This is a genomic window from Acinetobacter sp. AR2-3 (assembly GCF_001878775.1).
Lineage (GTDB): Bacteria > Pseudomonadota > Gammaproteobacteria > Pseudomonadales > Moraxellaceae > Acinetobacter > Acinetobacter lwoffii_D.
The window spans coordinates 1-53,264 of record NZ_MJIQ01000078.1 but is presented as its reverse complement, the minus strand read 5'-3'; the positions used below and the strand labels follow the sequence as shown (position 1 = coordinate 53,264).

Sequence of the window (53,264 nt, the reverse complement as noted above, 5' to 3'; positions counted from 1 at the left end):
AAAAAAGGCAGTAATTTAAATGCCTATACGGATGAATATATCTCAGAAATCACTCAACGTTTGAATCATCGCCCAAGAAAAAGACTCGGCTTTAAAAGTCCGAGTCAGGTATTATGGCAACAACATGGTGTTGCACTTCAAATGCTAATCTAAGAAACAATAAAACCCTCTTTTTAGAGGGCTTTATTCATACATAAAAACTAGCTTAACGAAGTCGGGATAACCAGTCACCGAGGCTTTGTACAATCTGCACTAGAATCAGTAATACAATCACCGTCATGATGACTACAGAGGTATCAAAACGCTGATAACCATAAGAAATCGCTAAGTCACCAATACCACCCGCACCGACAGCACCGGCCATTGCCGTTGCACCAATCAAACTGATGGTAGCAGTAGTCAAGTTTAGAATCAGTGAGCTACGCGCTTCCGGCAGAATAAACTTAAAGATAATTTGCATTGGCGTCGCGCCCATCGCTTGGGCAGATTCGATAATACCTTCATTCACTTCAAGCAAAGATGTTTCAATCAGGCGACCAATGTATGGGCCGACATAAATGGTCAATGGAACAATCGCTGCCCATGTACCAATTGATGTGCCGACAATTAACTTGGTCAGTGGAATCACCGCAATCAGCAAGATAATAAATGGCAATGAACGTAGCGCATTCACAATCGGATTGAGACCGTGATAAATCACACGATTCGGCAGAATCCCATTCGGGCGGGTCACCAGTAGAGTAATCGCCTGAATGAAGCCCCAGATACAGCCAAACAGCATCGCGAAGAACACCATATGAAAGGTTTCTTGCAATGCTGTCACAAACTGATCTATCGACAGGGAGCTTTTCCAGAACGGCGCAGTGATCGTTGTCAGCCACTGTACAATTAAATCTCTCATGCCTGTACTCCCGCCTGATCGACTTGTACGCCGTGTTGTTCAAGGAATTTTATTGCTGCTTGAATTTCTTGTACATCACCCAGTAGCTGAATAAACATCTGGCCAATCACCGTGCCATTAATTTCGGTCATATTGGCAAACAGAATATTTAAACTGATATCAAACTGTTTAATCACCGCTTGAATCACGGTTTCCTGTGCCGAGCTACCAAGGAATTTCAGGCAATAAATACTGTTGTGATTCTGGTTTTCCAGATTATTCAGAATATTGACTGGTAAATGCTGCTGTAATACGGTCTGAATAAAATTCTTGGTCGTCGGGTGCTGGGGCTGACTGAATATTTGTAAGGTACTGCCGGTTTCAATCACATCACCTTTTTCCATCACGGCGACATAATCACACACGGTTTCAATTACATCCATTTCATGGGTAACCATAACAATGGTGATGCCTTGTTCTTCATTAATTTTTTTAAGTAGCTGTAGAACAGATTTGGTGGTTTGTGGATCAAGTGCAGAAGTCGCTTCATCACAGAGTAAAATTTTTGGATGATTGGCAAGGGCACGGGCAATACCAACACGCTGCTTTTGACCGCCAGACAATTCATCTGGAAAAGCATGACGTTTATGTTTCAGGTCAATAAAGTCTAATAATTCTTCGAGGCGTTTTTCCCGTTCTGCCTTGCTCCAGCCCAGGAGTTTCATGGGCATTTCGATATTGGCTGCTACGGTTTTGGTTTGCATTAAATTGAAATGCTGGAAAATCATGCCGATGCTGGCACGTTCTTGACGCAATGCTTTGGCATCGAGTGCGGTAAAATCTGTTCCGTTAATGATAATCCGGCCTGAGCTTGGGCGCTCAAGCAGGTTGATCAGACGGATGAGGGTGCTTTTACCGGCACCACTATAACCGATGATGCCAAAAATACTGCCGGTTGGAATCTGAAGATTAATCTGATTCAAGGCATGCAAGGTTTGACCCTTAAGCTCATACTGTTTTGAAATATCTTTAAATTCAATCATAGTGTCAAAAACTGCATCACGGATAAAAAAACAGGCAAGAAATCGTCCTTGCCTGTTCTAAAAGTCTATTATAGTACTATTTTGATTCAGTTAAATACGTCACAGGTTTGTTTACCGCAACTTTAGTACCACCAAAATGTTCATCAACATATGCTTTTACTGCTGGCGTATGATACAACGCACCTACTTTTTGCAGAACTGGATCATTTTGACGATCTGCTGCAACCGCTAATACGTTGACGTTTATTTTTGTGCTTTGATCAATCGGCTCATAGTAAATCGCATCTTTTAATACGTTTAAACCACCTTCCATTGCCAAGGTATTGCCCAGCACAATCGCATCAACTTCATCTTTTACGCGTACTGCAGTCGCCATTTGAATTGGCTTAATCACGATTTGTTTTGCATTTTCGGTCACATCAGAAGTTGTGCCTTTGACATTGTCAAAACCAGCTTTTAATTTAACCAGACCTGCTGATTGTAAAAGTAATAATGCACGCGATTCGTTTGCGCCGTCATTCGGAATGGCAATGGTCGCACCAGTTTTAAACTCGTTTAAAGATTTGACTTTGCTTGAGTAAATACCCATCGGCTCTAAATAAGTGGTAGATAGAGGTGCAATTTTGGCTGTGTTGGCATCGTTGTAAGCAACCATATAGGCATAAGACTGGAATGCATTCACATCAATTTCTTTGTTGGCTACTGCCGTGTTCATTGACACGTAGTCAGTGAAATTTTTCACATCAAGTTTGATACCGGCTGCTTTGGTTTCAGGCAGGGTCGCGATATAACGCCATACGTCTGCATCTGAACCGGTCGAAGCCATAGTTACAGTTTGAAGACCATTAGCATCTTTGCTTTGCGCTGCATCAGTGGCAGGCGCTTCCTGTTTACCACACCCAGTTAAAGTCAATACAGAGGCACTCAAGATAACGCCAAGTAACTTTTTCATGAAATTGTCCTAATTCTATTCTTGCCTAGAGTATAAGCATTTTTAAATCGTGTTAAATAAGAGTTTTATTACGATCTAAGTAGGTGGCTTGATCATTGCTAAGGAGGGCTTGAGATCAGAAGATGCAAGCGTGCAGCAACAGTTCTGATGAACTTGATCAAGTCAGAGGCAGCCCAAATCTGATGTACTTGATCTATTTTGGAGAGAGAAAATAGATATTTTATAAGTACATGGAAAGGTTTAGGGGCTCTGAAGTTGTGGATATCATAGCAATAAATCTATATTCGATATACTGGATAGAAAAGCTTTGCTTATCTCTTTAGTCGAATATAAAAAAGATCTTTTAAAGAAAATATTAATTAAAACAATATATTATTTATATTGAAAATATGGCTTTAATAGATATGTCTAAATACTGATCTTTATAAGATTTTATAAGATAGAAATATAAAAAATGCATATAGATAAATTAAAGAAAATATCTGATTTTTGGCAAATTAAGAAAATTCTATCATTAACGAGATAAATCTTTCCTTTATATTAACTAAGCTTAGTATCTGATCTTGGTCTTCTCAGGTCATGATACTACAAGCTTGTTTTAACAGAAGGGAATATACAGATAATCTGAACGCTGTTTTTCATAGAGTACGTGTCTACACAAGATATGATCGGCAGGTACAAGTGGATGATCAAACTCTCCCACTTTTTCTAAGCCAATATTTTGCATGACACGTTCTGATGGCGTGTTGACGCATGCAGTAAAAGAAATGACTTTCTCGAGGCGTAGGGTTCTAAAGGCATATTTCAGTACCGCTTTGGCTCCTTCAGTTGCATAGCCTTGGTTCCAGTATTGCGGTAACAAGCGCCAGCCAATTTCAGGGGCATCGGCAATTTTAAGCTCAGGTGGATGCACGTGTAAGCCAATAAAACCGATGAATTCGCCTGTAGCTTTGAGTTCTACGGCAAGGAGTCCCCAACCACGTGTATCAATAGCATTACGAATACGTTCAAGAAAAGCAGTTGCCTCAGCCGCATCGAGTTTTTTAGGGAAGTAGCGCATGACCTCGTCATCTGCACACATTTGGATAAATGGGGCAGTGTCGGAATCTTGCCATTGGCGTAGGATGAGGCGAGGGGTTTGAATGAATATATGCATATTAAATATTAATTTGTATGGGTGTTTTCTAACTGAGATTAAAGTAAATATTTTATAGTGTACATGAGGATGGAATTGACATAAGTGAATAGTATTTTTGGAAGATGTAATTTAATAAGCTAATCTTAATAGGCTTTTACTTATATTTAGTTGATAAGGAGTAAATATGGAGTTGCGATACAAATTTTCAGAGGATGAATTTCTCGCATTATGCCAAGAGAATCTTGGACGGGAAAAAACAACAGTTTTTGAAGATTTATATGAAGCTCTTATTCACTTTTTTAGTACTCCGGATTCAGTCTTAATAACCAACATAAAGCATAATTACCCATTTGAATACTATGATGATCACTTATCGCTGAAAGAGTATATAGACAAAGGGAAAATGATAATCCCTTATCTTCAATTTGAGCTACACAGTGATAAGGTCGCTGATCTAGAGGTTACGGACGTTAAACTACCTTCATTTATTTTATTATGTGATTTCCTGTATGGAGGAGGCGTTACAAGAAAGTACAATATCAAAAATACAAAAATGAAAACCAAAAACAAAACATCAATACAGCTTCTTTCCGTTGAATTCCCACAAGCATTGTTAACAAAGCTTAATTCACGAATGACACCACCAAAAAGTTTATTACCATCAAAATTAGGCTTTTATGAATGGCGGCAGACTTTCTATAACAAAGTGACCGGTGAAAGCTTCTTTTGCTTATGTTTTAAAGATGCAATATTTAGAGAGCAGAATGGTTTAATGGTAAGACATGCTCATCTTAAAAATGCATTAGAAAAGCAGTCATTTAAAGAATCGATTTGTCACATTTGCACTAACACAAATTCAGACTTAGTATTTGGAGGTTCTGTATTTAAAGGAAGATATGGTGCATATATTACAAAGCACTCAATACAAGAAGGTATTAGTGAAAGGGAGTCGGAAAACCATATTAGAGAGTTAAAAGGTGTAGCGCGTATAGGTGAAAGGTGGGTTAATGAAACCTTATTGTTTAACTACATCAATCTGCTATTTCCTCAATACACGGTTCAAAGAGAAGCATCACCAAGTTGGTTGAGTCGACAAAGGTTTGATGTCTATATCCCAGAGCTAAATTTAGCGATTGAGTACCAAGGGCAACAACACTATCTTGCTGTCGATCTATTCGGTGGAGAAGAAGGTTTAAAACGGACAAAGCAAAGGGATAAGGAAAAGCTTCAACTCAGTAAAGCAAATGGAGTGGAGATTATCTATTTTAGCTACAAAGATAATTTAACTGAAAAATTAGTACAAAATCGACTTAAAAATTATCTTAAAGAACCTCTATAAAAGTGTATTTTTAATCATGGATATAGATGATAAAAGCCATTATTTGAGCTATATATTAAGAAAAAACCCCGCACTTAGCGGGGTTTTTTCTTAATCCAAATTCAGATTAAGCATTTTCACGAGCAATCGCACGGTAACCAATATCTTTACGGTATTGAACGCCGTCGAATGTCACTTTTTCGCAAAGCTCTAATGCTTTTGCTTGTGCTTCACCAATCGTGTTACCAAGCGCAGTTACGCAAAGTACACGACCACCAGCAGTCACGATCTCACCATTTTCATTGGCTTTAGTACCTGCATGGAACACTTTCGCATCAGTCATTTCAGTGTCTAAGCCTGAAATTACATCGCCATTGCTTGAAGTTTCAGGGTAACCTTTAGATGCTAGTACGATACCTACAGTCTTACGCTGATCCCATTCAGCTTCCGCAGGTAAGTTACCCGCAATACCAGCTTCAACCAAATCAACTAAAGATGATTTTAAACGCATCATGATTGGTTGAGTTTCAGGGTCGCCAAAACGACAGTTAAACTCGATCACTTTTGGTTGACTTTTGTCGTCAATCATCAAGCCTGCGTATAAGAAACCTGTATAAACGTGACCATCTTTTTTCATACCTTCAACGGTAGGACGCATCACTTCATTCATGGTTTTTTCAAAAACTTCAGCTGTTACAACAGGCGCAGGAGAGTAAGCACCCATACCGCCTGTGTTTGGACCTTGGTCGCCTTCAAAAATACGCTTATGGTCTTGTGAAGTTGCCATTGGCAAGATGTTGTCGCCATCAATCATACAAATGAAAGATGCTTCTTCACCTGCAAGGAATTCTTCGATCACAACACGAGAACCTGCATCACCAAATTTGTTGCCTGCAAGCATGTCGTCAATCGCATCGAATGCTTCTTGATTGGTCATTGCAACGATTACGCCTTTACCTGCAGCAAGACCGTCAGCCTTAATCACGATTGGCGCACCATTTTTCTCAACAAATGCTTTCGCAGCATCTACTTCAGTGAACACATCATAGAATGCTGTTGGAATGTTGTGGCGTTTTAAGAAGTGCTTGGCAAAAGCCTTAGAGCCTTCAAGCTGTGCAGCAAACTGCGTTGGACCCCAAATTTTTACACCAGCTGCACGGCAAGCATCAACCACACCATTTACAAGCGGTGCTTCAGGGCCGACAATGACAAGTTCAACTGCATTGTTTTTTGCGAAATCGATAATTGCAGCATTGTCTAAAATACTTAAATTTACGTTTTCACATTTATTTTCAGTGGCTGTACCTGCGTTGCCCGGAGCAACAAAGACTTTAGCGACTTTATCGTCTTGTGCGATTTTCCATGCCAATGCATGTTCACGACCGCCATTACCCAAAACTAAAATATTCATTTAAAAAAATCCTTCTGAAATAGAATCCCCCTAAATCCCCCTTTGATAAAAGGGGGACTCCCTTCGCTCTACTATGATATAGAAAACCCTCCTTTATTAAGGAGGGCTAGGGAGGATTTAAAATTAATTAGTGACGGAAGTGACGCATACCAGTGAACACCATTGCAATACCAGCTTCGTCAGCCGCAGCAATCGTTTCTTCATCACGCATAGAACCACCCGGTTGGATAATGCATTTGATACCCGCTTTCGCAGCGTTATCAATACCATCACGGAATGGGAAGAATGCGTCAGATGCCATTACCGCACCTTCAACTACTAAGCCAGCATGTTCAGCTTTGATTGCAGCAATACGAGCTGAGTTTACACGGCTCATTTGGCCAGCGCCGACACCAATGGTTTGACGGTTTTTAGCATACACAATCGCGTTAGATTTTACGTATTTCGCTACTTTCCAAGCGAAGATCATGTCATCGATTTCTTGTTCAGTCGGCGCACGTTTGGTGACTACTTTAAGATCATCTTTAGTGATCATGCCCAAGTCTTGATCTTGAACTAACAAACCACCGTTTACACGTTTGTAGTCAAGTTGCGATTGACGCGCATCGATTGCTGGAAGTTCGCCACATACAAGTACGCGTACGTTTTTCTTCGCGCCTGTTACTTCAAGAACGCCTTCAGCAACGCTCGGTGCAATGATCACTTCAACGAATTGACGATCTACAATCGCTTGTGCAGTTGCAACGTCTAATTCACGGTTGAATGCAATGATGCCACCGAAAGCAGATTCAGGATCTGTTGCATACGCAAGATCATAAGCTGCTTGAATACCGTCTAAAGATACTGCAACGCCACATGGGTTAGCGTGTTTAACGATCACACAAGCAGGCTTCGCAAATGATTTCACACATTCAAGTGCTGCATCAGTGTCTGCAATGTTGTTGTAAGAGAGTTCTTTACCTTGAAGCTGTTTCGCTGTTGAAACAGAAGCTTCAGTCGCTGTGTCTTCTACATAGAATGCAGCAGCTTGATGCGGGTTTTCACCGTAACGAAGGTCTTGAACTTTGTTCAATTGAGTATTGAAAGTACGTGCAAACTTGTCTGCCTGACCTTCTTCTTTACCTACGCGAGCGCCTAAGTAAGAAGCGATCATGCCGTCATATTGAGCAGTATGTTCAAATGCTTTCACCGCTAGGTCGAAACGAGTTGCATGAGATAAAGCACCCTCAGCTTTAAGCTCGGCAACTACAGTTGCATAGTCAGATGCATTTACGATGATACCTACAGATGCATGGTTTTTTGCTGCAGCACGAACCATGGTAGGACCACCGATGTCGATGTTTTCGATAGCATCAGCAAGTGAACAGTTTGGTTTGGCTACCGTTGCAGCAAATGGATAAAGGTTTACAACGACTAAATCAATAGCATCAATGTTGTGTTCAGCCATCACAGCTTCGTCTAGACCACGACGAGCCAGGATACCCCCATGAATTTTTGGATGTAGTGTTTTTACACGGCCGTCCATCATCTCTGGAAAACCTGTATGCTCCGAAACTTCAACTACAGCCACATTATTGTCTTTCAACAATTTGTAGGTACCACCTGTAGATAAAATTTCTACCCCTAGAGCAGCAAGTTCTTGTGCAAATTCAACAATACCAGTCTTGTCAGACACAGAGATTAAAGCGCGTTTAATAGTCATGATCTTCGTCACAGTTTTCAAGGAACAGAATAAAACAAAATCAGCAATTTACAGGTTAAAAAAAATGCCTGCGGAAGCCGCAAGCATTTTATCATTTATTCACTCATTAAACCGTGAGCTTTTAACTTTTTACGTAAAGTACCACGGTTGAGTCCGAGAATCTCGGCAGCACGTGTTTGGTTACCACGTGTATATTCTAGAACTACAGATAGAAGAGGTTTCTCCATTTCTGCTAGCACCATGTCGTATACCTGAGATGGTTGCTCGCCCTGCAGTTGTGCAAAATAGTGGCGAACTGCGCGATCTACGTGGATACGTAAAGCAACATCAGATTGTGCAGTAAAAATAGGAGATTTGCTATTCATGCGAATTAATCCGAAAAACAAATATCACTTGGGTAAAGTGATATATAAAAGTGGTCTAGAAATTGAAATGAACTCCATTTTAGATCCTAAAACGGAAGTTCTAAAACTTAGTCATTACATTGAGCCTGTAGCTTGACACATCTCTGCGATTTGGTCGAAAAATAAGCGTAACAATAGTTAAAGTTTTGTTACTGACCAAAATCAAAACAAAAAAATCTGCACGATACGCAATAAATTTTATAGCGCATTAGGCAAGACTGTATTTGTTGTGAAAAAGTCGCGAGGAGTTGCAGCACATAGCTTTCGTGGCGCGTATCATACCATTGTCTAAGCAAAAGTGAGCAAGAAAACTGCATTTTTTTTAACTTTTTTTAATTTTTTAATGCTTTCTCAGCAGATTAGGGGCGAATTATTTCCAAAGTATAGCGATCAAAGCTTTTACGATCGACTGGAAGCTTAAATTTGAATTTAAACGGGCTGTTTTTTGGGATGCGCTGAATATTGACCAGACTTTCAATCAGGTACTCTTCGGAGGACAGGTTATAAGTTGCAATCACTTCACCGCGATGTTCCAGATTGATTCTTAAAATCGGTAAAGCCAAGCTACGGTCATGAAAGTTGATCAGCTCACCGCTAAACTCAGTTTCATTATTACCGGTTGCCTTGATTTTGACTTTATTGGCCTGAATCAGTGTGTAGTATTTTTCCAGATTGGAACAATTAAACACTTCACAGGCAGTGTTAAAGGCCAGGCTCATAACGTGACTGTTTTTGATGTATTGCGGATTGAACCAGAAAAATTGAAACAGCAGCAGGCTGAACAGTGACAGATTGAGTAAACTCCAGCCTATATAGTACATTGGCCCGCGTTTGGTTTGCTTTTCTGCCTGATCTTCCCAATTCATGCTCGGCAGAACTGAAATCGGCTCGGTACTGAAATAATTTAGGTTATTTAAATAGGTTTCCAGATCAATATTGGAATGTTCAACTTTTTGATCAAAAATCTGTAGCAAGCTATGACGATTGTGCTGCTGATCCGTGTGATAAACACCTGAGTTATTTTGAGCATTAGTTTTGCTGAATTCGCTGGAGTTTGATTGAGCGTGAGACATTGAGGCAGTGACCGAATTCCGGGTTTCGGTCACCAAATGCGATAAGGCATTAAATGAGGTGGTACATTTGGGACAGCAAACCATACCCTGCGCAATGGTGAGTTGAGCAACTGTGACCTTATAGGTGGTGGAACAGGTAGGGCAATGGGTTCTTTTGTCACTCATGGATTATTTATAGGCTCATTCGTTCTTATGGCGTTTACCCGAGATACGGCACCAGTGCTCATCTCGTTTTTCTACCTCTAATATATCAAAATAATTTGAGTAAATGCTAGTAACATCAGCAACTTGCTCTTCAATAACACCCGCAAGTGCGAACTGTCCCTCAGATTTGATTAAAGTTGCGAACTCGGGAGCCAGCATCATCAGTGGTGCTGCCAGAATATTGGCAACAAATACGTCAGCTTTGGTATTGCCGAGCTCATCTCTAAATTCTTCTGGCAGTCCGACATAAAGTTTGTCCAGTACGCCATTCAGTTCAGCGTTTTGCTGAGTCGCCAGTACAGCTTGTGGGTCGATATCAGTAGCATATGCTTTTTTCGCACCTAATAGCAGTGCAGCTACCGCGAGAATACCTGAGCCACAGCCATAATCGATGACAATTTTATCTTTCACATCAATCTTGCCGAGCCATTGTAAGCACAGGAAAGTTGAAGCGTGGTTGCCTGTTCCGAAAGCCAGACCTGGATCAAGCTTGATGTTTACCGCATCGGCATCAGGTGCTTCCATCCATTCGGGTACGATCCAGTATTTATCAGCAATCTGAATTGGCTCATAGGCATCCATCCAGGTGCGTTCCCAAGCCTGATCTTCAATCAGTTCATGACGGATCGGAGCATCTGGCATTTGTGCACGAATAAAGGTTTCTAGTGCGGTAACATCAATTTCTTCGCCTTCTTCCTGCGCATAAATACCGGTCACAATCACTTTATTCCAGAGTGGTGTTTCACCTGGAAGTGGTTCCAGCAAATCCTGGTTTTCAGCATCATCCAAAGTCACACTCACTGCGCCTAGCGAGCTGAGTAATGTCTCAGTAAAATCAACCTGAGCCTGTTCAACCGTAATATGAATTTGTAACCACTTCACAGAAATAACCTTTATACATTTTTCAAAAAGCTATTGTAACGGAAGTTCAGACTCAACGCTGCTATCTTCTTGATCCATTCCCAAAATAAAAAGGATGCCTGAGGCATCCTTTGAACAGTTCCAGAGCTTATCTAATCCAGATTCGTTAAAGGTGTTTGCGCCGGGAGTGGTGCAAGCCGGTTCAACAGACTGCCAAAAATTGCAGCAAAGATATACATAAAGATAGAATAAACCGCGGCTGGCATCGCCACAGCAGCACTGCCAATCACGGTCAGGGCAATGGTCATGGCGAGGGTGCTGTTATGAATGCCAATTTCAAATGCACTGGCACGGGCTTGAGCGCTATTAATATTCAGTAGTCGCGGAATCAGATAACCAATACTCAGGCTCAGGATGCAGAACAAGGCAGTCGCCAGACCCACCTGGGTCAAGTATTCACCGATATTGCTGCGCTCTTTGATGAGTGTGGCAATAATAATCAGCACCAAAAAGCCAATCGAAAAAATCCGCAGCGGCCGATTCAGTTTTGCGGTCACGCCTGGTGCATAGCGCCGAATCAACATGCCAATTCCCACCGGAATCAGGATGATCGCAAAGACTTGCAGAATCTTGCCGAATTGCAGGCCAACTTGCTGGCTATCCTGCATAAAATGCATGATCGAAAAATTAATAATTAAAGGTAAGGTAATTGCTGCGATGACTGAGTTGATAGCAGTCAAAGTGATATTGAGGGCTAAGTCACCTTTAAACAGATAGCTAAACAGGTTGGCCGTTGCACCCCCGGGCGAAGCCGCCAGGAGCATCAACCCGACCGAGAGCAATGGGGTTAAAGCGAATAGTTTGCAAAGCAAAAAGGCAATGCCAACCAGAACAACCAGTTGGCAGAACAATGCTATAAATACGGCTTTGGGGTGGCGAGTGACACGGCTAAAGTCCCGAGGCGTCAGTTCAAGGCCCAGTCCCATCATGATGATTGCAAGTGCCAGCGGCAGTAATATCGTTATAAGGCCAGAATCCATCTGTATGCTCCTTGTCGAAAATTGTTTTAATACTTCTGATTTTCTTTAGAAAAGCATACGGCCTTATAGCAGAATCAGCCAAATAAATTACAAATCTGATAAACGACTTTTATTACTATATACCACTTGCTGGCGGCTAATCAGCACACCGAAAATGGTCGCGAAACTGTACATGAAAATTGTATAAATGCCTGCTGGAATGGCCATCGTGACATTATTCAGAACCGAAATCGCAATGGTTAGGGCAATGGCTGTGTTATGAATGCCGATTTCAAAGGTACAGGCGCGTGCCATTTTCTCAGGAATGCCCATGAGTAGAGGGATGCAATAGCCAATAAACAGGCTGGAAAAACATAAAATCGCAGTTGCTGTACCAATATTGGCAAAGTATTCGACCAAATTCGAACGTTCTCTGAAAATGGCGAATATGAATAGGATGGTTAGAAAACCGATAGAGAGTAAGCGCATGGGCCTGCTGACAGTAATCGACAGGTTTGGAAATTTGGCCCGAAGCAGCATACCCATGATCACGGGAATCAAGGTAATTAAAAACACCTGCACAATCTTTTCAACTGGAAAAGTCACGTTTGAGTCATGACTCATAAAGTAGTGTAAGGATAGATTGATAATAAAGGGCAGGGTAAAAATAGAGATGATGGTATTAATGGCGGTTAGAGTAATATTCAGTGCCACATCACCTTTATATATGTAGCTAAACAGGTTCGCGGTTGGGCCGCCAGGTGAGGCGGCTAGCAACATCAGACCTACAGCAAGCAAAGCGGGCAAGTCCAAAATCAGACAAATAAAAAAAGCAACGCTGGGTAATAGGACTAACTGCGCAAATAAAGTAATAAAAATGACTTTAGGATAGCGACTTAAGCGCAGGAAATCTTTGATGGTGAGTTCTAGCCCCAGCCCCATCATCATGATTGCCAATGTAATTGGCAAAAAAACGCTAAAAAACCCCGAATCCATGAATTTGCCTTTTTATTATACATTTATAGATATATTTTGAGTTTAGCCTAGATGAATAAATAAGCAATAAAAAACGGGCAAAATGCAGTCACTTTGCCCGTCAAAGCTTTTACTTGAAATCTAAACTATTTAGATATATATCGGCTACATACCTGGCTGGCCTTGCATTGGTGAGTCAGGCTGTGCTGGCTGGTTCATCTGATGCTCTGCATTGGTTGGCTTTGCATCGGTGGCTGCATTGGCTGACTTTGCATCTGAGATTGTCCCTGAGGGCGTGGTGGCATAAAGCCTAATGCACATTTACCTTTGACTTCGGCACCATTAATGGTGGCAGTGGTTGCACCACTGTTGCCGCTACAAGTACTCATGAGTTCGGCTTCATCGCCTTTGATTGAAGCGTTTTTGGATGAAGCGAAAAACTGCGGTTCACAGGTACCATTCCAGATAATGCCGCGATGGGCAAAACTGACTTGTGCACCTTGGGATTTGCCTTTACAAACCTGTTGGTACTTTTGTGCATTATAAATGGTTTCGACCTTATCATTCGCTGATGCAGCAAATGGCGCAAAACATAAACCACATAGAACGGTTGAGAGGAAAATATTCTTATTCATCTTTTATACCTTTGTTTGTAATGTAACCAACATATAGATTAAAAAATGCGCGAGATTAAACAATGCAAATCGAGTAAATTTCTCAGCTTATATGTTTAATTTATATAGTTCCTCTGCAAAGTTAAATTACAGTGCTTTATTGTTATGCGAGTTAAGTGCGATTTATCTCAGGATAAATTCAACTGAATTTGTCTACTTTAGAGTGAAATTTGCTATAATGCTCAGCTATTCTTTTTTATCTCTCAATTACCACTATGCATTATCCTAAAGTATACGATGTCATTGTTATCGGTGGCGGTCACGCCGGTACGGAAGCGGCTCTGGCTGCAGCGCGTATGGGTCGACAGACTTTACTCTTAACTCATAACATTGAGACTTTAGGGCAGATGAGCTGTAACCCGGCCATCGGTGGTATTGGTAAATCGCATTTGGTGCGTGAAATTGATGCCTTGGGCGGTGCGATGGCACTGGCTGCCGATAAAGGCGGTATTCAATTCCGTATTTTGAACTCGCGTAAAGGTGCTGCAGTACGTGCAACACGTGCGCAGGCGGACCGTGTACGTTATAAGGCGGCTATTCGCGAAACATTAGAAAACCAAGCAAACCTTGATATTTTTCAGCAAGCCGCAGATGACCTGATTGTTGAAGGCGATACCGTTAAAGGTGTGGTTACCCAAATGGGTATCCGTTTTGATGCGAAAACTGTGGTGCTGACAGCAGGTACATTCTTAGGTGGTGTCATCCACGTTGGTCTGGAGAAATCTAGCGGTGGTCGTGCTGGTGATCCGCCATCTATTTCACTTGCACATCGTTTGCGTGAATTAAACTTGCCAGTAGGTCGTTTAAAAACAGGTACACCACCACGTATTGACGCGCGTTCAGTGGATTTCTCTGTGATGACACCACAGCCGGGTGATTTCCCATCTCCGACCATGTCATTCATGGGGGATGTGTCTATGCATCCTGAGCAGGTAAATTGCTATATCACGCATACCAATGAACGCACGCATGAAATCATTCGTGGCGGTTTAGACCGTTCACCGATGTACACGGGTGTGATCGAAGGTGTTGGACCACGTTATTGCCCATCGATTGAAGATAAGATTCACCGTTTTGCCGATAAAGATTCTCACCAAGTCTTCTTGGAGCCTGAAGGCTTGGATACACATGAGCTTTATCCAAATGGTATTTCGACTTCTTTACCGTTCGACGTTCAGTTTGAACTGGTTCGCTCGATCCGTGGTATGGAAAATGCGCACATTCTTCGTCCGGGCTATGCCATTGAATACGATTACTTCAACCCACAAGCGTTAAAGTTCACGCTTGAGACTAAAGCCATCAATAACCTGTACTTCGCGGGTCAAATTAATGGTACTACCGGTTATGAAGAAGCGGGTGCACAGGGTTTGCTTGCAGGCTTGAACGCAGCACGTCGTGCTTGGGATCAGGAACAGTGGACACCAAAACGTGATGAAGCGTACATGGGCGTTCTGGTTGATGACCTGATCACATTGGGTACCAAAGAACCGTACCGCATGTTTACCTCACGTGCCGAATACCGTTTGATGCTGCGTGAAGATAACGCAGATCAGCGTTTAACCGCAATTGGTCGTGAAATGGGTCTGGTGGATGATGCACGTTGGGCAGTGTACTGTGAGAAAATGGAAGCAGTAGAAAAAGAAACGGGTCGTTTACAACACCTGTGGGCTGCACCAAACAATCCAATGGGCAAGAAATTCGTTGAGATGACCGGTGCAGACCTGTCTAAAGAATGTTCGGCGATCGATTTGTTGAAACGTCCAAATATTTCATTTGCTCAAATTGCAGAGTTAACCAATTCTGAAGTATCACCATTTGTCGGTGAGCAAATTGAAATTGCAGTGAAATATGCGGGTTATATTAACCGTCAGCATGAAGACGTGGCACAAATGAAACGTCTGGAAGAAACCCGTATTCCTGCGGATTTTGATTATGACATCGTGTCGGGTCTGTCCCGTGAAATTACTCTGAAACTGAAAGATGTTCGTCCTGAAACATTGGCGCAAGCCAGTCGTATTCCGGGTGTAACGCCTGCAGCAGTTCAACTGGTGATGATTACAATTCGTAAGAATGCACAAGCAAAGAAATCTGCTTAAGATTTTGAGCTAGAAAAGCCCGCGTTAAGCGGGCTTTTTTATAGGAAAATTTTCTGGATAAGCTTTGACTATGGTTTGATTGTAAAAAACTACTATTAAAATAAGTTATTGATAAATTTAAACAATAAAAATAATTAATATTTAAAAACTCTGTCTGTGCAAGCTTTTAAGTCTAATTTGGCTATTGCTGGGTTTGAATGGATAGCTTAAACCCGACTATTGTCGTGCTATTTCTCTATCAAGATTAGGTTAAGAATAATGCAACGGATCGTCAGACTATCAAACGGTTTGTGAATTATTGATGGAGATCAGTCATGGCACAGTCATACAGCGAAAAAGCCCAAAAAATATTAACGATATTCTTATGTTTCTGGGTCGCATTTTTTGAAGGTTTTGACCTTCAAGCTCCCGGGATTGCGGCGAAAGGAATTGCAGCAAGCTTTGGTTTAGATCAAATCCAAATGGGCTATGTATTTAGTCTGGGTGTCTTTGGAATGCTGTTTGGCGCATTCTTTGGCGGACGTATTGCAGATTATCTAGGACAAAAGAAAGTCCTAATGCTTTCTGTGACTATTTTTGGTCTGTTCATGTCGTTGACTGCAATTGCGCCAAGCATCGAAGTTTTATATGCAGCGCGTTTCTTTGCTGGTTTGGGTTTAGGTGCGGCAATGCCAACCATGATTTCAGTCGTCGGTGATGAAGCAACGGAAGCCAACCGTGGCAAGCTAAATAGTCTGATGTATTGTGGTTTGCCGGTAGGGGCGATCTTTGTTGCCGGTCTGGCCATGCTGCTTCCGGATATTCAATGGCAAACCTTATTCCTGATTGGGGGATTAACGCCTTTGGTATTGCTTCCATTGATGGCGTTTATTCTTAAAGATAAGCCTAAAATGAATGCGGAAGCGCCGGTTTCTGGCGAAGCTGTACCGGGAATGGCTGAAGTTTTGTTCAAGCAGCGACAGTATAGAAATACATTACCTCTTTGGGTTGGTTTCTTTTTTACCCTCATGATCAATTATATTTTGATCAGCTGGTTGCCTAACTTGCTTATGGAACAAGGTTTGCAGAAACAACAGGCATTTCTGGTGATGTTGGTGTTCCAGGTGGGCGCGGTTATTGGAACCCTGAGCCTAGGTTATTTACTGGATCGTTTAAAGCTTTGGCAAATGGCGACCATCATTTATAGTGGCTTGTTTGTTGCCTTGGTATTGTTATTCACCACAACTTCTATTCCGTTATTAATTTTGGCGGGAGTCATGGGTGGCATTTTCTCTACGGGTGGTCAATCTATTCTATATGGGATCTCACCGATTTTTTACTCAGGCGCAGGCAAAGTGACAGGCGTGGGCAGTGCGATCTCTTTAGGGCGTTTAGGGGCGATGACTGGACCATTATTAACTGGAAAAATTCTGGCATTAGGTTTGGGCACCACAGGTATTCTTGTGGCAAGTTTACCAGCAGTGGTCGTATCGGCAGTAGCCGTCACTGCACTATCACGTTATAAGGCTGCTCATAAGTAATTAATCATTGAGATCTATCAATACAAAAAGGGAATCTGAAAATTCCCTTTTTTATCGTCGAGACTTTTAATTGAATAAAGTCAGTCCATAAAATTTGCTAAAATATACGAATAGCAAACAGATTGATTTTTATATGGCTTATCAACTTATTCCACTCTCGATTCAGGCCACTGATAATATTGCCTGTCCACATTGTCAGCACAACGTGATTGATTGGGCAGAAGAGCAATATGTGCAACCTTGTGAGCATACCCTGTTTATTGCCATGGATATCGGCTTTGAATATATGACCGATGAATTCGAGCACAGCATGCCGCGTTCTGTAGATGATCTGCATGCCAATGATGATCAGGTGAATATGCTGGATGAAATCACCCAGGCGACTTATCCAGATTATCTGATATATAAGTCTGATCTGGGCATAGATGGGTATTTCCGCTATGTGGGTTTTACTGCATAAATCATCATCAATAAAAAAGCGCCAATCGGCGCTTTTTTATATGGAAAGATTAACTTTCTATTTCTTCTTCGATTTCATCATCCGTAGTATCCATGCCCAGTTCTTTAAGCTTGCGCGTTAAAGTATTACGACCCCAACCTAAAAGTTCTGCGGCATGACGTTTACGGCCACGGGTTTGTTGCAAGGCTGCATTAATCAAGGTGCGTTCAAACATCGGCGTCGCAACATCCAGAAGTTTCATTTCACCGTTTTTGAGTTTCTGCATCGCCCATTGACCCAGTAATTCATCCCAGTGATGCGGTGCGATCTGGTTCAGCGTTGGAATTGGCGCGCCCGGATCCTGCTGATGAATTGGAATCTGTTTTAGTTCAGGTGGCAAGTCTTCAGGATAGACTTCACGGCCTGTGATCATTACTGTCAGCCAGCGACAGGTATTTTCAAGTTGACGCACATTACCTTGCCATGGCAATTTCTGCATATATTCTTGGGTTTCAGGACGTAATATCTTTGGATTGACCCCAAGTTCTTTACCGGCACGTGCCAGAAAATGCTGCGCCAGCATCGGAATATCTTCACTACGATGTGCCAGTTTTGGAATATGAATACGAATTACATTCAGGCGGTGATATAAGTCTTCACGGAAACGACCATCATGGACCAGTTTTTCCAAATCCTGATGTGTTGCAGCCACGATACGCACATCGACCTTAACCGGAATATGACCGCCAACTCGGTAGAACTCTCCATCGGCTAGGACACGCAATAAACGGGTCTGGGTCTCAAATGGCATATCGCCAATTTCATCTAAAAACAGCGTACCGCCATTTGCCTGTTCAAAACGACCTTGGCGCTGGGTATTAGCACCGGTAAATGCACCTTTCTCATGGCCGAAAAGTTCAGTTTCGATCAGGTCTTTTGGAATCGCCGCCATATTGAGGGCAATAAAAGGTTTTGAGCTGCGTGGTGAATGACGATGCAGGGCATGCGCTACCAGTTCTTTACCTGTACCAGACTCACCATTAATCAACACGGTAATATGCGATTGTGATAAACGGCCAATGGCACGAAACACTTCCTGCATGGCAGGCGATTCACCAATAATCTCTGTAGATTGAATCGGCGGGGCAGTCTTTGCGGACTCCTGCTGCTGCAGCTTGGTGATATGTAAAATTGCACGATTTACCAGCGCCAGTGCTTCATCAATATCAAAAGGCTTAGGCAGATATTCAAAAGCACCAGTTTGATAACTGGATACAGCCGACTCCAAGTCTGAATGCGCCGTCATAATAATCACAGGCAAGTCAGGATAATTGTGTTTGACCTTGCCCAGGAAGGTAAGACCATCAATCCCAGGCATACGGATGTCGGTCAGAATCACATCGGGTGCTTCCAGACTCAGTTGATCCAGTGCAGATTGTGCTTCTTCAAAACTGGTAACATCCAGACCTTCTTCTTTAAAGGTCTTTTCCAGTACCCAGCGCATGGCACGATCGTCATCAATCACCCATATTTTATTTCGCGACATGATTCGACTCCCAAGGTAAATATAAGCTAAAGACGGTTTTTCCAGCTACCGACTGACACTCGATCATGCCGTTGTGCTGATGAATAATATTTTGAGCAATACTGAGGCCCAGTCCGGTCCCTTTGGCACGGCTGGTGACCAGCGGATAAAACACCGATTCGATAATCTCTTCCGGAACACCTGGGCCATTATCTTCAATATCAATCCTTACTACAGAGCGGTGAATCACCCCGTTAATGGTAAAGAGACGCTGAATCCGGGTTCTTAAAATCAGTTCCGGTTGATGTTCGACAAAGAACTCCTTGTTCTCGGTCATGGCCTGTACGGCATTGGCGCAAATATTCAAAATGACCTGAATCAATTGATCACGGTCTGCCAGCACTTCAGGCAAGGACAGGTCGTAATCCCGGGTAATCTTGATTTTCTTTTTGGTCTGATTGGCAATCAGTGAACGCACCCGTTCCAGAGGTTCATGCACATTGACCAGTTCATAGCTCGGAAGCTGGCGTGAACCGAGCATGGTATCGGCCAGATTTCTGAGTCGATCCACTTCGCTAATAATAATGTCGGTAAATTCTTTGTATTGTGGATCATTCAAACTGCGTGCCAGGAGTTGAGTCGCCCCGCGAATGCCACCCAAGGGATTCTTGATTTCATGCGCAACACCGCGAATCAGCTGACGCGCTACCTGATGCTGTTGCAGCAGATTTTCTTCACGAGAGATTTTTAACATGCGATCGCGAGGATTGAGTTCGATGAGCAGTAGCGGATGATAAGGTTTGCCCAGATTTAGCTGAGAAACAGTGTAGTCAACATGAATGTCTTTAAAGTTGACCAGAATAGTGGCTTCGCGGCGTGTATAAGGCTGTCCCGTAGTTAAAGTATTATTCAGGGCTTCTTCGGTATTAAACTCATCTGTCGGGTTTTGCAAAATATTGAGCACGGATGTGCCGCTCGCGCGGAATAAGCTCACATCAAATAAGGCTTCACAGGCAGAATTCAGATAATAAATATTAAGATCGCGGTCTATCAATAAGATACACGTGGTCATATTGTCCACTAAAGCACGATAGTCGATCGGAATAATTTGATCCATTCGCGGGTTTGTTCCTGTATTAAAATGGCGCAATGGCATCTTCATAAAGCAATTTAATCAATTTTAAGTTCTGATTTGATGCAAGATGCACGCCAACTTTTATGACTAGAGATTATTTATTGCGATGAAATGCAGAAATGTGACAGAGCAACACAATTCATCTTAGATATAGCGGATTAAATTGAGGCTGTAAATCTAAAATGATTCATTTTGGTGCATTGGTAAGTATGTTGAATATTTTATGGCAATATTTTAGTGCATGATGCAAAGAGTCAGGTTTTCAACTATTTTTATGATGCGAAAAGACATACAATACGCGCATTCTAGTAGAGCGAAAATTCATGAAGTCCCCCAAAGTCGGTTTTGTATCTTTAGGTTGTCCTAAGGCATTGGTAGATTCTGAACGTATTTTAACCCAGTTAAAGACTGAAGGTTATGACGTCGCTTCGGATTATGACGGTGCTGATTTAGTTGTAGTAAATACCTGTGGTTTCATTGAATCCGCAGTGCAAGAATCGCTAGATGCGATTGGTGAGGCGATGAGCGCGAATGGTCGCGTGATCGTAACAGGTTGTCTAGGTAAAGACGAAGACAAGATTCGCCAAATGCATCCCAATGTCCTGAAAGTGACAGGTGCAGCGGCATATAAAGAAGTTATGGATGCGGTTCATCAATACGTGCCTGAGCCGCCAAAACACAATCCATTTATTGATCTGGTTCCAGAACAAGGCATCCGCCTGACGCCAAAACACTATGCTTATCTGAAAATATCCGAAGGCTGCAACCATCGTTGTACTTTCTGTATTATTCCAAGCATGCGTGGCGATCTGGTTTCACGTCCAGTCGGTTCTGTGCTTGATGAAGCTGCAGCGCTGAAACGTGCCGGTGTAAAAGAAGTACTCGTTATCTCCCAGGATACTTCTGCTTATGGCCTGGACACGAAATACAAGCTGGATTTCTGGAATGGCCAGCCGGTTAAAACCAAATTCTATGACATGTGTGAAGCATTAGGTCAGTTGGGAATCTGGGTGCGTTTGCACTATGTTTACCCGTATCCGCATGTAGATGCAGTAATTGACCTGATGGCACAAGGCAAAATCCTGCCTTACCTGGATATTCCATTCCAGCATGCAAGTCCAAAAATTCTCAAACTGATGAAACGACCTGCGCACAGTGAAAACACACTGGAGCGTTTGAAAATCTGGCGCGAGAAATGTCCTGATCTGGTGTTGCGTTCAACATTCGTGGTGGGCTTCCCGGGTGAAACTGAAGAAGACTTCCAGATGTTGCTGGACTGGTTGAAAGAAGCCCAGCTGGATCGTGTGGGATGTTTCACCTATTCGCCAGTTGAAGGCGCGACCGCAAATGATTTGCCAGATCACGTTCCTGAAGAAATTAAACAAGAGCGTTATGAGCGTTTCATGCAGGTTCAGCAAGAAATCTCGGCAGCCAAACTCCAAAAACGTATCGGTCAGACCATGACTGTGCTGGTAGATGACCTGGAAGACGAATTCCCGGTAGCGGTTGCGCGTTCTTATGCAGATGCACCTGAAATTGATGGCAATGTTTTTGTTGAAGATATCGATAAAAGCGTCATTAAGGCAGGGGATTTACTTGAAGTCGAGATTACCGATGCAGATGAATACGATCTGTACGCAAAACTCATTTCAATCAAGTCTGCTTAAGATTTTGAATTAAAAAAAATTAAATTGAATAGTTTGGAGTTTGATGATGTTGGATTCTAAAAAGCCACGCTTTGGTCGCATCCTGTTAAAGCTTTCTGGTGAAGCGCTGGCAGGCAATAAAGACATGGGGATCGATGCACAAGTGCTCGATCAGATGTCACTTTCTATTGCGCACCTCGTGGGTTTAGGCGTACAAGTAGGTATTGTTGTGGGTGGTGGTAACCTGTATCGCGGTAGCCAGCTACAAAAAGATGGTCTGGTTGGCCGTGTAACTGGCGATCAGATGGGTATGCTGGCTACAGTCATGAATGGTTTGGCACTTCGCGACGCTTTGGTGCGCCGTAATATTAAAACCCGTTTAATGTCTGCATTGCCAATTGGTGCTGTGGTTGAGTCTTACTCAAGCCGTGATGCAATCCGTCACCTGACTCAGGGTGAAGTGTGTGTATTCGTGGCAGGTACAGGTAATCCGTTCTTTACGACAGATACTGCTGCCTGTTTACGTGGTATTGAAATCGAATCAGACTTGATCTTGAAAGCGACCAAAGTTGATGGCGTATATAATAAAGATCCAAGCAAATATGATGATGCGGTTAAATATGACACATTGACTTTTGACCAAGTTCTGGACGAAAAGCTGGGTGTGATGGACTTAACTGCAATCTGTTTATGTCGTGATCACAATGTGCCGCTACAAGTATTCGATATGAATAAATCTGGCGCATTGCTTTCCGTTGTGATGGGTGAAAAAGAAGGGACTCACGTTACCAATTAATGACGTGAGCACCAAAGCACTTTATACTACACGCTAATTTAGTAATAACCTCTTTTCAAGAATTAAGTAAGGAAGATCATATGATTAACGATCTTAAAAAAGACAGCGAAGACCGTATGAACAAAACTCTAGAATCTCTAGAGCATGGTTTTGCAAAAGTTCGTACCGGTCGTGCGCATCCATCAATTTTAAATAACGTGATGGTTTCTTACTATGGTTCAGACGTTCCATTGAACCAGGTGGCAAACGTAGGTGTTGAAGATTCACGTACTTTGTTAATCCAGCCTTTCGAACGTTCAATGGTTTCTGCAATTGATAAAGCGATTCGTGAATCTGACTTGGGTCTGAACCCGATTACAGCAGATGCGATTCGTGTACCGATGGCTGCGTTGACTGAAGAAACGCGTCGTGACATGCAGAAAGTTGCGCGTAATGAAGCAGAGAATGCCAAAGTGGCGATCCGTAACATTCGCCGTGATGTATTGGGTGATATCAAAGCTTTGCTGAAAGAAAAAGAAATTTCTGAAGACGAAGAGCGTCGTGCTGCTGACGAAATCCAGAAAATTACGGACAAATTTGTTGCTGAAGTTGACAAGCGCTTGGCTGCGAAAGAAGCTGAATTGATGAAGGTCTAATTCATCGATGACCGTTGCTGAAGAAAATCCCCGTCTTCCGAAACATGTTGCCATCATTATGGATGGCAACAATCGTTTTGCCAAAAAAAATCAGATGCAGAAAGGTGATGGACACCGTGAAGGAAAAACGGTTCTGGATCCGATTGTTGAACACTGTAAAAAAAGAAATATCCAGGCTTTAACTGTATTTGCTTTTTCCAGTGAAAACTGGAATCGTCCACAGTTTGAAGTCGAATTGCTCATGAAGTTGCTGGTTGATACCATTCATGAACAATTACCCCGCATGGAAAAATTCAATATTGCCTTACGCTTTATCGGTGATCGCAGCCGTTTGTCCCCAGAATTACAGGGGCTTATGTTGCATGCCGAACAAAGGACTGCTAATTTCAATAGTATGACACTCACTATTGCAATCAGTTATGGTGGTATGTGGGATATGGCACAAGCTGCACAGCGAATTGCCAGCGATGTTTTAACAAATAAATTAGATCTTGATGCAATTAATACTGATGTATTTGGTCAATATGTCAGCCTCGGTGATTTACCTGCAGTTGATCTGCTGATTCGTACGGGTGGAGATTTCCGTCTGTCGAATTTCCTGTTGTGGCAGGCAGCCTATGCAGAGCTGTATTTCACTGAGACGCTATGGCCAGAATTTACCGTCGAAGAACTTGATGATGCACTTGCCGTATTTGGTGGGCGTGAACGTCGTTTTGGTAAAACATCAGAACAGATTCATCAGGAAAAACTTGAGAATTAATACATGTTTGAGCGGATTATAACCGCATTGGTGTTGGTAGCAGTGGTACTGAGCTGTATGTTTGCTACCGAATCACATTATCCAATGTTTGTATTGATGGTTCTTGCTGCAGGGGTGGCCGGCTATGAGTGGTTCAAACTCATGCCGCGAAAATTTAAACATGTCATCAAACCTGTTGCTTGGGGATATGGAGTGCTCACTGCGGCACTTTCAGCTTTGGCATTGTATTTTGCCGAAGTTGCCTTATTGTTATGGGTAGCTTCTATAATTACCTGGTTGCTCAGTATTTACTGGGTTAAAACCTATCCTGAATATGATGGCTGGTACAACGCCAGCCTGCACGGAATCGGCGTAGTTCTGATCTCTGCTGCGGTTACTGCAATTTTCTCTGTCTGGCAAAGTTCACCGTGGTGGCTGATGTACCTGTTTTTACTGGTATGGGGTGCAGATAGTGGTGCATATTTTGTGGGTCGTAAATTTGGCAAGAAAAAGCTGGCGCCGAATGTTAGTCCTAATAAATCCGTAGAAGGGCTGTATGGCGGTATCGTTACTTCAATGCTGATCGTGACGGCAGTTGCCTTGCTTTATCTGGATATGACTTGGCCAGAACTGATTTTATTTCTGATTCTATCTGTCGTTACAGTATTTAGTTCGGTACTGGGTGACCTGTTTGAATCCATGATCAAACGTCGTGCCGGTATTAAGGATTCAGGTCGAATTTTGCCAGGACATGGCGGAGTACTGGATCGTATTGATTCTTTGCTTGCTGCAGCTCCAATCTTTGCAGCAGGTATGGCTGTTTTAAAACTTATTGGTGTAGATTTATAAATGTCACAAGCAGTTTGTATACTGGGTGCTACAGGTTCAATTGGTCAAAGTACTTTAAAAATCTTGCAGCGACATCCTGAAGCATACTCGGTTTTTGCTGTGACCGCGCAAAGTCGTATCGAGGAGCTGGTTGAAATTTGCCGGCAATACTGTCCTAAAGTGGTGGTGGTGCCGGCTGAAAAAGTAGATGAACTTTCAAAACTACTTCAGCAACACCATTTATCTGATATTGAAATTCTGCAAGATGAAGCCGGTTTAATCGCTGTGGCTGAACACGCGGATGTTGATATCGTTATGGCGGCAATTGTCGGTGCTGCAGGCTTGTTGCCGACATTGGCTGCAGTGAAAGCGGGTAAACGCGTACTGCTGGCCAATAAAGAAGCCTTGGTGATGTCAGGTGACATCATGATGCAGGCAGCGCGCGATCATGGTGCCTTATTGCTTCCCGTTGACTCCGAACATAACGCGATTTTCCAATGTCTGCCACCGCATTATTTTGAGGCAGAGCGTCATGGCAAGCCCAAACTGGGTGTATCCCAGATTCTGCTGACCGCGTCGGGTGGGCCGTTTCTGAACCACAGCATACAGCAACTTGAAGAGGTCACACCTGCCCAAGCTTGCAAGCATCCTAACTGGTCCATGGGTCAAAAAATTTCAGTCGATTCTGCTACCTTGATGAATAAAGGCTTAGAATTGATCGAAGCCTGTCATTTGTTTGCAGTTCAAGAACAATTTGTTACAGTTGTTGTGCATCCACAGAGTATTATTCACTCCATGGTTCAATACGTTGATGGTTCGACTTTGGCACAAATGGGTAATCCGGATATGGGCACGCCTATTGCACATGCTTTGGCATGGCCTGAGCGTATTAGTACGCATGTGGCGCCACTGGATCTGTTTATGCATTCACAACTTAATTTTCAAGAACCGGATATGCTCCGTTTCCCTGCATTAAAATTGGCCCGTCAGGCCATGCAGAGTGGCGGAATTGCACCGACAATTTTAAATGCGGCCAATGAAATTGCAGTTGCTGCATTTTTAAATCAACAGATCAGATTTACCCAAATTCCTCAGGTAGTTGAGCACGTCCTAAATCAGATGGACAATCAACCCGCACATGATCTGGAGGCTATCTTGCAAGCAGATCAAATGGCGCGAGGTTTATCACAGCAATATGTTGTGAATAAAGGAAGTTAAGATATGAATGCCTTGTTTATGATTGCCGCTGCAATTCTCTTACTCGGTCCCTTAATTGCGATTCATGAGTTCGGTCACTATATTGTGGCGCGTAAACTGGGCGTTAAAGTATTGGTCTATTCCATTGGATTTGGGCCAACATTATTAAAATGGACCTCGAAAAAATCCGGAATTCAGTATCAATTGTCTGCCTTGCCTTTGGGTGGCTATGTCAAGATGCTGGATGAACGCGAAGGTAATGTCTCTGAAGAGGACTTACCCAAAGCCTTCAATCGTCAGCATCCGTGGAAACGAATCGCCATCGTGGCAGCGGGACCATTAATCAACCTGATTTTTGCAGTTCTTCTATTCTGGGTGTTATTTTTACCGGCACAAGAACAGCTCAATACCCGTGTAGGCAAAATTTTACCAAATACGCCTGCTGCAACCGTACAAATGCAGCCGGGCGACAAAATTGTAGCTGTGGATGGTACTCAGGTGGAAACCTGGGAAAAACTCAGTTATGCCTTGGTGGATCGTGTTGGTGAAACTGGTGTGGTTTCTATTCAGGCAGATCGCGCTGGTGAAAACAAATTGTTCCAGTTGCCGATTCAAAACTATTTAAAAGATCAAAGTCAATCGCCACTAGAAAGCCTGGGTTTCTTGCCTTATCGGCCAGAAATTCCGGCAGTGATCAGCAAACTGAGTGAAGATGGTGCAGCCATCCGTCAAGGTTTGAAAGAAGGCGACAAGATTCTGGCCATTGACGGCGTTCAGATGAAAGACTGGTTTGATGTGGTGCAGGTGGTACAGGCATCTCCAGAAAAATTACTCAAAATGGATGTACTACGCGAAAATCAGGTGGTTCAGCTGGAAGTCATGCCACAAGGTAAACGTGACAATATGGGCAATGTGACTGGTATGCTGGGCGTACAAAGCGATCCGGGTAAACTGAACATTCCTGCAGAATATAAACAGACCATTCATTACTCGCCAGGCGAAGCACTGGTAATGGCATTTGATAAAACAGCACATTTATCTTCGATGATTCTGAACTCGATTGTCAAAATGGTACGCGGTCTGATTGGTCTGGATAATTTATCAGGTCCAATTACCATTGCCAAAGTGGCAGGACAAAGCGCAGAAATGGGCTGGGAAACTTTTATTTCCTTTATGGCGCTAATGAGTGTAAGTTTAGGAATATTAAATCTACTACCCATTCCAATGCTTGATGGCGGACATCTGGTTTACTATTTTGTTGAATTAATTCGTGGTAAACCTGTTTCCGAACAAATACAATTGGTTGGACTAAAAATTGGTATGGTACTGCTCGGCAGTATGATGCTTCTGGCATTATTTAATGATTTTATGCGTTTATAACAACGTAAATGGAATAAATTAACAGCGGAAAAGACTGGCATGCAGCACACACATTTATTTATGCCTCTGGCACTCGTTAGTGCAATGGCAGTAGCACAACAAGTATATGCAGCAGATGAATTCATTGTACAAGATATAAAATTTGATGGATTAGTACGTTTAACTCCTGACAATGTGTATGGCCTAGTGCCAATTAACAGTGGTGATCGGGTCAATGATCCAATCATTGCCAATGCAATTCGTAGCATGTATGCATCAGGCCTGTTTGATGACATTAAAGCCGTTCAGCAGGGCAATACCTTGGTTTTCCAAGTGGTTGAACGCCCGGTTATTTCGAAAATCGAATTGAAAGGCAATAAGCTGATTCCTAAGGAAGCGCTTGAAGAAGGCCTGAAAAAAATGGGTCTGGCTGAAGGCGAAGTGCTGAAAAAATCAGCGCTGCAAACTATTGAAACTGAACTTGAACAGCAATACATGCAGCAAGGTCGTTATGATGCCGATATTACGGTCACCACGACGCCTCGACCAAATAACCGTGTTGAATTGCTGATTGATTTTATTGAAGGTAAAGCGGCCAAAGTTTTCGATATCAATATTATCGGGAATACCGTATTTAAAGAGTCTGATATCAAGCAGGCCTTTGCCGTAAAAGAAAGTGGCTGGAGTTCGGTCATTTCGCGTAATGACCGTTATGCACGTGAAAAGATGGCGGCGAGCCTAGAAGCTTTGCGTGCCATGTATCTGAATCGCGGTTATATCAATTTTAATATTACCAATTCCAGCCTGAACTTGAGTGAAGATAAAAAGAATGTTTTCATCGAAGTTTCTGTGGATGAAGGCGAACAATTTAAATTTGGTCAAACCAAATATTTAGGTGATGCACTTTATAAGACTGAAGAATTACAGGCTTTACAAATTTTCAAAGAAGGCGAAATTTATTCGCAGGAAAAAGTCAACGCGGTTAAGCAGTTATTGCAGCGTAAGTATGGTAATGCAGGTTATTACTATGCAGAAGTCAATATTGTTCCTCAAATTAACAACGAAACCAAACTGGTTGATCTAAATTATTATATTAATCCGGGTCAGCAAGTTACGGTAAGACGTATTAATTTCACTGGGAATACGAAAACTGCAGATGAAGTATTACGTCGTGAAATGCGCCAAATGGAAGGTGCACTTGCAAGCAATGAAAAGATTGACCTGTCTAAGGTTCGTCTGGAGCGTACCGGTTTCTTTAAAACTGTCGATATCAAACCTGCACGTATTCCGGGTGCACCAGATCAGGTGGACTTGAATGTTGCCGTTGAAGAGCAGCATTCAGGGACCAGTACTCTTGCAGTTGGTTTCTCGCAAAGCGGTGGTGTAACTTTCCAGGCAGGTTTAAGCCAGACTAACTTCCTGGGTACAGGTAATAGTGTTTCAATCGATTTGTCGCGTTCTGAAACGCAAGATTACTATAACTTGAGCGTGATGGACCCGTACTTCACTATTGATGGTGTGCGTCGCGGCTATAACATGTATTACCGTAAAACCAAGCTGGATGATGACTATAACGTCAACAACTATGTAACGGACAGTTTTGGTGGTGGGATTAACTTTGGTTATCCAATTGATGAAAACCAGAGTGTCAGCTTGGGTCTGAATGTTGATCAGACGGATGTAACCACTGGGCCTTATGTTTCTACTTATGTGCGTGATTATCTGCTTGCAAATGATGGAAAGACGAATAGAACATCAACATATTGTACTCAAGACTTAATTCCGGACCCAGCAAATCCTAATTTAAGAATATGCCCGCCTGGAGCAACATCTGATCCATATGGTTCTGAGTTTACAGGAGATTTCTTAACTTATAATTTGAACTTAGGGTGGTCTTATAATACTTTAAACCGTCCTATGTTCCCGACAAATGGTATGTCACATCGGGTCAATGGTGAAATTGCATTGCCAGGCAGTGACGTGGAATACCAGAAGCTGACCTACGATGCTCAGGCATTTTTCCCATTAGGTAAGGATTTTGTCCTGCGTGGTTATGGTAAGTTGGGTTATGGTAATGATTTACCATTCTATAAAAACTTCTATGCCGGTGGTTTTGGTTCAGTTCGTGGTTATGAAAATAGTACACTTGGGCCAAGATATCCAGGCGTTACTTATAATGAATCACGAGAAAAAGATTTTGATCCAGAAGAAGTAGGTGGTAATGCTTTAGTGCAGTTTGGCGCTGAACTAGTGCTTCCGGTTCCATTTAAAGGGGATTGGGCACGTCAGGTTCGTCCAGTGATCTTTGCAGAAGGTGCGCAAGTATTCGATACTAGCTGTGATGTACCATCAGGAAAACTATATTTAACGGGTGAAGTAAATGACCCGGGTATAGATGCAAAACAATACTGTAAAGACAACTTCGGTTTTGATGCAGATAATATGCGTTATAGCGTGGGTGCTGGTTTCACCTGGATCACCATGATTGGCCCATTATCACTCAGCTATGCTTATCCGTTGAATAAAAAAGACGGTGATGATACTAAAAACATCCAGTTCGAAATTGGACGTACTTTCTAAAACCGTTTTGACCTAGAAACTAAATTTTGCTCATAAAGCCTGCGGGTTTTGTGAGCAAATTTTTTTGAATGAGTAAGAATATGAAAAAAATGATGATGGCAATGAGCCTGGCTTTGGCAAGTGTTGCTCCTTTGACTCAAGCGGCTAGTATGGGGGTAATTGATTTAGAACGTGTGGTTGAAGGTAGTACCTATCTGAAACAACAAAACACGGCATTTCAGCAAAAAATTCAGCCACAAACCACCAAGATTGAGCAACTCAGCAAAGAGCTGGAAGCTTTGCAGCAACGTGCTCAATCCAATACCAAGCTCAGTGAGACTGAAAAACAGAAAATGTCTGCGCAATATCAGGCTAAGTTGCAAGAATTGAATCAGTTACAACAATCTGTACAGACTAATGTCCAAAGCTCGATTCAGCAGATTCGGACTGTATTTGATGCACGAGTAAAGCAAATTGCTGAACAATTGCGTAGAGAAAACAACCTCGATGTGGTTTTAAATAAAAATTCAGCACTTGCTTATGATGCTAAATATGATTTAACTGATAAAATGATTCAAAAGGTTAATGCAATTAAATAATCAATGAATCATCAACAGCTTCAGTTAGCTGATCTCGCTCGCCTGGTTCAGGGCGAGTGCATAGGTCAGACAGATTTGCGTTTGAGCGCTTTGGCCAGTCTTGAACAGGCAACCTCACAAGATCTTGCATTTGTGAATGCCGATAAATATGTAGAGCAAGCCAATCGAAGTCAGGCAGGTGCTTTAATTGTCACGGCTGAACTAAAACAACAGATAACTTCACATCAAAACTTTATTGTTGTGGCAAATCCCTATCTGGCTTTTGCGATTCTGACGCATGTATTTGAGAAAAAACATCGCCAGCGCGGCATTGAAAGTACTGCCCAAATTCACCCGTCGGCAGTGATTGCGGACGATGCTTATATTGGTCATTATGTGGTGATTGGTGAGCATTGTGTCGTGGGTGCGAATACGATTGTTCAGGCGCATGTGCAGATCGATGATGATGTCGAGATCGGTCAGGACTGTTTTATTGACTCACATGTGACCCTCACTGGCGCAGCAAAAATTGGTAATCGGGTACGTATTCATGCCAATAGCGTGATTGGCAGTGAAGGGTTTGGTTTTGCACCTTATCAAGGGAAATGGCACCGTATTGCGCAATTAGGTTCTGTACGCATTGAGGATGATGTGCGTATTGGGTCAAATTGTAGCGTAGACCGTGGTGCGCTGGATGATACGATTTTGCAACAGGGTGTGATCATTGATAATCTTGTGCAAATCGCGCATAACGTTAAAATTGGTGTACATACCGCGATTGCTGCAAAAACTGCCGTTGCAGGAAGTGTTTCAATTGGCAAAAACTGTATCATTGGTGGTGCCTCTGCGATTTCTGGACACTTAAATATTGCCGATAATGTGACGTTGACCGGAATGTCAATGGTGACAAATAATATTTCTGAAGCTGGAAAATATTCATCCGGGATTGGTCTGTTTGAAAACCAGAAATGGAAACGTACCGTGGTTCGCCTCAGACAATTAGCAGATGTGCCATTGACCCAGGTGATCAAACGACTAGATCATATGCAATCTCAGATTGAGTCCATTGAATCAACATTTAAGTTGCGTAAATAATTATGATGACAGAGTCGAATTTGCCTACATTCACGAAGCCTGAATTGCCAATGAATATTCAAAAGATTCGTGAATATTTGCCCCATCGCTATCCATTTTTATTGGTTGATCGCGTTGTCGAAATTACCGATAATGGCATTGTTGGTTATAAAAACGTCTCAATTAATGAAGAGTTTTTACAAGGCCATTTTCCGAATTATCCGATTATGCCGGGTGTACTGATTGTTGAAGCGCTGGCGCAAATCTCTGGAATTCTGGGTTTTTTGATGAATAACGAAGTGCCAAGTGAGGGTTCTTTGTTCCTGTTTGCCGGTGCGGAAAAAGTTAGATTTAAAAAACAGGTGGTTGCAGGTGACCAATTGGTTTTAAAATCTGAATTAGTGATGCAAAAGCGGGGCATTTACAAATATAATTGTATTGCCACTGTAGATGGCGTCGTCGCAACAACCGCGGAAATTATGGTTTCGCATCAAAAAGTCGAGCAGGCATGAGCAATAATCCCCTTATTCATCCAACTGCCATTATTGACCCGTCAGCAGTCATTGCTGCTGATGTAGAAATTGGCCCATATTGTATTATCGGGCCAAATGTCACTATTGGTGCGGGTAGCAAACTTCATTCACACGTAGTGGTGGGTGGCTATACGCGTATAGGTGAATATAATGAAATTTTCCAGTTCGCCAGTGTAGGTGAGGTGTGTCAGGATCTTAAGTATGCCGGTGAAGAAACCTGGCTTGAGATTGGCGATCACAATAAAATTCGTGAACACTGCAGTCTGCATCGTGGTACCGTTCAGGATCAGGGTTTAACCAAGATTGGCAGTCATAATCTTCTAATGGTCAACACGCATATTGCCCATGACTGCATGGTCGGTGATCACAATATCTTTGCCAATAATGTCGGTGTGGCTGGACATGTTCATGTCGGGGATTATGTGGTCATTGGTGGAAACTCAGGGATTCATCAATTCTGCAAGATTGACTCTTATAGCATGATTGGCGGAGCATCACTGATTTTGAAAGATGTGCCGGCCTATGTGATGGTGTCAGGTAATCCTGCGCACGCCTTTGCTATGAATATTGAGGGAATGCGACGTAAGGGCTGGTCTAAGGCCATAATTGACGGTTTGCGTACTGCCTTTAAACTGATTTATAAATCAGGTTTAACCACGCAGGAAGCAATCGAGCAGATTCGTAAAGATATCTTGCCGGAAGTTGCCGAAGCACAACGTTTGATTGATTCTCTTGAACAATCCAAGCGTGGCATTGTGCGCTAAAATATTTCAAGTAAAAAAGACACCTTTAAGGTGTCTTTTTTATTTTGGGAATTTCTATTTTACTTAAGAAATTTAATTTCCTCAGCTTTCGGATAATTCTTCAATAGCTTTGTTTTGTATTGCGATGCAAGCGTAGTATTCTTTTCGACATCTTTGCTGATGTTATAAAGCTGATACAGGGCAGTGGAGGCTTTCGCAGAATTTGGATAGCGGTCAACGACAATCAGATAATTGCGTTTCGCTTCATCAAATTTTGGTGGGTCAATCGCCAGATTGAATTCCGCTAACCAGAAATAAGCATTGCTGATATAAACGCTATTCGGATTGTTTTTAATAAAGTTTTGCATCGGTGCAATGGCTTTGGCTGCACCGCCATTTTTATAAGCATCTAAAGCCACGGTATAAGCTGCTTTTTCAAGATCAGCAGGTTGCTGTCCGCTGCTTGCTGTATTGACCTTATTTGCGCTTAGGCTGGGTGCAGTATCCTGTGGGTTTTCCTCCGTTGGATTGTCTTCAGCAGGTTCAATTTTTTGCTGCAACAGTTCAAGACGCTGATCGAGATCGGCATAACGATTAGTCAGTTCATTTTTGAGCCGTTCAATCTCATTTTCCTGTTCTTCCATTTTACCGCGCAAAATCCGCAGGTCATTCTCGAGCTGCTGGTTCTTTTGCATGATTTGCCAGCTGGTATTGGTTTGAACTGCTGGAGTTGCACCAGCCGCAATTGCCGCTGGGGTATTTACTGTGGTTTGATTTGTAGCTTGGCTCAAGCCGCGCGATTCAATCGGAATATTGGCAAATAGAGGTGTGGTAAAGAGTGCTGTCACTACACACAATACGGTCTTTTTAAACATCATAAAATTTCCATAATTCTTTGTGAGATGCGGATCCGCTGCTCATCTTTTCAAAGTAGATCATTCATATACATTGCACACATTAAAAACGGCATTTTTAGAAAATGCAACAAGGTTTTACAAAGATCATGTGAATCTGAGTGTTGATGGATTGATTGTGAAGATCCCTTAAAAATCAGCAGAAATATCAATATTGTTTTTAAAATAATCAAACGGATAGCTTGAGGGATTATTTTGCGGAACAAGGCTTGCAACTTGATTAAAAATCTCTATACTCTGTTTTTGTAATGGTAGCCCTGCTGGTTACTTCGCAATTGTACTCTATGAACCCCGCCAGGACCGGAAGGTAGCAACGGTAATAGAACTATGATGTGCCGGAGCTTTGCTGGTAGGGTTGCCACCATATTCTTATTATAATAACAATGCGAATTCGCAGTTTTCTATTCTCAAATATCATTCCTTTTTCAATGTCATCAAACAGCACTATCTTATTATTTTAATGATTCAGATCATTATTATTTTATGTCGTACTTTATTTTGCAGCTAATATTGGATAAATAACCAATATACTTATACGTGCATTAAGACTTTCAAAGAAGATAAGAATTAATCTTCTGCTTTACGGTTAATCGCCTTGATAATCGCATCCATTTCAAAACCACGATACATTAGAAAACGGATCTGTTTGGCTTTGAGCTTCAGGTCTTCACTGACCTCAGTCCCATATTTTTTGACTTTTAGTTCATAGGCTTGTTGAACCCAGTCGGTTTCTTTGAGTTCTTCTGAAATCAGAGCAGTATCAATCTTTTTGCTCTTGAGTTTCATTTTAATTTGATTGGGACCTTTGCCTTTACGCTTTTGACTCGACAACATGGTTTCCGCCACACGCTGATCACTTTGATAGTTCTCACGGGACAACTCTTCCACTAAGGTAATGACTTCATCACGATGCTCTGCATAAAGGCTTAATTTCTCGATCAGTTCGGCTTTGGAATATTCCTTGCGCGTCAGTACGGCAAAGGCATAAGAACGTAAGCGTGAGCCTGTCAGTCCCGGGTTCTTCTCATCCTGAGTTGGGGTAGAGGAAAACAAACGTTCTTCAGGATTAAATTCAGGAGCGTCTTGGATCGCACTTTTTGCAGGTTGAGCTTGATCTTCAGTATCACCAAATTGCTGTTTTAAAGTTTCATAATCGAGCAGTTTGCTGAATTTTGCCTCTGACATCTTTCTCTCGCATTTTATGATTCCTCCATCATAACAAAACGCCCCGTAGGGCGCTGTGTCGTGATGTTTAAAGACTAGGCAGATAATAGATTAGGCATCTAAAAGATCTGCTTCTTCTTTATCATCTTCTTCGGTGATGACAGCTTTGGTAAGCAGTTGCTCTCGAAGCAGCTTTTCAATGGTCTGAGCCATTTCTTTATGCTCTTCCAGATAACGGATGGTATTGTTCTTACCTTGGCCAATTTTGTCGCCTTGATAAGAATACCACGCACCGGCTTTCTGCACGATTTCTTGCTGTACAGCAAGATCGATCAATTCACCCAGATGGTTCACGCCTTTACCGTACAGAATCTGGAATAAAGCTTCTTTAAATGGAGGCGCCATTTTGTTTTTCACAACTTTGACTTTGGTTTCAGAACCAACAATCTCGTCACCTTCTTTCACTTGTCCAATACGGCGGATATCCAGACGTACAGATGCATAGAATTTCAGTGCGTTACCACCAGTCGTGGTTTCCGGGCTACCGAACATCACGCCAATCTTCATACGAATCTGGTTAATGAAGATCACCATACAGTTTGAGCGTTTGGCATTACCAGTAATTTTACGTAATGCCTGGCTCATCAAACGGGCTTGCAGACCCATATGCGAGTCACCCATTTCGCCTTCAATTTCGGCACGTGGTGTCAATGCAGCAACAGAGTCGACAACGATCATGTCGATAGCGCCAGAACGCACCAGCATGTCTGCAATTTCAAGCGCCTGTTCACCGTGATCGGGTTGCGATACCAGTAAATTGTCGATATCTACGCCCAGTTTGCGTGCATATTGAGGATCAAGCGCATGCTCGGCATCGATAAATGCACATGTACCGCCTGCTTTCTGACACTCTGCAATGGCTTGCAATGTCATTGTGGTTTTACCTGAAGATTCAGGACCATAGATCTCGACGATACGACCTTTTGGCAAACCACCAATACCGAGTGCAATATCCAGCGTTAAAGAACCTGTAGATACAGCTTCAACTGCCTGAACGGTATTGTCACCAAGACGCATTACTGTATTTTTACCAAACTGTTTTTCAATCTGGCTTAAGGCAGCATTGAGCGCCTTGTTTTTATTCTCATCCATCTTACAACCTCAATACGATGTCACTAAGTTAGTACTCAAGTGGATGTCTTAAATTAGAGCTTTGTTCCACAGGCGTATAGTGACAGAATTTTCCCTAGTGTTCTATAAATGTCAGCGCATGTACGACACATTCTGACGCTTGAATTTAATCGTCATTATACGACCATGACTGATCAAAACTCTGACTATTTTCATTTTTAAATTTACTGATATCCCGACGATCTTTCTTGCTTGGACGATGGTCAGGACGAGCTAGATTATGCAACTTTCTTTGTGACGTAATCAATTCCCGGCGCGCAATACTGACTTCCGTTTCTTCATACAGTTTTTGTGCCACGGGTGCAGGTCCACGAACATCAGAAAGTTCCTTAACCAGCACGGTTTTTTTGTCGATGCCTTGCTGAATCGTCAGTTCCATACCAACACGGACTTCGCGCGATACCTTGACACGTTCACCATTGTGATGGACTTTGCCACCTTCAATCGCATGTTTGGCAATCGAGCGGGTTTTAAAAAACCGTGCTGCCCACAGCCATTTGTCTATACGCATGCCTACCGCATCTTCGGGTAAAGACGATTTACGCATATTTCTTTTCTACCTCAGCCTGATTTAAATGAGTGATTAAATCTGTTAATTGGTGCAGCATCGGGTAATTACAAGTCTGACGTGCTACTTTGGCTGAAGAGGGCTGCTGGATGCTGAACAGGTTCTGAATACCATAGGCTTGGGCCCCATTCAGGACTTTTTCAGTATCATCAATAAAATAAGCATTTTCCGGATCAAATGGATGCAGTTCATTCAGGCCTTGCCAGAATTCAATAAATTCTTTGGCATGCCCAATCGTTTCTGAACTGACAATCACATCGAAATAATCCCTTAAATTCAAGTGATCCAGTTTAAAGGCCAAGCCAGCACAGTCAGCATTGGTGGCCAGCCAGATCGGGTAGCCATTATTTTTAAGATAATCCAGCAATTCGAGACAATGAGGGCGTAAGGCAACTTTATCTTTATGTTCAATTTGCATCGCCAGAACATCGACTTCGACTTTAGCCGTCCAAAAGCGTGAAGAGTACCAGTTTAAGGTATGATTATGTTCCTGATAGAATGCATAGAGTGTTGCCTGGCTGTGTTCCAGGCTACAGCCATGTGTGGCAGCATAACGCACAGGCAATAACTTGTTCCAGATGAAATCATCGTAGGCAAGATCAAGTAAAGTGCCATCCATATCGAAAATTATGGTAGGTTTTTCAGAGCATTTTGACATATTTAGGTTTTCTATGTTTAAAGCAACAGCAGCACCACAAGATCCAATGATTTTGCAGTTTGTGCCCATTTTGACACAAGCCTGTGAAATTTTGCGAGAAGAATATCAGCGTTATTGTTCTGGTGCAGCTTTTGATGTCATCAAAAAAAATGATAATTCTCCGGTGACTCAGGCAGATTTTCGGGTTAATACTTATCTGACCCAAGCTTTGGCAGAGATTTCCAGCTTGCCTTTACTGTCTGAAGAAGGACAGGAACATGAACGCCGCTCATGGTCAGAATTCTGGTTACTGGATCCGTTAGATGGCACTAAAGAGTTTTTGCACCAGCGCCCCGAATTTACCATTAATTTGAGTCTGGTCAGAGGCAGTTTGACCACTTTTGCCATATTGGCGGTTCCAGAGCAGCAACTGATTTATTTCTGTCCTGAGCAGGGCTTGCCTTATAAATATGATATTCAAACTAGAACATGGTTTGCTTATGCAATGTCTTCGACATCTAAAATGATTGCTGTAGGGTTGAGCCAAAGTAGCCAGCAGAAACCGAAATATCTCGAATATTTACAAAGTTTGGCCAAGCTCACGGACTACACTGAATTTAAAGCGGGCAGCGCTTATAAATTTTGCATGATGCTGGAAGATCAGGTGGATATCTATCCACGTTTTCATCCGACCTCGGAATGGGATACCAGCGCTGGTCAATGTATGCTCGAACGGATTGGTGGTGGTCTGGTCGATTTAGAAGGCCGTCCATTTATTTATAATCATCGGGATACCTTACTGAATGGCGGATTCATTGCTTATAAGAATAATGATATGAAAATTATTGCATTGCAGGCGGTTTCTGACATGCAGGCCGAGCATTGAGCAAAATTCTGAGCGTGTTATAGTGGTGCTTAACCTATTACCAATCCAGAGTTGGCTGTAACGTGTCCCTGAAACTGCTTCCACCGAGTATGTTGAGTGCAATTGATTTATTGCCCGATGTACAGACGCCTGTCACCTTATTTACACGGCATTCGATTCGTGAAGATGTTCCGGGGCAGGGTTTGGCAGGCTATGATCTGCAACTGACCAATCAGGGGCGGGATCTGGCGCAGGAATGGGGTGCTTATCTGGCTGATCAAACTGATCGTGTGATTCATCACTGTATTTCAAGTCCGATCCAGCGTTGTATTGATACCGCTGCATTGATGATTGAAGGGGCAGATGCGGTTACCCCTGAGCAGAATACCCATCGTATTGAAATTATTGAACAGGGACTTCTGATGGAGCCTGGCAGCTTTGTGCTGGATATTCAAAAAGCTGGGCCTTATTTTGCCAAGCAGGGTGCACTCGGTTTTATTAACAGTTTTGTCAATAATGCCTTGCCTGGGATGAAACAGCCGATTCATGGCGTGGTGGATGTACTGGAACTGATTTACAACACCCATCCACAAAATAAATATGGGCTGAGTTTGGCTGTCAGCCACGATACTATTCTCGCAGCGATGATTGCAGTGATGTCAGGGCGTCAAGACGTCAGTCGGGAAGACTGGCCAAAAATGATGGAAGGTCTGTTTGTCTGGTTTGAAGGTGATGTGTTTTTGGAGTCCAAACTGAAATGGATCTGGCGCGGTCAGGTACATGAACTGGATATTGCTGATTTTAAACGTTCCCAACTTTCTTAAATTAAATTGATCTATTCAAAACTCAATTGTTCACAGCAATTGAGTTTTTTATTGGGGAGTTAGAAATTATAAAGATGGTGGGGCGTTTCATATTGATCATTCAATAAAGTTCAGGCTAAAACGATAAAAATAAATTTTAAACTGCACCTTTTACATTTATAGGGTGAAAATTCAATAATGTAAGTATAAAAATTATCTATGCTTAATAAATATAGAAATATTCATCTTGAGGAAAATTATGAAAGTTATCACAATTTTTAGCCTGATCGCGATTTTGGGTTTAACCGCATGTCAAAAGCGGGACACTGACAATACGAAACAGGATAAAACCACTTCGCCATCCTCTATGGATAAAGATCAATAATCTAAAAGAGAGGGAGATTCAGGTTTTTATCTAACAGTATCGCATTGACTGGATGAGTGCTGTCTAAACAAATTATTTTTCTGAATGAGTCATTATATTTTTTAGTTTCTTCAAATTCCAGACACAAAAAAAGCCCTAAAAAGGGCTTTTTTCATTTGCGATTAGTTAGAAGCTAGTGCTTTAACTTGCGCGTTCAAGCGGCTCTTATGACGAGCTGCTTTGTTTTTATGGATGATGCCTTTGTCAGCCATACGGTCGATTACTGGAACAAGCGATTTGTACGCTTCAGTAGCAACAGCATAGTCATTAGTGCTGATAGCAGCTAATGTACGTTTAAGATAGGTACGAACCATAGAACGCAAGCTTGCGTTGTGTTTGCGTGCTTTAACGTTTTGACGAGCACGTTTTTTAGCTTGAGCAGAGTTTGCCACTCGTGCACTCCTTGAAATAGATTGGTCTGGGCGGGCTGAAACTCAACTGAAAACCAACATCAGAGGAATTATCACCAGCCCGTAAACAAGTGCCATATTTTGATTAAACTAAGCACCGAAGTCAAGTCTTGACATGCTTTGACAACATTTTAGATGCAGAAAAATTCTAAAGAAAACGTTAGATTAGTATTCCACCTAGGAGATCGTATAAAAAATGACTAAATCACTGACTCATCCCATCGTGATAGGTGCCACCGGCTTGGTGGGAAAACAACTGATAAAACGTTTGCAAGATGAGCCGACTTGCCAGCAGATTACTGCAGTGGTCAGAAAACATCAAAATGATCTGGATGCTTTGGATAAAGTTCAACAACTGGTACTGGAAGATTTCCTGATGTTGAATGATCAGGATGTCAGCAAGCATAGCCATGGTTTTAGCTGCCTGGGCAGCACCATGAAAAAAGCCGGATCCAAACAGGCATTTTATAGTATTGACTATACCATAAATGCTCACTTTGCAGAGCTGTTACAGCAAACCTCAGCCCATTATCTTTTGCTAAGCGCAATGGGTGCCGATTCCCAATCGCATTTTTACTATAATCGGGTCAAAGGTGAACTGGAAGAATATATACAAACATTGTCCTTGGACAGAATCAGTTTGATTCGACCTTCATTGCTCATTGGTGAACGTCCAGAGCAGCGTTTTTTGGAAGATATCGCGCAGCAGGTTTACCACAAAGTATCGCGTTTTATTCCAGATAGTTTTGCCTATAAGCCAGTGACAGCCGATCAGCTGGCTCATACTATGGTCGAGGCCGCGCTAACTCAGACGGTAAAATTTGAAATTTATGATAATTTACGCATACAAAAAATGAAATGAGGGGAAAACACCGTGTCTACAGCAGCATTTGTCACCTGTGACTTGTTAGATGATCATCCAGAACTAGAGCTTCAGGTAGTGACACCTTGCCTGGACGGTAAATTTTTCAAGAGTTATGGGGCGCGCAAAACCTTTGGCGGTCAGATTGTGACAGTAAAGTGTTTTGAAGATAACTCACGGGTCAAAGAATTATTGGCCACAGATGGAACAGGCAAGGTCTTGGTCGTAGATGGCGGTGCATCCATGCGCTGTGCCTTGATGGGTGACCTGATTGCAGAATCAGCGGTAAAAAATCACTGGAATGGCGTAATTATTTATGGTTGCGTTCGTGATGTCGATGCGATTGCTGAACTTGATCTTGGTGTGCATGCATTGGCGGCTATTCCGCAAAAGAGCAACCGCAAGGGTGTGGGTGAAGTTGATATCTCTCTCTGTTTTGGTGGTGTCACGTTTAATGCAGGCGAGTATGTTTATGCAGACAATAATGGTATTGTGGTGTCTAAAACAGCATTAGTGGCTTAATCGGCTGAAATCTGCATTTCTGCATGCAAGAATAACAACAAAACTCATCTGTACCCTGAAAGACAGGATGCCTAGATTCTGTCTTTCATTTATATAAAACAAAAATAGGAAAATACTATGTTGAGTCATCAAATTAAAGTCGCACAAGCCTTAGCCTCTTCGGTCGCCCAAGGGGGACGTGGCATGGTCGGAACGCCATTTCCGAATCAGCCTGAAAAATCAATCAAGCTCTATGAATTTGAAGGTTCACCTTTTTGTCGTCGAGTGCGTGAAGTGCTGACCTTACTCAATCTGGATTATGAAGTCTATCCGTGCCCTAAGGGTGGTACGAAATATCGTCCGGCCGTAAAACAGTTGGGCGGCAAGACCCGCTTTCCATTTTTAGTAGATGAAAATACAGGCGATCAGATGTATGAGTCGCAGGATATTATCCATCATCTATTCAAGCATTATGGCAAAAGTGGCAAAACGCCAAAGAAATATGCAACTTATCCGAAAATTCCAGTCGCTGCTTTTGCCGGAACAATTATTAATGGCGCTCGCGGAGTCTGGGTCAATAAACAGGTGCTTGATCGTCCGGAACCGGAACAGCTATTGGAATTATGGGGTTTTGAAGCTAGTCCTTTTGTCCGGGTGGTACGTGGTGTTCTGTCAGAGCTTGAAATTCCCTTTGTTTTTCATAATGTGGCCAAAGAACGTTGGCAGGATTATGGACCAGCCAAGTTACGTTTAAAACCGGGGAAATATGAACCGCTTGCGGGTGGTAAACGTGAACAGTTGTTTAAAATGATGGGAAATACGATTCAGCTGCCTTATCTGGTCGATCCAAATACAGGGGTGAGCATGTTTGAATCGGCTGAGATTGTGAAATATTTAAAACAGCAATACGGTACTGCTTAAAGTAGGAAACTTGCGTAACTTCAAAGATTTTCTATCTAGAACTGCCATCTTATTAACGGATGGCATTTTTTTATCTGTGTTTAGTGTGAGAGATATTATGTATCTCTAATGCGTATAAAACCAAATCTTATAAATAAATGAAAAAAATCATGATTTTTAGCGCTTTTTTGTTTATATTTTAATCTTCAATGGGGCATAACAATAAATATAAGGGGCGTGCTTATGACAGCACCAGAGGCAGTCTTGCCAGTACCTGTATTAATCGTTGAAGATGAATATGTCATTCAGCGCCGTTTAAAAATTATATTAAGCAATCTAGGTTATAACGAAGACGTTCTGCTATTTGCCAACACGGTTAAAGAAGCATATTCCATAGTTCAGCAACAGCCGATTGCACTGGCCTTAGTAGATTTGGGGTTGCCAGATGGAAGTGGGATTTCAATTATTGAAAAAATCCGCGAACAGGACGCACAAGCGTTGATTCTGGTGGTGTCTGCCTGGAGTACCCAAGATAGCCTGTTTAGGGCAATTCAGGCCGGTGCGACCGGTTATGTGCTGAAAGAACGGGATGATGTTGAAGTCGCCTTGGCTATTCGCAGTATTTTGCGTGGCGGTGCACCGATTGATCCCTTTGTTGCCCGTGAAATTTTAAAACAGATTTCTATTCCCACCATTTCAGGAACAGTAGAACAGAACAGGCCAGCTGCGGATCAGGAAACGCTCACACAGCGGGAGCAGGAAATCCTGTCCTTGGTTGCGCAAGGTCTGAGTAATCGTGAAATTGCCGAGCAGCTCTGTGTATCACGCTATACCGTCGAAAGTCATATCAAGCATATTTACCGCAAACTCTCGGTCAGTAAACGTACCAAGGCGGTCAGTACCGCACGGCATCTGGGAATTCTGTAATGTCATCTGCCTGTTCCAGAAGCAGCAAACGGCAGCGACTGAAATGGATTGCTGTTTTAATCCTGTGCAGCTGGCTCTGTCTGTTCTGTAGGATGAGTCAGGCGCAAAGCCATTTTCAGATTAATGATCTTTGTCAGGTGAAGATCGACTATATTCAGAAGGTTCAAGCTCAGGGTCCTACCGAGATGCCGACATCAGGCTGGCAAAGCGTGCGTTTGCCGGATAACTGGCAGAACAACTGGAAGAATTATCATGGGGGTGCCTGGTACAAGATTGTCTGGCGTTGGTCATGCCAGGACAATATTCGCCTTGCAGAACCGGTTGCCTTTTCCATTGATTATATTAATTCGGCAGGTGCCGTATTCCTGAATGGTGACTTGCTTTGGTCTGACCGGAACTTGCAAGAGCCCTTATCGAAAAGCTGGAATATGCCGCGTTACTGGGTTTTCCCGATTAGCGGTTTGCGTAAAGACAGTAATGAAATCCTGATTTATGTAAATGGCTACAGTTTCCAAAGCGCGGGCCTGGGCAAAATTCAATTTAATAATGTGCTGGTGAATAGCCAGCAGTATCTAGGCAAAATCTGGGATCGTCGGACTGTATTTCAGATCAATATGATTTTCTCTGCCACGATTGGGCTGATCTGTTTCATTATCTGGTTATTCCGGCGTTCAGAAACCACTTTTGGCTGGCTGGCACTCAGTTCACTGTTGTGGATTCTGTTTATTTCCAATGTTTTGACGACAGAAAATTTTCCATTTCGCTCCACGATTTCGGCAGCTAAAGCCAATATGCTTTTTTTCATTGCCTATATCCATTGTTTTTGTCTGTATTTGATCCGCTTTGTAAAACAGAAATTTAAGCAGTTGGAGCGAGGATTTATTCTGGTCAGCATTCTGTCCAGCCTACTGGTGATGATCAGTCCTTTGGATTATTTGGAGCAGGTACTGGGTGGAGTGTTTATCATCTATGTATTGCTCTTTGTCAGTTGTACTGTGTATATCAGCTATCAGGCCATCAAAACCCGAAATGGAGAATATCTCTTCCTGATGCTGTGTCTCTGGGGAATTCTGCTGTGTGTAGTCATCGACCTGATCATGTTGAACCAAACCAAGATCAATGAATTTTCACCTTTATCTCCCTATACCTCACCAATTATTACCTTGTTTGTCGTGCTCATTATGGGTACACGCCTGAATCGTAATGTCAGGAAAATCGAAAAATTTAATAGCCAGTTAGAACGTAAAGTCCAACAGGTCAGTGCCGACCTGAATAAAAGCCTGAGCGATAAACACCAACTGGAGCTGACGAATGTTCGTCTGCAAGAGCGGATTAATCTGTCTCATGAACTGCATGACGGGTTGGGAGGGTCTATTGTCCGATCTATGATTCTGGTGGATCAAAGTAGCGAAACAGTTTCTAAACAGCAGTTTCTATCCATGCTGAAATTGCTCAGAGATGATCTCAGGCAAATCATTGATAGTGGTTCATCTATTGAAAATAAAGTCCCACAAACGCCGGTACTCTGGATTGCACCGGTGCGCTATCGCTTTACCCAGCTGATGGAAGAAATGGAGATTGAAGTTGAATGGTCATTTCCAAAAGTCTGGCAGCGTGAACCGACTGCATTACAGTGTTTGACCTTGATCCGAGTAGTCGAAGAAAGTCTGACCAATATCATTAAGCACAGTCAGGCCAGTCAGGTGAAAGTTAGTCTGGAATATTCTCAGCCACATCAGCTCACCCTGAGCATTCAGGATAATGGTATCGGTTTCGATGCTGACATGGTGCAAAAAAATGGCCTGAGTATTGGAATGCGCAGCATGAAAATGCGGGTTGAGCGTATGGGAGGATTGTTCCAGATTGAATCTGAACAAGGAAATACGCTGATTCGGGTGGTACTGGAACTTTATCAGCCTTAAGCGGCTAGAATTTTAGTGGAAAATAAAAAGAGGATCATGTGATCCTCTTAAAATTATTGCTTAAATAGAGCCTTGGAAAGCTTACTCGTCGTCAGCAGGTGGAACCAGCATTAACACGGCTTCATTTAATAATGCCGCAACATCTTCCAGAATTTCTTCATCAGCGAAGTCTTCACCGAATAACAACGCTTCACCATCTGCAAGCTGTTTGAGTTTTGCAGTGAATGCCTCAGAGATGCACACACCTTCACCATTAGCCCAGAACAAAACATCGCCGTCTGTTTCAGTATAGAGTAGGCGTGACGCAGGTTCGAGCATCAGGCTATAACCCTGATCAAGTGCTTCTTCCAGATCACCTGTACCGATTTCTTCTGCTTCAGGCAGGTTTTCAGGATATTTAGGTTCGGACATCAAGCTCATGATGGCATCTTCGAGAACATTGGAATTATGCAGTTGCTGCATGATGTGTTCTTTCAGATATTCCAGCTCATTGCTGCTGACTTCGCCAATGGCACCGACTTGATCACGGATGATATCCAGCAATGGGTTACGCAGCGTTTCATTTTCAGAGAATTTATCCCCGACACGATCCATCATGTCACTGACATTTGGCATACGGAAACCGAATGAATAAGTCAGGCAGTCATCTTCAGCTACGCCGTAGTGAGCTAGACCGGGCGGTACATAGAGCAAGTCGCCAGGTGCCAGGACTTCATCAAAGTTCACTTCTATTTCAGGCAATAATTTAAGCGGTTGACCCGGAACAAATGGAGTTTCGGTATCACACATTTGCCCAAGCTGCCAGCGACGATGGCCATAGCCTTGTACCAGAAACACATCATAGAAATCGAAATGCTTGCCGACTGAACCGCCTTGCGGTGCATAAGACACCATGATGTCATCGCGACGCCATTGTGGAATAAATGGGAATTTTTTCCAAAGTGCCGACAGGTCAAATGAATAGTGATCTACAGCCTGAACCAAAAGTGTCCAGAGTTTTGGCATTTTCTGGAAATCTGCCTTGAGCAAAGGTGAAGATTTCACGCTCCATTGATTCGGATCACGATCTTTCTGCTTGATGAGACGGGCAGTGACATGTTCTTCAAGCGCAAGTTCCATCACATCATTGGGTTCAAGCAAACTGGCGATTTCAGGCATTGCATTACGCACCAGTAAAGGTTTCTTTTGCCAGTATTCGCTAAGGAATTGTTCAGCGGTAATACCGCCTAGTACGTCTAAAGGTTGAGACATAGAGTAAAGCCTGAATTTAAAGGGAGAGATTAAGGAACCAAAATTTTTAATTCACGAAGAATATGACAGAGCTTGATCATTGGCATGCCCATCAGCGTGGTCTGATCTTGTCCGATCATTTCTTCAAACAAGCTGATACCGAGGCTTTCACATTTGAAACTGCCTGCACAATGCAAAGGTTGTTCAATTTCGACATAACGCTCGATTTCGACCTGAGACAGTTTGCGGAACTTGACTTTATAGTGTTCAACCAGACTTTGTTCAAAACCGGTCGATAGCTGCTGCACACTGAGCGCCGTACTGAAATAGACAATCTTGTCCGAGTTGGCTTGCAGCTGGCGAATAGCTTTTTCAGTCGTTAAGGGTTTGCCAATAAAAATATCCGGTGCACCTTCACGCCATGCCACCTGATCTGAGCCGATTACAATCGCTTCTGGATTTTGTTCAGCAATATATCTGGCTTTCTCAAAAGCCAGTCGTTGTGCCAGATCATCTGCGTGATTTTCCCCGCGAGGAGATTCATCAATATCCGGTACCATGGAAATATAATTAATATGCAGACGATCCATCAGCGCTTTGCGGGTTTGACTGGACGATGCCAAGATAATCTGTGCAGAATTCATTAGACAGCATATTCCTCAAGAATATTTAACGGTACATACGCCAGAACAGCTTTGTGACAGGCTTGTAGCTTGATCGGTGGAGCTTGACCCGCTTCATAGGCTTCGACCCAGCGCGTTACGCAGATACACCAGAAATCGCCAGGTTGCAGGCCCGGGAAATCCAGTTCGGGCAAAGGCGTAATCAGGTCATTACCGACTTTTTGAGAAAAATTCAGAAATTCTGAGGTCATTTGCGCGCAAACCGTATGCTGGCCCAGATCGGTGGTCGCAGTATGGCAAAAGCCATTGCGGAAATATCCGGTAATCGGATCGAAGCAACAGCTGGACAAAGGCTCACCTAACACGTTCAAACGGTTAAGATTTGGATCAGGATGTATCGACATAGGGACTGAATCTAAAAGAGGCTTTTTTCTATCATAACAAAACTTTGGCATTCATAATGTTTTCTGCAAAAGATGCTAACCTTTTTCTGCATAATCATTTAAAATCGCCTGGTTTTAATATCTATAAAGTGAGCTCTACATGAACTTTCAGCGTATGACTGACCTCGATTTAGCAGGTAAACGTGTTCTGATCCGTGAAGATTTAAACGTTCCTGTTAAAAATGGTGTGATCACCAGCGATGCGCGTCTTCGTGCAGCATTGCCAACGATTAAAGCAGCACTAGAAAAAGGCGCTGCAGTCATGGTGTATTCTCATCTGGGTCGTCCGGTTGAAGGTGAGCCTAAAGCTGAACAGTCACTTGCTCCTGTAGCGGCTTACTTGACTGAAGCTTTGGGCCAAGAAGTAAAACTGTTTACTGACTATTTAGATGGCGTTGATGTTCAGCCAGGTCAGGTCGTTCTGCTTGAAAACTGTCGTTTTAACGTCGGCGAGAAGAAAAACAATCCTGAACTTGCAGCAAAATATGCAGCGCTGTGTGATGTATTTGTAATGGATGCCTTTGGTACAGCGCACCGTGCAGAAGCCTCTACTGAAGGTGTAGCGCGTTTAGCGAAAGTTGCAGCAGCAGGTCCTTTATTGGCAGCTGAACTGGATGCGCTTGGCCGTGCACTGAAAACTCCAGAAAAACCAATGGTGGCGATTGTTGCAGGTTCTAAAGTTTCAACCAAACTTGACGTTTTGACCTCACTTTCTGATATCTGTGATCAATTGATCGTTGGTGGCGGTATTGCCAACACTTTCCTTGCTGCGGCAGGCTATAACGTGGGCAAATCACTGTGTGAAAAGGATCTAATCGATACAGCAAAAGCCATTGCTGCAAAAGTATCAGTTCCACTTCCAACTGACGTAGTCGTTACAGATGCCTCTGAAATTAACTTTGAAGATTTCTTGGGTTCATTGGCTGCTGCGAAAGCGACGGTGAAAAACGTTGCAGATGTTGCTGACAACGACATGATCCTAGATGTAGGTCCAGAAACTGCGAAAGCATTTGCAGAAATCCTGAAAACCTCTAAAACCATTCTTTGGAATGGCCCGGTCGGCGTATTTGAAGTAGATCAATTCGGTGAAGGGACTAAAACTTTATCTTTAGCAATTGCTGAATCGGAAGGTTTTTCGATTGCGGGCGGTGGGGATACACTTGCTGCGATTGATAAATATGAAGTGGCTGACAAAATTGGTTATATCTCGACGGGTGGCGGTGCATTCCTTGAATTCGTTGAAGGTAAAACCCTTCCTGCAGTTGCGGTATTGTTAGAACGTGCTTAATGGCATGTCCTAAGCTAAAAAGCTGGCCAAGTGCCAGCTTTTTTTTATGTCATTTTTTTGACAGTGAAAACTTACCCTTCATGGCTTCGTCATTAAAATGCAATAAATCTGTCATAAGATGCAGTCATTAAATCACCAAATGACGAGAATACGTGATGAAGAAACAGTTAACTATTGCAGTATTATTAGCAGCATCTCTGGCATTGACTGCGTGTGCAAAACAGGAAAGCGCACCAGAAGCTGAAGCAGAAAGTTCGGCAGCAGTGGCAGATCAGACGGTGACTCCAGAACAGCAAGCCGCCATTGATGCCATTGACCAGCCAATTTTAGATGAAAAAAATACTGATATTCCAGCTGAAGTTGCCAATGCGCCAGCCGATGAAGCAACTGCAGACGAGTCAGTTGCTGCGACTTCAGAGCCTGTAGCACCTTAATCCGGTTGATGTGACACAAAATCCCTGCAAATGCAGGGATTTTTTTTAAATAGTGTTATTTGTTGCTGAATTGAAACCTTTGAACATGTAGAATATGGGGCATTCACTGGGAGGATATTATGGCTCTTATTTCATTGCGCCAGCTCTTGGATCACGCCGGCGAACATGCTTACGGCGTACCAGCATTTAACGTAAACAACTTAGAACAAATGCGTGCAATTATGCTTGCAGCAGATGCAACCAATTCACCTGTTATCGTACAAGCATCTGCGGGTGCGCGTAAATATGCAGGCGCTCCGTTCTTGCGTCACCTAATTTTGGCTGCAATTGAAGAATGGCCACATATTCCAGTGGTAATGCATCAAGACCACGGTACGAGCCCTGACATTTGTCAACGTTCAATCCAGTTAGGCTTTTCATCAGTGATGATGGACGGCTCACTGGGTGAAGACGGTAAAACACCAACTTCATATGAATATAACGTTGATGTGACTCGCCGTACAGTTCAAATGGCACATGCGTGTGGCGTATCTGTTGAAGGTGAAATCGGTTGTTTAGGTAGCCTTGAAACAGGTATGGCGGGTGAAGAAGATGGCGTAGGCGCAGAAGGCGTACTGGATCATTCTCAACTCCTGACTTCAGTTGAAGAAGCACGTAGCTTCGTTGCTGATACCAATGTTGATGCGCTTGCAATTGCAGTAGGCACTTCACACGGTGCGTACAAGTTCACGCGTCCACCTACAGGTGATATTCTTGCGATTGACCGCATTAAAGAAATTCACGCAGCACTTCCAAACACGCATCTTGTCATGCACGGTTCAAGCTCTGTGCCACAAGAATGGTTGGCAGTGATCAATCAGTATGGCGGCGACATTAAGGAAACTTACGGTGTTCCGGTTGAGCAGCTGGTTGAAGCAATCAAACACGGTGTGCGCAAAATCAACATCGATACTGACTTGCGTTTGGCATCTACCGGTGCAATGCGTCGTATGATGGCAGAAAAACCAAGCGAATTCGATCCACGTAAATTCTTCAGCGCAACTGTAGATGCAATGAAGCAAATCTGTATCGATCGTTACGAAGCTTTTGGTACTGCAGGCAATGCAGACAAGATTCGCCCAATCTCTTTAGAGAAAATGGTGTCACACTATAAATAATTCCCAGTGAATCATTTATAAAAAAAGCCCACTGCAAATGTGGGCTTTTTTGTAGACTCATAAATATCAAGAATAAGAGCAGCATATGGAACTGATTTTCGCAGCAGCGCTATGCAGCGTTGCGGTCTCAATATTATTAAAAGTCGCCAAAAATAAGGGCTTGAGTCCGATACACATGATTAGCTGGAACTATATGACAGCTAGTCTCTTGTGTTTTTTCTGGTTTAAGCCTGATATTCAGCATATTTCAATGTCTCAGACGCCTTGGTTGCTTATTCTGGCTCTGGGTATTTTGCTTCCGAGCGTATTTCTGTTTTTGGCCAAGGCTTTGCAAACGGCTGGAATTTTAAAAACCGAAATTGCCCAGCGACTTTCTGTAGTTTTGTCACTGGCTGCAGCCTATTTCATTTTTCAGGAACAGTTTAATCAGCTGAAAATACTTGGGATCGCTTTAGGTATTGGAGCAGTGCTGTGCATCCTGTTTTCACATCGACAAAGTACAGGACAGGGCAGTCAGGGAATGTTGTATCTGGGCTTGGTCTGGGTCGGTTATGCACTGATTGATGTATTGTTGAAATATACAACCAGTCTGGGCCTCCAATTCGCGGTGGCGCTGAATCTAATGTTTGTTTGTGCCCTGATCATTTCGATGGGCTATCTGTTAATCAAATATAAAAGCTTGGGCTCGATGCAGAATATCGGCGCTGGTCTGTTATTGGGTTTCCTGAATTTTGCCAATATTGCTTTCTATGTCAAAGCCCATATGATGCTCAAGGATTCACCTGCGATCGTCTTCGCCGGCATGAATATTCTGGTGGTGGTGTTTGGTGTCATTGCAGGTCTGGTATTCTTTAAAGAGCGGCTCAAACCTGCAAGTACTGTAGGATTGCTGCTAGGCTTGGCTAGTGTGATTTGCCTAGCTTATGCAATGTCTGTTTGACATAAGAAGATGCAAATTCAATCGGATGTCGGAGCAGGTCACCTGCTTCGGCCAGTCCAAGTAGTAAACCGGCCTGTTGGCAGTCTGGACAGTGCGGATAACGATGCTGTTGATCTTTATAGTGCTGGAGATAAATTTTATCGCAATGATGGCATTCAAATTTCAGGGATTTGGATGTAAGGAGCGACATAGATGACCTCTATTGTTATTCTATTAGATGTAAATTAAATAAAGCAAAAAATAGGCCCGAATTGACATGGAAAGGGGCGCTTGACCCCTTTTATAGCATAAAATCCTTACAGTTTGGTGAAAATATCTTCAGCGGCAAGACGTGATTTAGGCAGTTTGGCATTGAAGTCGTTTTCACTGCGATAGCCTAAAGTCAGCAATACAGAGGGGATCAAGCCCTGTTCTGCGAGTTGTAATTCTTCACTAATCATCTCTTCATCGAAGCCGCCAATTGGTGTGGCATCAACCCCTTCAATTCCGGCAGCCAAGAGCATTTGACCGAGTGCAATAAAGGTCTGGTTTTCAGCCCAACGCTGAATATCACCTTTTTCATTACGATAATAATGAATATAACCTGCACGGGTATGTTTCTGACCTTCTTTGGCTGATTCATCTTTAAAACGGCCACTGAGATCATCGCGGTTCAATAAGTTTTCTAGATGCAACTCATTAATATCGGCTTTGGTGCAGAATAAAATGGTATGGGATGAATCCAGAACTTTGGGTGCATTGTAGGCATAAGTACCAACCAACGCTTTGGCAATGCGCTGTTTGGCTGCATCATGATCGGCAATAAAAAAATGCCAAGGCTGAATATTGATTGAAGAGGGTGTCAGACGCAAAATTTCTAATAAGCGCTCGAACTGTTCTGCCGGGATTTTCTTGCTAGGATCATAGGCTTTAGTGGTATAGCGGGTCTGCGTGATCTTGAGTAAATCCATCAATGGGCTCCAATCTTTTTAAATAAACAGCGAGTAGAAGTTTTAAATATATACATTTTTCACATCCCCTGATTATTACAATAAAAAAGCATCAGGCAAAGCCTGTTTTGAGATGATCTTGAGCTGGATTCAAGCAAAACTTAGAGTTAAATCAGATTAAAATCCAGTTTTTGTCTATTGGCACTTTTAAGCGAGAAGCGTTTAATAAGAGGCATCGCCAGCAACATGCAAATAGGTTAGCGGATGCAAGTGACCAATTACTTTAAACACAAACTGAAAACCCAGCAGCAAATCGGCTTATGGATTGGATTGGCAGATGCCTATGGCACCGAGATTGCGGCAAATGCAGGTTATGACTGGCTGCTGATTGATGGTGAGCATGCACCCAGTGATTTGAGAACGACTTTGTCGCAACTGCAAAGTATTGCTGCTTATCCCTCGCAAGCAGTGGTACGACCACCCATTGGTAGCGTACAACTGATCAAGCAACTCCTTGATATCGGTGCACAAACGTTGTTGATTCCGATGGTAGAAACCGTGGAACAGGCCGAACTCATGGTCAGGGCAGTCCGTTATCCGCCTGAAGGAATTCGTGGCGTTGGTGCTGCACTGGCACGTGCCACCCGCTGGAACAGCATTCCAAATTATTATCAGACGGCACATGAAGAAATCTGTTTATTAATCCAGATTGAATCGGTCACAGGACTTGAAAATCTGGATGCTATTCTTCAGATCAACGGGATTGATGGCGTGTTTATTGGCGCCGTTGATCTATCTGCCACTATGGGTTATCAAGGTGATCCGAATCATCCTGAAGTACAAAAAGCTGTAATTGATGCAATCCAGCGGATTCGTTCTGCAGGCAAAGCTGCAGGAATTCTGTCAACCCAGCATGAAGTGACGCAAAAATATATCGAACTTGGCACTGAGTTTGTAGCAGTGGGCGTAGATACCAGTGTTTTGATGAATTCCTTGCGTGATCTATTGGGGAAATATAAAAAGGATATCAATGTGATTAATCCGACTAGCGGTTATTAGGGTGTGTTGACACTTTT

The 53,264-nt window shown here is 42.7% G+C and carries 54 protein-coding genes, 1 other RNA gene and 1 pseudogene; 31 read left to right on the top strand and 25 right to left on the bottom strand.

Going from position 1 to position 53,264, the window contains the following annotated elements:
• A pseudogene (locus BFN00_RS16345) lies at positions 1-153 on the top strand (IS30 family transposase); the annotation flags it as partial.
• A gap of 52 nt (positions 154-205) precedes the next feature.
• Here BFN00_RS16345 and BFN00_RS13960 read toward each other — a convergent pair.
• The 4 genes from BFN00_RS13960 to BFN00_RS13945 form a co-directional block, all read right to left on the bottom strand.
• Positions 206-901, bottom strand: a complete 696-nt coding sequence (locus BFN00_RS13960; protein WP_004279923.1) for a methionine ABC transporter permease — start codon at positions 899-901, stop codon at positions 206-208.
• Positions 898-1,923, bottom strand: a complete 1,026-nt coding sequence (locus BFN00_RS13955; RefSeq protein WP_071852172.1) for a methionine ABC transporter ATP-binding protein — start codon at positions 1,921-1,923, stop codon at positions 898-900. The genes BFN00_RS13960 and BFN00_RS13955 overlap by 4 nt, the downstream gene beginning before the upstream one ends.
• Before the next feature lie 76 nt (positions 1,924-1,999).
• Positions 2,000-2,875: a MetQ/NlpA family ABC transporter substrate-binding protein gene (locus tag BFN00_RS13950; RefSeq protein WP_071852171.1), complete on the bottom strand. Its 876-nt coding sequence runs from the start codon at positions 2,873-2,875 to the stop codon at positions 2,000-2,002.
• Between the two features lie 598 nt (positions 2,876-3,473).
• A complete protein-coding gene (locus BFN00_RS13945) occupies positions 3,474-4,031 on the bottom strand; it encodes a GNAT family N-acetyltransferase (protein WP_071852170.1) in 558 nt (185 codons plus the stop codon).
• 166 nt (positions 4,032-4,197) lie between these two features.
• Between BFN00_RS13945 and BFN00_RS13940 the strand changes: the two genes are divergently transcribed.
• On the top strand, positions 4,198-5,352 hold the full coding sequence (locus BFN00_RS13940; RefSeq protein ID WP_071852169.1) for a PDDEXK family nuclease: 1,155 nt from the start codon (positions 4,198-4,200) through the stop codon (positions 5,350-5,352).
• Positions 5,353-5,458: 106 nt separating this feature from the next.
• On the opposite strand, the gene purD is transcribed toward BFN00_RS13940, so the two are convergent.
• From purD to BFN00_RS13900, 8 genes are all read right to left on the bottom strand, one after another.
• Positions 5,459-6,742, bottom strand: a complete 1,284-nt coding sequence (purD, locus tag BFN00_RS13935) for a phosphoribosylamine--glycine ligase (protein WP_071852168.1) — start codon at positions 6,740-6,742, stop codon at positions 5,459-5,461.
• 127 nt (positions 6,743-6,869) lie between these two features.
• Positions 6,870-8,444: a bifunctional phosphoribosylaminoimidazolecarboxamide formyltransferase/IMP cyclohydrolase gene (gene purH, locus BFN00_RS13930; RefSeq protein WP_004646700.1), complete on the bottom strand. Its 1,575-nt coding sequence runs from the start codon at positions 8,442-8,444 to the stop codon at positions 6,870-6,872.
• Between the two features lie 95 nt (positions 8,445-8,539).
• Complete coding sequence (gene fis, locus BFN00_RS13925) at positions 8,540-8,809, bottom strand: DNA-binding transcriptional regulator Fis (protein WP_001086304.1); 270 nt, start codon at positions 8,807-8,809, stop codon at positions 8,540-8,542.
• A gap of 398 nt (positions 8,810-9,207) precedes the next feature.
• Entirely contained in the window at positions 9,208-10,086 is an 879-nt protein-coding gene (locus BFN00_RS13920; RefSeq protein WP_071852167.1) for an MJ0042-type zinc finger domain-containing protein, read from the bottom strand.
• Positions 10,087-10,101: 15 nt separating this feature from the next.
• Complete coding sequence (gene prmA / locus BFN00_RS13915; RefSeq protein ID WP_004646702.1) at positions 10,102-11,007, bottom strand: 50S ribosomal protein L11 methyltransferase; 906 nt, start codon at positions 11,005-11,007, stop codon at positions 10,102-10,104.
• A 131-nt stretch (positions 11,008-11,138) separates the two neighbouring features.
• Positions 11,139-12,026, bottom strand: coding sequence for a bile acid:sodium symporter family protein (locus BFN00_RS13910; protein WP_071852166.1), 888 nt, complete (start codon positions 12,024-12,026; stop codon positions 11,139-11,141).
• An 87-nt stretch (positions 12,027-12,113) separates the two neighbouring features.
• Positions 12,114-13,001 (bottom strand): bile acid:sodium symporter family protein, encoded by an 888-nt coding sequence (locus BFN00_RS13905; protein ID WP_071852165.1) that lies wholly within the window; start codon positions 12,999-13,001, stop codon positions 12,114-12,116.
• Positions 13,002-13,195: 194 nt separating this feature from the next.
• Entirely contained in the window at positions 13,196-13,615 is a 420-nt protein-coding gene (locus tag BFN00_RS13900; RefSeq protein ID WP_071852164.1) for a hypothetical protein, read from the bottom strand.
• A gap of 254 nt (positions 13,616-13,869) precedes the next feature.
• On the opposite strand from BFN00_RS13900, the gene mnmG reads away from it, so the two are divergent.
• The 3 genes from mnmG to BFN00_RS13885 all read left to right on the top strand — a co-directional run bounded on the left by mnmG (position 13,870) and on the right by BFN00_RS13885 (position 17,730).
• Complete coding sequence (gene mnmG / locus BFN00_RS13895; RefSeq protein ID WP_004279892.1) at positions 13,870-15,750, top strand: tRNA uridine-5-carboxymethylaminomethyl(34) synthesis enzyme MnmG; 1,881 nt, start codon at positions 13,870-13,872, stop codon at positions 15,748-15,750.
• Between the two features lie 314 nt (positions 15,751-16,064).
• Entirely contained in the window at positions 16,065-17,270 is a 1,206-nt protein-coding gene (gene mhpT, locus BFN00_RS13890; protein ID WP_071852163.1) for a 3-(3-hydroxy-phenyl)propionate transporter MhpT, read from the top strand.
• A 133-nt stretch (positions 17,271-17,403) separates the two neighbouring features.
• A complete protein-coding gene (locus BFN00_RS13885) occupies positions 17,404-17,730 on the top strand; it encodes a hypothetical protein (RefSeq protein ID WP_005100855.1) in 327 nt (108 codons plus the stop codon).
• A 49-nt stretch (positions 17,731-17,779) separates the two neighbouring features.
• Here BFN00_RS13885 and glnG read toward each other — a convergent pair whose 3' ends face one another.
• Both glnG and glnL read right to left on the bottom strand, forming a co-directional pair.
• Positions 17,780-19,255, bottom strand: coding sequence for a nitrogen regulation protein NR(I) (gene glnG, locus BFN00_RS13880; RefSeq protein WP_071852162.1), 1,476 nt, complete (start codon positions 19,253-19,255; stop codon positions 17,780-17,782).
• Positions 19,242-20,351 (bottom strand): nitrogen regulation protein NR(II), encoded by a 1,110-nt coding sequence (gene glnL, locus BFN00_RS13875; protein ID WP_005107202.1) that lies wholly within the window; start codon positions 20,349-20,351, stop codon positions 19,242-19,244. Before glnL ends, glnG begins: the two co-directional genes overlap by 14 nt.
• Before the next feature lie 341 nt (positions 20,352-20,692).
• On the opposite strand from glnL, the gene rimO reads away from it, so the two are divergent.
• The 12 genes from rimO (at position 20,693) to lpxA (ending at position 33,077) form a co-directional block, all read left to right on the top strand.
• Positions 20,693-22,036 carry a 30S ribosomal protein S12 methylthiotransferase RimO gene (rimO, locus tag BFN00_RS13870; protein ID WP_005107200.1) on the top strand — a complete coding sequence of 448 codons (1,344 nt, stop codon included), beginning with the start codon at positions 20,693-20,695 and terminating at the stop codon, positions 22,034-22,036.
• A 46-nt stretch (positions 22,037-22,082) separates the two neighbouring features.
• Positions 22,083-22,811 (top strand): UMP kinase, encoded by a 729-nt coding sequence (gene pyrH / locus BFN00_RS13865; RefSeq protein WP_004279886.1) that lies wholly within the window; start codon positions 22,083-22,085, stop codon positions 22,809-22,811.
• An 80-nt stretch (positions 22,812-22,891) separates the two neighbouring features.
• Positions 22,892-23,446, top strand: a complete 555-nt coding sequence (frr, locus tag BFN00_RS13860) for a ribosome recycling factor (RefSeq protein WP_004279885.1) — start codon at positions 22,892-22,894, stop codon at positions 23,444-23,446.
• 7 nt (positions 23,447-23,453) lie between these two features.
• Positions 23,454-24,206, top strand: a complete 753-nt coding sequence (uppS, locus tag BFN00_RS13855) for a polyprenyl diphosphate synthase (protein WP_005263065.1) — start codon at positions 23,454-23,456, stop codon at positions 24,204-24,206.
• Between the two features lie 3 nt (positions 24,207-24,209).
• The gene (locus BFN00_RS13850) at positions 24,210-25,034 is read left to right on the top strand and encodes a phosphatidate cytidylyltransferase (RefSeq protein WP_004279883.1); all 825 of its coding nucleotides are present in this window, start codon (positions 24,210-24,212) and stop codon (positions 25,032-25,034) included.
• A complete protein-coding gene (gene ispC, locus BFN00_RS13845) occupies positions 25,035-26,231 on the top strand; it encodes a 1-deoxy-D-xylulose-5-phosphate reductoisomerase (RefSeq protein WP_005266614.1) in 1,197 nt (398 codons plus the stop codon).
• A 3-nt stretch (positions 26,232-26,234) separates the two neighbouring features.
• Positions 26,235-27,590 carry an RIP metalloprotease RseP gene (gene rseP, locus BFN00_RS13840; RefSeq protein WP_071852161.1) on the top strand — a complete coding sequence of 452 codons (1,356 nt, stop codon included), beginning with the start codon at positions 26,235-26,237 and terminating at the stop codon, positions 27,588-27,590.
• Positions 27,591-27,629: 39 nt separating this feature from the next.
• Positions 27,630-30,149 (top strand): outer membrane protein assembly factor BamA, encoded by a 2,520-nt coding sequence (gene bamA, locus BFN00_RS13835; RefSeq protein ID WP_071852160.1) that lies wholly within the window; start codon positions 27,630-27,632, stop codon positions 30,147-30,149.
• A gap of 80 nt (positions 30,150-30,229) precedes the next feature.
• A complete protein-coding gene (locus BFN00_RS13830; RefSeq protein ID WP_071852159.1) occupies positions 30,230-30,727 on the top strand; it encodes an OmpH/Skp family outer membrane protein in 498 nt (165 codons plus the stop codon).
• Positions 30,728-30,730: 3 nt separating this feature from the next.
• Complete coding sequence (lpxD, locus tag BFN00_RS13825; protein ID WP_071852158.1) at positions 30,731-31,801, top strand: UDP-3-O-(3-hydroxymyristoyl)glucosamine N-acyltransferase; 1,071 nt, start codon at positions 30,731-30,733, stop codon at positions 31,799-31,801.
• A gap of 5 nt (positions 31,802-31,806) precedes the next feature.
• Positions 31,807-32,292, top strand: a complete 486-nt coding sequence (fabZ, locus tag BFN00_RS13820) for a 3-hydroxyacyl-ACP dehydratase FabZ (protein WP_171260811.1) — start codon at positions 31,807-31,809, stop codon at positions 32,290-32,292.
• Positions 32,289-33,077 carry an acyl-ACP--UDP-N-acetylglucosamine O-acyltransferase gene (gene lpxA / locus BFN00_RS13815; protein ID WP_071852156.1) on the top strand — a complete coding sequence of 263 codons (789 nt, stop codon included), beginning with the start codon at positions 32,289-32,291 and terminating at the stop codon, positions 33,075-33,077. The genes fabZ and lpxA overlap by 4 nt, the downstream gene beginning before the upstream one ends.
• Before the next feature lie 59 nt (positions 33,078-33,136).
• Here the strand turns inward: lpxA and BFN00_RS13810 are convergent, their stop codons facing one another.
• Positions 33,137-33,934 carry a tol-pal system YbgF family protein gene (locus BFN00_RS13810; RefSeq protein ID WP_071852155.1) on the bottom strand — a complete coding sequence of 266 codons (798 nt, stop codon included), beginning with the start codon at positions 33,932-33,934 and terminating at the stop codon, positions 33,137-33,139.
• A 294-nt stretch (positions 33,935-34,228) separates the two neighbouring features.
• On the opposite strand from BFN00_RS13810, the gene ffs reads away from it, so the two are divergent.
• Positions 34,229-34,325: signal recognition particle sRNA small type (ffs, locus tag BFN00_RS13805), an RNA gene on the top strand.
• Between the two features lie 212 nt (positions 34,326-34,537).
• Here ffs and BFN00_RS13800 read toward each other — a convergent pair.
• From BFN00_RS13800 to BFN00_RS13785, 4 genes are all read right to left on the bottom strand, one after another.
• Positions 34,538-35,155, bottom strand: a complete 618-nt coding sequence (locus tag BFN00_RS13800; RefSeq protein WP_071852154.1) for a regulatory protein RecX — start codon at positions 35,153-35,155, stop codon at positions 34,538-34,540.
• A gap of 90 nt (positions 35,156-35,245) precedes the next feature.
• Positions 35,246-36,286 (bottom strand): recombinase RecA, encoded by a 1,041-nt coding sequence (gene recA, locus BFN00_RS13795; protein WP_071852153.1) that lies wholly within the window; start codon positions 36,284-36,286, stop codon positions 35,246-35,248.
• Positions 36,287-36,431: 145 nt separating this feature from the next.
• Positions 36,432-36,872 carry an RNA-binding S4 domain-containing protein gene (locus BFN00_RS13790; RefSeq protein WP_005096718.1) on the bottom strand — a complete coding sequence of 147 codons (441 nt, stop codon included), beginning with the start codon at positions 36,870-36,872 and terminating at the stop codon, positions 36,432-36,434.
• Positions 36,865-37,551, bottom strand: a complete 687-nt coding sequence (locus tag BFN00_RS13785; RefSeq protein WP_071852152.1) for an HAD-IA family hydrolase — start codon at positions 37,549-37,551, stop codon at positions 36,865-36,867. The genes BFN00_RS13790 and BFN00_RS13785 overlap by 8 nt, the downstream gene beginning before the upstream one ends.
• A gap of 13 nt (positions 37,552-37,564) precedes the next feature.
• Here BFN00_RS13785 and BFN00_RS13780 point away from each other — a divergent pair, with 13 nt between their 5' ends.
• From BFN00_RS13780 to BFN00_RS16275, 3 genes are all read left to right on the top strand, one after another.
• Complete coding sequence (locus BFN00_RS13780) at positions 37,565-38,416, top strand: 3'(2'),5'-bisphosphate nucleotidase CysQ family protein (RefSeq protein ID WP_004646729.1); 852 nt, start codon at positions 37,565-37,567, stop codon at positions 38,414-38,416.
• 62 nt (positions 38,417-38,478) lie between these two features.
• Positions 38,479-39,219, top strand: a complete 741-nt coding sequence (locus tag BFN00_RS13775; protein ID WP_071852151.1) for a histidine phosphatase family protein — start codon at positions 38,479-38,481, stop codon at positions 39,217-39,219.
• Positions 39,220-39,457: 238 nt separating this feature from the next.
• Complete coding sequence (locus tag BFN00_RS16275; RefSeq protein ID WP_004646731.1) at positions 39,458-39,583, top strand: hypothetical protein; 126 nt, start codon at positions 39,458-39,460, stop codon at positions 39,581-39,583.
• A gap of 161 nt (positions 39,584-39,744) precedes the next feature.
• On the opposite strand, the gene rpsT is transcribed toward BFN00_RS16275, so the two are convergent.
• A complete protein-coding gene (rpsT, locus tag BFN00_RS13770; protein WP_004279868.1) occupies positions 39,745-40,014 on the bottom strand; it encodes a 30S ribosomal protein S20 in 270 nt (89 codons plus the stop codon).
• 214 nt (positions 40,015-40,228) lie between these two features.
• On the opposite strand from rpsT, the gene BFN00_RS13765 reads away from it, so the two are divergent.
• The 5 genes from BFN00_RS13765 to BFN00_RS13745 all read left to right on the top strand — a co-directional run bounded on the left by BFN00_RS13765 (position 40,229) and on the right by BFN00_RS13745 (position 45,144).
• Positions 40,229-40,894, top strand: a complete 666-nt coding sequence (locus tag BFN00_RS13765) for an NAD(P)H-binding protein (RefSeq protein WP_071852150.1) — start codon at positions 40,229-40,231, stop codon at positions 40,892-40,894.
• Positions 40,895-40,906: 12 nt separating this feature from the next.
• Positions 40,907-41,416 carry a ribonuclease E activity regulator RraA gene (gene rraA, locus BFN00_RS13760; RefSeq protein ID WP_004279866.1) on the top strand — a complete coding sequence of 170 codons (510 nt, stop codon included), beginning with the start codon at positions 40,907-40,909 and terminating at the stop codon, positions 41,414-41,416.
• A gap of 117 nt (positions 41,417-41,533) precedes the next feature.
• Positions 41,534-42,316: a glutathione S-transferase N-terminal domain-containing protein gene (locus BFN00_RS13755; protein WP_071852149.1), complete on the top strand. Its 783-nt coding sequence runs from the start codon at positions 41,534-41,536 to the stop codon at positions 42,314-42,316.
• 222 nt (positions 42,317-42,538) lie between these two features.
• Positions 42,539-43,222, top strand: a complete 684-nt coding sequence (locus BFN00_RS13750) for a response regulator (RefSeq protein ID WP_071852148.1) — start codon at positions 42,539-42,541, stop codon at positions 43,220-43,222.
• The gene (locus BFN00_RS13745) at positions 43,222-45,144 is read left to right on the top strand and encodes an ATP-binding protein (RefSeq protein WP_071852147.1); all 1,923 of its coding nucleotides are present in this window, start codon (positions 43,222-43,224) and stop codon (positions 45,142-45,144) included. The genes BFN00_RS13750 and BFN00_RS13745 overlap by 1 nt, the downstream gene beginning before the upstream one ends.
• Before the next feature lie 81 nt (positions 45,145-45,225).
• On the opposite strand, the gene BFN00_RS13740 is transcribed toward BFN00_RS13745, so the two are convergent.
• From BFN00_RS13740 to BFN00_RS13730, 3 genes are read right to left on the bottom strand one after another with little or no spacing between them, the layout of a single operon-like run.
• Entirely contained in the window at positions 45,226-46,395 is a 1,170-nt protein-coding gene (locus BFN00_RS13740) for a ribosomal protein uL16 3-hydroxylase (protein ID WP_071852146.1), read from the bottom strand.
• Between the two features lie 29 nt (positions 46,396-46,424).
• Positions 46,425-47,018 carry a Maf family protein gene (locus BFN00_RS13735; RefSeq protein ID WP_004279859.1) on the bottom strand — a complete coding sequence of 198 codons (594 nt, stop codon included), beginning with the start codon at positions 47,016-47,018 and terminating at the stop codon, positions 46,425-46,427.
• Positions 47,018-47,401 (bottom strand): DUF2237 family protein, encoded by a 384-nt coding sequence (locus BFN00_RS13730; protein ID WP_004279857.1) that lies wholly within the window; start codon positions 47,399-47,401, stop codon positions 47,018-47,020. Before BFN00_RS13730 ends, BFN00_RS13735 begins: the two co-directional genes overlap by 1 nt.
• A gap of 139 nt (positions 47,402-47,540) precedes the next feature.
• Here BFN00_RS13730 and BFN00_RS13725 point away from each other — a divergent pair, with 139 nt between their 5' ends.
• The 4 genes from BFN00_RS13725 (at position 47,541) to BFN00_RS13710 (ending at position 51,259) form a co-directional block, all read left to right on the top strand.
• A complete protein-coding gene (locus tag BFN00_RS13725) occupies positions 47,541-48,728 on the top strand; it encodes a phosphoglycerate kinase (protein ID WP_071852145.1) in 1,188 nt (395 codons plus the stop codon).
• 155 nt (positions 48,729-48,883) lie between these two features.
• Complete coding sequence (locus BFN00_RS13720; protein ID WP_005107177.1) at positions 48,884-49,162, top strand: hypothetical protein; 279 nt, start codon at positions 48,884-48,886, stop codon at positions 49,160-49,162.
• Between the two features lie 119 nt (positions 49,163-49,281).
• The gene (gene fba, locus BFN00_RS13715; RefSeq protein ID WP_004279853.1) at positions 49,282-50,319 is read left to right on the top strand and encodes a class II fructose-bisphosphate aldolase; all 1,038 of its coding nucleotides are present in this window, start codon (positions 49,282-49,284) and stop codon (positions 50,317-50,319) included.
• An 85-nt stretch (positions 50,320-50,404) separates the two neighbouring features.
• Positions 50,405-51,259: an EamA family transporter gene (locus tag BFN00_RS13710; protein ID WP_071852144.1), complete on the top strand. Its 855-nt coding sequence runs from the start codon at positions 50,405-50,407 to the stop codon at positions 51,257-51,259.
• On the opposite strand, the gene BFN00_RS16200 is transcribed toward BFN00_RS13710, so the two are convergent.
• Entirely contained in the window at positions 51,222-51,449 is a 228-nt protein-coding gene (locus tag BFN00_RS16200) for a hypothetical protein (RefSeq protein WP_005171148.1), read from the bottom strand. The two genes, BFN00_RS13710 and BFN00_RS16200, sit on opposite strands and share 38 nt — an antisense overlap.
• A 106-nt stretch (positions 51,450-51,555) precedes the next feature.
• Positions 51,556-52,209, bottom strand: coding sequence for an oxygen-insensitive NAD(P)H nitroreductase (gene nfsB / locus BFN00_RS13700; RefSeq protein WP_071852143.1), 654 nt, complete (start codon positions 52,207-52,209; stop codon positions 51,556-51,558).
• Between the two features lie 243 nt (positions 52,210-52,452).
• On the opposite strand from nfsB, the gene hpaI reads away from it, so the two are divergent.
• Positions 52,453-53,247, top strand: a complete 795-nt coding sequence (gene hpaI, locus BFN00_RS13695) for a 4-hydroxy-2-oxoheptanedioate aldolase (RefSeq protein WP_071852142.1) — start codon at positions 52,453-52,455, stop codon at positions 53,245-53,247.
• The last annotated feature ends 17 nt before the right edge of the window (positions 53,248-53,264 follow it).

What these genes read in the sequence shown, in the direction of transcription:
- BFN00_RS13960 (WP_004279923.1), bottom strand. Translation starts at nt 901, where the DNA reads ATGAGAGATTTAATTGTACAGTGGCTGACAACGATCACTGCGCCGTTC.
- BFN00_RS13955 (WP_071852172.1), bottom strand. Translation starts at nt 1,923, where the DNA reads ATGATTGAATTTAAAGATATTTCAAAACAGTATGAGCTTAAGGGTCAA.
- BFN00_RS13950 (WP_071852171.1), bottom strand. Translation starts at nt 2,875, where the DNA reads ATGAAAAAGTTACTTGGCGTTATCTTGAGTGCCTCTGTATTGACTTTA.
- BFN00_RS13945 (WP_071852170.1), bottom strand. Translation starts at nt 4,031, where the DNA reads ATGCATATATTCATTCAAACCCCTCGCCTCATCCTACGCCAATGGCAA.
- BFN00_RS13940 (WP_071852169.1), top strand. Translation starts at nt 4,198, where the DNA reads ATGGAGTTGCGATACAAATTTTCAGAGGATGAATTTCTCGCATTATGC.
- purD (WP_071852168.1), bottom strand. Translation starts at nt 6,742, where the DNA reads ATGAATATTTTAGTTTTGGGTAATGGCGGTCGTGAACATGCATTGGCA.
- purH (WP_004646700.1), bottom strand. Translation starts at nt 8,444, where the DNA reads ATGACTATTAAACGCGCTTTAATCTCTGTGTCTGACAAGACTGGTATT.
- fis (WP_001086304.1), bottom strand. Translation starts at nt 8,809, where the DNA reads ATGAATAGCAAATCTCCTATTTTTACTGCACAATCTGATGTTGCTTTA.
- BFN00_RS13920 (WP_071852167.1), bottom strand. Translation starts at nt 10,086, where the DNA reads ATGAGTGACAAAAGAACCCATTGCCCTACCTGTTCCACCACCTATAAG.
- BFN00_RS13910 (WP_071852166.1), bottom strand. Translation starts at nt 12,026, where the DNA reads ATGGATTCTGGCCTTATAACGATATTACTGCCGCTGGCACTTGCAATC.
- BFN00_RS13905 (WP_071852165.1), bottom strand. Translation starts at nt 13,001, where the DNA reads ATGGATTCGGGGTTTTTTAGCGTTTTTTTGCCAATTACATTGGCAATC.
- BFN00_RS13900 (WP_071852164.1), bottom strand. Translation starts at nt 13,615, where the DNA reads ATGAATAAGAATATTTTCCTCTCAACCGTTCTATGTGGTTTATGTTTT.
- mnmG (WP_004279892.1), top strand. Translation starts at nt 13,870, where the DNA reads ATGCATTATCCTAAAGTATACGATGTCATTGTTATCGGTGGCGGTCAC.
- mhpT (WP_071852163.1), top strand. Translation starts at nt 16,065, where the DNA reads ATGGCACAGTCATACAGCGAAAAAGCCCAAAAAATATTAACGATATTC.
- BFN00_RS13885 (WP_005100855.1), top strand. Translation starts at nt 17,404, where the DNA reads ATGGCTTATCAACTTATTCCACTCTCGATTCAGGCCACTGATAATATT.
- glnG (WP_071852162.1), bottom strand. Translation starts at nt 19,255, where the DNA reads ATGTCGCGAAATAAAATATGGGTGATTGATGACGATCGTGCCATGCGC.
- glnL (WP_005107202.1), bottom strand. Translation starts at nt 20,351, where the DNA reads ATGGATCAAATTATTCCGATCGACTATCGTGCTTTAGTGGACAATATG.
- rimO (WP_005107200.1), top strand. Translation starts at nt 20,693, where the DNA reads ATGAAGTCCCCCAAAGTCGGTTTTGTATCTTTAGGTTGTCCTAAGGCA.
- pyrH (WP_004279886.1), top strand. Translation starts at nt 22,083, where the DNA reads ATGTTGGATTCTAAAAAGCCACGCTTTGGTCGCATCCTGTTAAAGCTT.
- frr (WP_004279885.1), top strand. Translation starts at nt 22,892, where the DNA reads ATGATTAACGATCTTAAAAAAGACAGCGAAGACCGTATGAACAAAACT.
- uppS (WP_005263065.1), top strand. Translation starts at nt 23,454, where the DNA reads ATGACCGTTGCTGAAGAAAATCCCCGTCTTCCGAAACATGTTGCCATC.
- BFN00_RS13850 (WP_004279883.1), top strand. Translation starts at nt 24,210, where the DNA reads ATGTTTGAGCGGATTATAACCGCATTGGTGTTGGTAGCAGTGGTACTG.
- ispC (WP_005266614.1), top strand. Translation starts at nt 25,035, where the DNA reads ATGTCACAAGCAGTTTGTATACTGGGTGCTACAGGTTCAATTGGTCAA.
- rseP (WP_071852161.1), top strand. Translation starts at nt 26,235, where the DNA reads ATGAATGCCTTGTTTATGATTGCCGCTGCAATTCTCTTACTCGGTCCC.
- bamA (WP_071852160.1), top strand. Translation starts at nt 27,630, where the DNA reads ATGCAGCACACACATTTATTTATGCCTCTGGCACTCGTTAGTGCAATG.
- BFN00_RS13830 (WP_071852159.1), top strand. Translation starts at nt 30,230, where the DNA reads ATGAAAAAAATGATGATGGCAATGAGCCTGGCTTTGGCAAGTGTTGCT.
- lpxD (WP_071852158.1), top strand. Translation starts at nt 30,731, where the DNA reads ATGAATCATCAACAGCTTCAGTTAGCTGATCTCGCTCGCCTGGTTCAG.
- fabZ (WP_171260811.1), top strand. Translation starts at nt 31,807, where the DNA reads ATGACAGAGTCGAATTTGCCTACATTCACGAAGCCTGAATTGCCAATG.
- lpxA (WP_071852156.1), top strand. Translation starts at nt 32,289, where the DNA reads ATGAGCAATAATCCCCTTATTCATCCAACTGCCATTATTGACCCGTCA.
- BFN00_RS13810 (WP_071852155.1), bottom strand. Translation starts at nt 33,934, where the DNA reads ATGATGTTTAAAAAGACCGTATTGTGTGTAGTGACAGCACTCTTTACC.
- BFN00_RS13800 (WP_071852154.1), bottom strand. Translation starts at nt 35,155, where the DNA reads ATGTCAGAGGCAAAATTCAGCAAACTGCTCGATTATGAAACTTTAAAA.
- recA (WP_071852153.1), bottom strand. Translation starts at nt 36,286, where the DNA reads ATGGATGAGAATAAAAACAAGGCGCTCAATGCTGCCTTAAGCCAGATT.
- BFN00_RS13790 (WP_005096718.1), bottom strand. Translation starts at nt 36,872, where the DNA reads ATGCGTAAATCGTCTTTACCCGAAGATGCGGTAGGCATGCGTATAGAC.
- BFN00_RS13785 (WP_071852152.1), bottom strand. Translation starts at nt 37,551, where the DNA reads ATGTCAAAATGCTCTGAAAAACCTACCATAATTTTCGATATGGATGGC.
- BFN00_RS13780 (WP_004646729.1), top strand. Translation starts at nt 37,565, where the DNA reads ATGTTTAAAGCAACAGCAGCACCACAAGATCCAATGATTTTGCAGTTT.
- BFN00_RS16275 (WP_004646731.1), top strand. Translation starts at nt 39,458, where the DNA reads ATGAAAGTTATCACAATTTTTAGCCTGATCGCGATTTTGGGTTTAACC.
- BFN00_RS13765 (WP_071852150.1), top strand. Translation starts at nt 40,229, where the DNA reads ATGACTAAATCACTGACTCATCCCATCGTGATAGGTGCCACCGGCTTG.
- BFN00_RS13755 (WP_071852149.1), top strand. Translation starts at nt 41,534, where the DNA reads ATGTTGAGTCATCAAATTAAAGTCGCACAAGCCTTAGCCTCTTCGGTC.
- BFN00_RS13750 (WP_071852148.1), top strand. Translation starts at nt 42,539, where the DNA reads ATGACAGCACCAGAGGCAGTCTTGCCAGTACCTGTATTAATCGTTGAA.
- BFN00_RS13745 (WP_071852147.1), top strand. Translation starts at nt 43,222, where the DNA reads ATGTCATCTGCCTGTTCCAGAAGCAGCAAACGGCAGCGACTGAAATGG.
- BFN00_RS13740 (WP_071852146.1), bottom strand. Translation starts at nt 46,395, where the DNA reads ATGTCTCAACCTTTAGACGTACTAGGCGGTATTACCGCTGAACAATTC.
- BFN00_RS13735 (WP_004279859.1), bottom strand. Translation starts at nt 47,018, where the DNA reads ATGAATTCTGCACAGATTATCTTGGCATCGTCCAGTCAAACCCGCAAA.
- BFN00_RS13730 (WP_004279857.1), bottom strand. Translation starts at nt 47,401, where the DNA reads ATGTCGATACATCCTGATCCAAATCTTAACCGTTTGAACGTGTTAGGT.
- BFN00_RS13725 (WP_071852145.1), top strand. Translation starts at nt 47,541, where the DNA reads ATGAACTTTCAGCGTATGACTGACCTCGATTTAGCAGGTAAACGTGTT.
- BFN00_RS13720 (WP_005107177.1), top strand. Translation starts at nt 48,884, where the DNA reads ATGAAGAAACAGTTAACTATTGCAGTATTATTAGCAGCATCTCTGGCA.
- fba (WP_004279853.1), top strand. Translation starts at nt 49,282, where the DNA reads ATGGCTCTTATTTCATTGCGCCAGCTCTTGGATCACGCCGGCGAACAT.
- BFN00_RS13710 (WP_071852144.1), top strand. Translation starts at nt 50,405, where the DNA reads ATGGAACTGATTTTCGCAGCAGCGCTATGCAGCGTTGCGGTCTCAATA.
- BFN00_RS16200 (WP_005171148.1), bottom strand. Translation starts at nt 51,449, where the DNA reads ATGTCGCTCCTTACATCCAAATCCCTGAAATTTGAATGCCATCATTGC.
- nfsB (WP_071852143.1), bottom strand. Translation starts at nt 52,209, where the DNA reads ATGGATTTACTCAAGATCACGCAGACCCGCTATACCACTAAAGCCTAT.
- hpaI (WP_071852142.1), top strand. Translation starts at nt 52,453, where the DNA reads ATGCAAGTGACCAATTACTTTAAACACAAACTGAAAACCCAGCAGCAA.